The following is a 57333-nucleotide window of genomic DNA, read 5'->3' on the forward strand; positions in this document are numbered from 1 at the left end:
GTTGTCCAGCCGCGCCCCCTGCAACTGGTGGCCATGTGGGTGGTTCAACGGGGCGGGGGCCTGCGCGTCCTGCAGGCTGGCCACCAGGCCGCCCACCCACAGCGCGCCGCCGCGCACGGCCAGCGGGCATGCCTCGGGCAGCGGCACCAGGCCTTGCCAGTCGCCCTGCAAGGAGAACAGGGCGATGCCATGGGCGCGCGGGCAGCTGACGGCCCAGCCGGTGGGGGTGGCGGCCATGCTGCCGCCGTAGCCGCGCAGGCGCTGGGCAATTGGTTCTGGCGCCGCCACCCCGCGCAGCGCGGTGCCGTCAAACAGCGCGAGCACGGGGGCGGCATTCTTGATGGCGGCATCGTCGTGTTCGGCCTGCAGCGCGATGCCCAGCAGGGCGCCGTCGGGGCTCCAGGCCAGGTGGCGCAGGCTCAGGCGCGGATCGGGCAGGCGCCATTGGCCGAGCAGGCGGCCCGTGTGGGCGTCAAGCCGCACGAGCGATGAGTCCATGGTGCCCAGGTCGCGCTTGACGCGGCCGGTTTCGGGCGCGGTGGGCACGCCGCCGTTGGCGACGATGAGGGTGGGGGCGCCGCCGTTGTTTCCCCAGGTGTCCCAGACCAGCTCGTGTGCATCGATGCCATGGGTGGGCCATGCGGCGGTGGTAGCGAGCGTGCGGGCATCGCGCACCACAACCCAGCTCGCGCCCGTCTCGGCATCGGTTTCGGTGGTGTACAGCCGCTGGCCATCGGTGCTGGCCAGCACATGGCCGTTGAAGGATCGCTCGCCGTCTTGCCACAGCCACTGGGGCCCGCCGCCTGCGCCGGGCCGCCAGCGCACCAGCCAGTCGCCGGGACGGCGGGCCGTGGCGATGACCGACCCGTCGGGCAACACACACAGGCCGTGCGCGCGGGTCGGCACCTCCAGCGTGGCGTGAACCTGCAGCGCCTGCCCGGCGCCTTCGCGCGTGGACAGCACGCCGATATGGAAACTGCCCCGGTGTTCCCACGCGGCGGCCAGGTACACGCGGTCACCGGCGGTGGCGAAGGCCGCGCCGGGGGCGAGCACGCAGGCGCCCAGACCCGCGAGAGCGGCCAGGGCATGGCGGCGGTGCAGGTCAGTCGCCATCGGCGTCCGAAAAGCCAATGCTCACCTGCAGCGCGGGCGCCACTTCGGATTCGGCCAGGAACTTCAGCGCGGCCAGATCACGCGCGGTCTGCTGAATGGCCGCCTTGTTCTGCAAGCCGGACTTTTGCACCTGCGCCATGGAGGCATCGACCTTGTCGGTGGCCTGGCGCAGTTTGTCGGCCAGCGGGTTCAGGCCCTTGCCGCGCAGGTACATCTCCAGTGGCACCAGCGCCTCGCCAGCGGCGGGGATGTGGGCGTGGGCGGGCAGGGTGGTCAGGCTGCGCAGCCCGCCCCAGGTGGCGGCCCAGGCGGGCAGCGTGCTGCCGCTGGCGGTGCGAGGGTAATCCGGCGTGCGCGCGCCAGATCCCGATCCAGCGGCGCGCAGCGGCTTCTCCATCTGCGCCCAGCGCAGGCGTTCGATGCCGCCCACCCACTGGTTCACAAACTCGCTGATGGCCTGGGTGGACTGCTCCTGCTCATCCTCGGCGCCCCAGTCGGTGCCCGATGCGTCGGCAAAGGCTTTTTCGAGCGCGGCGGACTCGCGGGCCACGTCCTGCGCCACCTCGTGGGCGTAGCTGCAGGCGGGGCTGCCGGGCTGGGCGGGGCGTGTCCACAGCAGCCATTCCAGCGCGGGCAGGCCCTTGGCGGGCGTGCCGATGCGCTCGAACGCCTTGGCGCCCTGGGGCTGGGCGGCGAAGGCTTTCTCGATCAGGGCAGGGCGCGTGGGCGTGAAGTCGATGGCGCGCTGGCTGCGGCGGGCGATGACGGGGCCTACGGACACGGCAGACAGCTGCTCCCACGCACGGGTTGTGGCCAGCCAGGCGGTGCGTGCGGATTCGAGCGCCGCCTTGCCGCCTGCTGCAGGTGCTTCGCACAGCGCCGCCACGGCGGGCACCATGGCGCGTGCGCTGCGGTCAAAGTCCTGTGCGCGCGGCAGGGCCCAGTGGCCGTAGATGCCTTGCAGCGCGTGCACCGTGTCGTAGAAGGGCACGGCATTGCGCTGCCAGGCGGGGGAGGCTGTTTGCGCCGGGGCTGCCAGGGGCAGGACCAGCACCAACGCGGCAAGGGTTCTCATGGTCATAGTGACTCCATGAACTTCACCAGCGCATCCCGGTCGGCCTTCTTCATTTTCAGCACCTGGTCCTTGGCTGCCTCGGCCTCGCCGCCATGCCATAGCACGGCTTCCAGCACGCCGCGTGCACGCCCGTCGTGCAGCAGGCGGGTGTGACCGTTCACGTCCTTGATCAGGCCCGTGCCCCACAGCGGTGGGGTCTTCCACTGGCGGCCGTTGGCGCCAAAGTCGGGGCGGTTGTCGGCCAGGCGCTCGCCCATGTCGTGCAGCAGCAGGTCGGTGTAGGGCCAGATGCGCTGGCCGCTCAGCGCCTTGCTGGTGAGTTGCGGGAAGGGGCCGCCCTGGGTGACGTAGCTCGGGCGGTGGCAGGTGGCGCACTGGGCTTGCGCAAACAGGGCCTGGCCGCGTTGCACCTGCGCATCGTTGATGCTGCGGCGCGCGGGCGGTGCCAGCGTGGCTTGGTAGAAGACCACGTCGGCCAGGGTCTTGTCGTCGATCTCGACGCCGGGCTGGCCCTGCTCGCCGCCACTTTGGCCGCTGGGTGCGGCCAGGCAGTCCTTTTGCGCTGGCGTGCAGGCCTCCTGCGCAAAGTGGCGCGAGGTGATGCCCATGTCGCCCAGGAAGGCGCCGCCCGTCTGGTGCGCAATCGTGGCCACATTGGCCTTCCAGCCAAAGCGCCCAAGCATCATGCGGCCCGATGGCGCATCCCACACCTGGTTGGGCACGCCCTTGATGGGGCCGGGGGCGGCGGCCTGGTCGGCGGCGTTGGCCAGGATGTCGGCCTCGGCAATGGCTTCAAGCAGGCCCACGCCGATGATCTGCGGTGCGATGCGCGGGCTGGTCATGACGTCCTTGTGCAGGGGGCCGTAGCCCAGGTCGGCAAAGCCGTACACGGGCTTTTGCAGGCTGTAGGGCGTGCCGTCGGCAAATTTGCCGTTGATCGTGTCGTAGCGCAGCGTGACGCGCCCCTCGGGTCGGACGCCTTGGACGGCCGCATTGTTGAACTGATCGCCGTACACCGGGTCGGGCCGGGGCCCGCCGTGCGCGTCGGTGCCGGGGATGGACAGGCGGATCAGCAAGGCCACGGTCGGGTCTTTGGTCTCGCCCAGGCGGTTGAAGATGGCTGGCGGCTCGCCGCGCCCGTCCTGCACATGGCAGCCGCCGCAGGACCGCGCAATGAAATGCGGGCCCAGGCCGTCGCGCGCCTTGGTGGAGGCGGGGGCCTCGACCCAGTTGCGGCGGAAGAACGAGTTGCCGATGACAAAACGCGTGCGCTCTTCATCGCTCAGGTTGGCGGCCGGGAACGAAAAGGCATTGCGCCCGGTGGCGAACACCGTGGTGTCGCCGCCGGTCTTCTCGCCCAGCGGGTCGGGCGCGGGGGCGGCCGTCAGGGCGCTGAACCCGATACCTCCCAGGGCGATCACGCCGATGCTGGCTGCCGCCAGGCGCAGGGCGCGTTGGCGGCGTGTGGCTTGCGGAATCTGCATGTTCAGGGCTGCACCAGCGTGAGTTTGGTGATGCCGATGGCGTTGGCTGCGGCCACCAGGTCCTTGCTTTGCTGCGTGAGGCTGTCGATGGTTTTCTGGATGCGCTGGCGGCCTGGGGCATCCTTGCCGCCGATGATCTCGCGGTCGAACGGTGCCTGGATGCCTTCGGCGGCTGCCACCGAGGCAGCGATCTGCTGCGTGGTCTTGTCGGCCAGCGCCGCGTCCTTGGCGGCCACCAGGTCACGCAGCGATGGGCCCTTCACCATGCTGCCGTCCGCGCGCTGGTACAGGCCCAGCCACACGTTCTGGATGCCCTTCGCGTTGGTCACCGCGTCGCGGTGCGTGTTGTCGGAGAAGCACGAATGTTCGTCTTCCTGGTCCTGGCTGTTCAGGGCCACTTCCAGTCGCTCGCCCGCCAGCTCGCCGCGCGAGAGCGAGCCCAGGCCCACGAGCATCTTGCGGATCGACTCGTTGCCGCCGCGCACGAACTTGGCACGGTAGTTGTTCTTCGCATCGGGCGCCCAGGCCTTCACCAGCGCGGTAAGGTCGTCAATCAGCAGGTCGGTCACCACGTTCAGGTAAAGGCGGCGGCGGTCGGCGTTGGGGGCCTTGCCGTCCACGAAGTCTTCAAAGTTGCGGTTGCCTGGGCCCGTCTCGGACAGATCCTGCCCCCACAGGAAGAACTCGATGGCGTGCCAGCCGGTGGCAATGTTCTCTTCGCCACCGCGCTCGTTCTGGGCCGTGAGGTTCTTCTTGGTGATGGCGAACTTGCGGTTGTTGACCAGGCCAGCGCTGGGTTTGCCCTGCACGCTGTCCACAAAGGATTCGTCCATGGGCCAGGCGTTGATGCGGCCTTCGGGGCCGTTGTCGTTGTCGATGGGGCCAGCGTAAAAGCGGAAGGCCTCGGTCTGGCCATAGAACTCGCGCGCAGCCAGCCACTTCTTGCGGGCTTCGGCCAGGGTCTCGGCCGAAGGCTTGGCAGTGAAGGCCAACACTGCCTCGCGCAGCGCCTGGGCGCTGGCCAGGGTGTCGGCGTAGTTTGCATACACCAGGGTGGCGTAGTGCGCTGCCACGGCCTGCGAGGTCACCGCTTGTGCGGCCTGGGCCTGGGGGGCGGCTGCTGTCGGGGTCTGTGCTGCGGCGCCGGTGCTGCAGGCGAGGGTGGTGGCGCACAGGGCCGCTGCCAGCAGCGATGTCTTCAGGAAGGGCGAGGTCATGCAGGGGTCTCCAAAGGGGCACGCAGGCTGCCGCACCGACAGCCGGGGGCTGGGCGGGGCGCCGCGATGACGGGGTGGGAACGGAGGGGCCGCACTGGCTGGTGGGGGCCGCGCACAGGCCTTGGGAAGGCGGGGGCGCGCGGAGATTGGCTGGGCGGTCTGGGGTGGTGAGGATTATACAAATGATAGTTATTCGTATTTGTTCAATCCCTCGGGCGCAGCCTGGAATCGCATGTCACGAAACCGACGCAAAAGCTTCACGGCGGTGTCACCCGGTGTTTCTACGCTCCACAGGCTTTGTAACCAACAACCCCCGAGGAACCCCATGACCCACCGTGTGGATGCGCCCGAGCAGGCCATCGATTTCAACAACGAAAACGCCAACACCTCCGCCAACCCCACGTTTGACGCCGTGCTGGGTGCACGCCTGTCGCGCCGCGGCCTGCTGCGTGGCAGCGTGGGCACCGTGGGCACGGCCATGCTGGCCGGGTTTGGTGTGAGCGCCTGTGGTGGTGGTAGCGACGATGCCGTGCCTGCGGGCCCCAAGCTGCTGGGTTTTGGCGCCGTGCCCAAGAGCCTGGCCGACGTGGTGACCGTGCCTGCGGGCTACACCGCCAGCGTGCTGTTCGCGCTGGGCGACCCCATCGCCGCTGGCGTGCCTGCCTACAAGAACGATGGCACCGATGGCGACTTCGACAAGCGTGCGGGTGACCACCACGACGGCATGGAGTGGTTTGGCCTGGGTGCCGATGGCAAGCGCAACGACAACGCTACCGAGCGCGGCCTGCTGGCCATCAACCATGAAGCCACCACCGACGAAAAGCTGTCGTCGCACTTTCTGCACGCCAATGGCGGCACCACCACCTTGCCCCGCCCTGCGTCGGAAATCGACAAGGAAACCGCTGCCCACGGCATCGCCGTGATCGAGGTGGCCAAGACGGCGGGCAAGTGGGCCTACACGCCCAACTCGGCGCTGAACTTCCGCCTGACGGCGCTCAGCCCCATCGAAATCTCGGGCCCCGCGCGCGGCAATGCGCAGCTGGTCACCAAGTATTCGCCCACCGGCACCACCACGCGTGGCACGCTGAACAACTGCGGCACGGGCAAGACGCCCTGGGGCACATTCCTGACCGGTGAGGAAAACTGGTTTGGTTACTTCACCCGCAGCGCTGCAGACGATGCCGCACGCGGCAACGACAAGAGCGTGACGGCCCTCAAGCGCTATGGCCGCAACCAGGGCGCCGCATCGCGCCACGGCTGGGAAAGCGGCGGCACTGCCGACCAGTACCAGCGCTGGAACAACAGCAAGACCGGCACCTCGGCCGACGGCAGCGACGACTACCGCAATGAGATGAACGGCATGGGCTACATCGTCGAGATCGACGCCTACGACAAGACCCGCATGGCCAAGAAGCGCACGGGCCTGGGCCGCTTCGCGCACGAAAGCGCAGCGTTTGGCAAGGTGGAAGCGGGCAAGCCCCTGAGCGTGTACATGGGCGACGACTCGCGCGGCGAATACATCTACAAGTTTGTCTCCACCGCGCTGTGGAACGCGGCCGACGCCAACGCCGCCGACCGCATGGCCGTGGGCGACAAGTACCTGGACAGCGGCAAGCTCTATGTGGCCAAGTTCAACGCCGACGGCACGGGCAGCTGGATCGAGCTGTCGCTGGCCAACACCGCCATCAGCGGCTACGCGGCCTACAAGTTTGCCGACGCGGCCGACATCGCCATCAACACCCGCATCGCAGCCGATGCCGTGGGTGCCACCAAGATGGACCGCCCCGAGTGGAACGCGGTGAACCCCGCCAACGGCGAGGTGTACTTCACGCTGACCAACAACAGCAACCGCAGCGTGAACCCCACCGGCAGCCAGTACCTGCCCGACGCGGCCAACCCCCGCGCCTATACCGACATGAAGGGCAGCAGCGCCCAGAACGGCAACCCCAACGGCCACATGGTGCGCCTGAAGGAAGGTGCATCCGTGTCGGCGTTCACCTGGGACGTGTACCTGTTCGGTGCCGAAGCCGGTGCTGACAAGACGATGGTCAACATCTCGTCGCTGACGGCCGATCAAGACTTCTCCAGCCCCGACGGCCTGGCCTTCAGCAAGGCCACCGGCATCTGCTGGATCCAGACCGACGACGGCGCCTACACCGACGTGACCAACTGCATGATGCTGGCCGCCGTGCCCGGCCAGGTGGGTGACGGTGGCAAGAAGACGCTGAGCTACACCAAGGCCGATGGCTCCAAGATGGACATCGTGACCCCCGTGGGCAAGGCCGCGACCGAGAGCACGCTCAAGCGGTTCCTGGTGGGCCCTAGCGGCAGCGAGATCACCGGTGTGGCCGAAACGCCCGACGGCAAGGCCATCTTCGTGAACATCCAGCACCCGGGTGAGACCACCGCGCTGGCCAATCTGGGCGACCCCGCCAAGTACACCAGCCAGTGGCCTTCCAATGCGGGCTACGGCGCGGGCAAGCGCCCCCGCTCGGCCACGATCGTGATCACCAAGAACGACGGCGGCACCATCGGGACCTGATGCGGCGGTGGGAGGGTTGCCTCCCACGGTTCATGGGCCGGCTCTTGAGCCGGCCTTTTTGTTTTTGGGGCGGTTAACGTGCGCGGCTTGGCAAGGCTGGCGCAGAGGGCCGCAGCGGCAGCTTGCCGCCGCGCTCAGTAGTCCGGGCCGTAAGGTGATACGGGCCGGGGGTGGGACGCGGGGGCCGGTGAGGGTGCCGCAGGAGCCGGAGCTGGTGGGGGCGGGGGTTCTGCGCCGCTGCCAGAACCGCCACCACTGCCAGTGTTGCCAGCGCTGCCCGGTGGGGCTGAATAGTCCATCTGCCCGCGCCCGTCCTTCACCCCCTTGCGCCCGGCCACCTGCCAGGCCGTGCGCTGGTTCACCAGGCCCGCCAGAAACTCCAGCTCTTCGTCGGTGTGGTTGATGGCGCCTGCAGGCGTCAGCAGCCGGCCATTGCGGGGGGCAGGCTCGGCCCAGAAGGCCTGGTGGTAGGACGACTGGCTCACCAGGCTCTCGCTGCCTGCCGCCAGGTCCACGGTGCCGTAGCAGTTGCAGAAATAGCCGCGCAGGGCCTGGTCCGGGAACACTTCGGCATAGACTCCGGTGCCCCGGATCCCGGCCGTGGCGGTGGGCAGCACGATCTGGCGGTCGGCGCCCTTGCCCCACACGCTGGCCACGGCGCCGCTCAGCACGCGCAGCACCTTGACGGCGGTGGGGGTGTCGCTCTCCAGCGCCACACGTGAGTTCTGGCGCACCATGAAGGCGCTGTCGCCCACGGTGAACACGGCGGTCGAGCCCGGGCCGGTCTCGATGCGGTCGTTGGCGGTGATGGTGTGCTGGGCGGTCAGCGGCTCGCCATTGCGCAGCACGTCACCGCGCAGCTCCACGATGTTGCTGCGGCCCTGCGCATGGGCTGCCGCCCAGCCGCCGGATGTAATCCACAGGGCGGCGGCCTGCAGCAGGCTGCGCCGCTGGAACCAGGCCAGCTCTTGTTCAGAGCGGCCCAGGAGTTGATGGGGGTGGTTGCGGTGGCTCGTCATGGGGCGCCTCGTGCACGGTGGCCGTGGATGGGGGGTCGAAGCAGTCACGGAAGGTGAACACCACCGACGTGAAGAACATGGCCGCCATCATCATGGCGGCCCCCACCATGATGCCACCGGCCGCCGCACCGGCAAGCCCCGCCACTGCGAGCAGCGCTGAAACAATGCTGACCACCAGGCCCCCCAGCAGGAACACCCCCAGCCAGCCCATCCCGTAGACCAGAAATGCGCCAAAGTTGCGCACGCAGGCCACGATGCTGAAGAACAGCGCCTTGACCGGCGGCACGCCGTGCCAGTGCACCAGCCCCGGCGCATGCCAGAACAGCAGTGACAGCGGTAAATACAGCACCATGGATAGCCACATGGCGCTCTGGAAGGCCGGGTCCTGCGCCACTTCTTGCGTAAGCTTGGCGCCACCCAGGTACACCTGGGCAAACTGCCCGCCGTCGATCAGGGCCGACAGGCCCATCACCCCCAGGAAACCCACCGCATACAGCGCGCCCAGCACCAGCATGTCGCGCAGCCGCTGGCGGCCGGTGCGAAACGCCACCAGCAGCACCGTGGGCATCGGAAACCGCCCCTGCGTGGCCTCGGCCGCAGCCACCATCATGGCCAGCGTGGCCGACGGCAGCAGCGCGAGCGCAATGGCTGGGCCCACCAGGGGCACCATGGTGGCCACCGACATGGAGGCCATGGTCATGAAGAACAGCGCTGCCAGCGCCATGGGCTGCCGCCAGAACGCCCGGATGCCAAGCTTGACCCAGGCCATGCCGGTGCGGGCGGGGACGATGTGGAGTTTCATTGAATGGGTGCAGGAGAGGGTGGGCCGGTTCACGCCGCCTTCGCTGCGCCGCGCCGGGGGCGCTGGCTTGGCGCGGGGCGCTGCGGGCAACAGGCAAGAAGCAATGGGCAGGAATTTACCCCAGGAGCCCATTCCAGCGACGGCGCAGGGGCAGCGTCATCGCCATGCCCCGTGGTCTGGTGGGGATGGGGTCAGGCGTGCACCGGATGCGCCACACGGTGGCGCAGCACGCGCTCGAAGTGCGTGGGGTCGTGTGGCTTGAGCATGGAAGCCTCGCGCGGCAGGTAAAAGTCCCACAGCCGCGAGATCCAGAACCGCAGCGCGCCTGCGCGCAGCATGGCGGGCAGCAGCTCGCGCTCTGCGGCAGTCAGGGGGCGTACGGCTTGGTAGGCATCCAGCATGCGCGTGGCGCGTTCGGCATCGTGTGCGCCGGTGGGCAGGTCGATGCACCAGTCGTTCAGGCACACGGCCAGGTCGAACAGCCAAGTGTCCACGCCCGCAAAATAGAAGTCGAAGAAGCCGGTCAGCTCCTCGCCCTCGAACATCACGTTGTCGCGGAACAGGTCGGCATGCACGGGGCCGCAGGGCAGGGCCGCGTAGGCCGAGCTGGCCGCCACATGATTCTGGTAAGCCAGCTCGGCGCGCAGCAGGGCCGATTGCGCCTCGCCAATGTGCGGCAGCACCACGGGCACGGTCTCGTTCCACCAGGGCAGGCCGCGCAGGTTGGGCTGGCGGCGCTCAAAGTCGCGCCCGGCCAGGTGCATGCGCGCCAGCATGGTGCCCACGGCCGCGCAGTGCACGCCCTGGGGTGCGAGCTGGCTTTTGCCGCGCAGCTTGTTCACCACCGCAGCGGGTTTGCCACACACGGTGTGCAGGATGTCGCCGTTCTTGTCAGCACGCGGGTCGGGCACGGGCACGCCGCCGTGCGCCAGGTGCTTCATCAGGTACAGGTAGAACGGCAGTTGTGCCGCCGTGAGGCGCTCGAACAGCGTGAGCACGAACTCGCCCTGGTCGCTGGTCAGAAAGTAGTTGGTGTTCTCAATGCCACCCTCAATGCCGCGCAGCTCTACCAGCTCACCCAGTTGCAAACGGCGCAGCAGCTCGCGCGCCTCGGTGTTGGAGACTTCGGTAAAAACGGCCATCGCTCAGGGGGGTTACAAAGAAATGAAAAACTGGCAGAAGAAGGGCAGGGCGTGCAGCGGCTTCATGGGGGCAGCGCGGTGGCGCTGCCAAATACCGCAGTCGCCGCAGGGGCCTCAGAACTTCAGCACGTTCCAGACACGCGGGGCGGTGGTGGTCTCGGCGCCGCTGTTGCTGCCTGCGCGGCTGCGTGCGCCATCGGGCGACTGCACTTCATAGCCGGGCATGTTGCCGGTCTTGGGCTGCACCGAAATCGTCTGTGTTTGCCCGCCCACACGCAGCTCATCAACGCGGCTGCCCGCGTCTTCCACCTGGATGCGCTCGGTACGCTGGTTGGTGCGGCCTGCAGATTGCTCTTGATTTGAGAGCGCTTCGCGCTTGTCCGTCGTGCCCTGAGGGGCATTTTGGCTTGGATTTTGGGCCAGGGCGGTGCCGGAGGCAATGCCCAGCAGCAAAAGGAGGTAGAGAGCGCGCATCGGGCGATTGTAGAGCGCTGCCTGGGTGGAGTCCGGCCGTGCACAATCCGTGCATGACTGACAAAAAGACCCTGGTGCTGGTGGACGGCTCCAGCTACCTCTACCGCGCCTTCCACGCCATGCCCGACCTGCGGGCGGTGCCGGGCGACCCCACAAGCCCTGCCACCGGTGCCATTCGCGGCATGATCAACATGATGCAGGCCCTGCGCAAGGAGGTGGTGGCCGACTACGCCGTGTGCGTGTTCGACGCCTCGGGCCCCACCTTCCGTGACGCCCTGTACACCGAATACAAGGCCACGCGCTCGCCCATGCCCGACGACCTGCGCAGCCAGATCGAGCCCATCCACCAGGTGGTGGACCTGCTGGGCTGGAAGGTAGTGGCCGTGCCCGGCGTGGAGGCCGACGACGTGATCGCCACCTTGGCCCACGTGGCGGCCGCACAGGGCATTGAGGTCATCGTGTCCAGCGGCGACAAGGATTTGAGCCAGCTGGTCAATGAGCACATCACCATCATCGACACCATGAGCGGCAAGCGCCGCGATGTGGCGGGCGTGACGGCAGAGTTTGGCGTGCCGCCTGCGCTGATGGTGGATTACCAGGCACTGGTGGGCGACACCGTGGACAACGTGCCCGGCGTTACCAAGGTGGGGCCCAAGACGGCCGCCAAGTGGCTGGAGGAATATGGCTCGCTCGACAATCTGATTGCCAACGCCGACGCCATCAAGGGCGTGGCGGGCAACAACCTGCGCGAGGCCATTGCCAGCGGCCAGCTGGCCTTGAGCCGCCAGCTCGTCACCATGAAGACCGACTGCGCGCTGGCCGACTACATCCCCGGCCTGCCCGCGTTTGACGACATCACGCTCGACGCGCCAGACAACGCTGGCCTGCTGCCGTTTTACGAACAATACGGCTTCAAGGGCCTGGCCGCTGCCATCAAGGGGGCCGCAGCCCCCGCCGCTACAGCCCCCACCGTCGCCATGCCCGGCCAAAGCGGCGACCTGTTTGCCGACCATTCCGCCAGCACCGTGGCCGAAGAAGCCCAGCACCGCACCGTGGTGTACGACACCATCCTGAACTGGGCGGACTTTGACCAGTGGCTGGAGCGTCTGCACAAAGCCCCGCTCACGGCCATCGACACCGAGACCGACTCCCTCGACGAAATGCGTGCGCAAATCGTCGGCATCTCTTTCAGCGTACAGCCCGGCGAGGCCGCCTACATCCCCCTGCGCCACGAAGGCCCCGACGCGCCCGCGCAACTGCCGCTGGATGATGTGCTCGCCCGCCTCAAGCCCTGGTTGGAAAACCCCAAGCACCACAAGCTGGGCCAGCACATCAAGTACGACCGCCATGTGTTTGCCAACCACGGCATCGAGGTGCAGGGCTACGCGCACGACACCATGCTGCAAAGCTACGTGCTGGAAGTGCACAAGCCCCACAACCTGACCAGCCTGGCCGAGCGCCACACTGGCCGCAAAGGCATCACCTACGAAGACCTGTGCGGCAAAGGCGCGCACCAAATTCCGTTTGCCCAGGTGCCGGTGGACAAAGCCGCCGCCTACTCGTGCGAAGACTCCGACCAAACTCTGGACGTGCATAACGCCTTGTGGCCCCTGCTGCAGGCCGATGACAAACTGCGCTTCATCTACGAACTGGAGATGCAAAGCAGCGAGGCCCTGTACCGCATCGAACGCAACGGCGTGCTCATTGACGCCCCCACCCTGGCCGCCCAAAGCCACGAACTGGGCCAGCGCATCCTGCAGCTCGAAACCGAGGCCTACGAGATTGCAGGCCAGCCCTTCAACCTGAGCAGCCCCAAGCAGCTGGGCGAAATCTTCTTCGACAAGCTGGGCATGCCGGTGGTGAAAAAGACGGCCACTGGCGCCCGCAGCACCGACGAAGAAGTGCTGGAAAAGCTGGCCGAGGACTACCCCCTGCCCGCCAAGCTGCTGGAGCACCGGTCGTTGAGCAAGCTCAAAGGCACCTATACCGACAAGCTGGCGCAACTGGCCCTGCCACGTACAGGCCGCGTGCACACGCACTACGCGCAGGCTGTGGCGGTGACCGGGCGCTTGTCCAGCAACGACCCCAACCTGCAGAACATCCCCATCCGCACCCCCGAAGGCCGCCGTGTGCGCGAGGCCTTTGTGGCCCCCGCAGGCCGCGTGATTGCCAGTGCCGACTACTCCCAGATCGAGCTGCGCATCATGGCCCACCTGAGCGGCGACCACTCGCTGCTGCACGCCTTCCACGCCGGGCTGGACGTGCACCGCGCCACCGCTGCAGAAGTGTTTGGGGTGGAGGTCGATCAGATCACCAGCGAGCAACGCCGCTACGCCAAGGTCATCAACTTTGGCCTCATCTACGGCATGAGCAGCTTTGGCCTGGCCAAGAACCTTGGTATCGAGACCAAGGCCGCCGCCGCGTACATCGACAAATACTTCCAGCGCTACCCAGGCGTGAAGCAGTACATGGACGACACCAAGGCCGCCGCCAAATCCATGGGCTACGTCGAAACCGTGTTCGGCCGCCGCCTGTACTTGCCCGAAATCAACTCCCCCAACGGCCCCCGCCGCGCAGGCGCCGAGCGCGCCGCCATCAATGCCCCCATGCAGGGCACCGCAGCCGACCTCATCAAGCTGGCCATGGTGGCGGTGCAGAAGGAGCTGGATGCCCACAAGCCCAGCATCCAGATGATCATGCAGGTGCACGATGAACTGGTGTTTGAGCTGCCCGAGAGCGAGGTGGACTGGCTCAAGACCCACATCCCGCGCCTGATGGCGGAAGTGGCGGCGCTGAAGGTGCCGCTACTGGCCGAGGTGGGGGTGGGGCCGAACTGGGACAAGGCACACTGAGCCGCGTGGATCAGGCCCCCTGCGTACCGGTGTTGGAGGCCCGCAGATCCTCGACCCCTGCAGCAGAAAGCCAGACCTGGGTGCTCAGGGAGCTTTCGATCTTTGCCACGATCTCTTCACGCGGCCCGCTGCGCCACGCCTCGGACGCGTAGAACTGGTCCTGGCTTTGCTGCAGGTCGGCCCGATCCCGGTATGCGCGGATGAGGAAGTAGCCATTATCTTCGTGTGCAGAAATACCGTATGCCACCACGTCGGTCCCCCACTGCCTCAGCAAGGGGACGGACCGCTCGCTCACAAGCTGGTGGAAGGCCTCTGCAGTGTGGGCCTTGAGTTGGTAGGAGCGGATTTCGACGAGTCGCATGGGTGTGTTGGAGGCGGGTGAAAAAAGGGCCGGTGCAGCTTGTGTACAGCCCGGCGCTGGTGCATTGCCACAGCGCATGGAGGTGCACGCTATTGCGCAAAGAGAGCGTTGACGCTTGCGAAGGGGAGCGCACGGCTGAAAATTCTCGCACCTTCGCCCGCCATGAGCGCGGTGGTGTCCGCCTCCAGTTGTGCGTAGGCAGACAGGAACACGGCCGGGCCTGCGCTGAGGCGACGCATGCCTGCCCGCCCCAGCTTTTCTGCATCCGGCAGCCCCGGCAGCAGCATCAGGTTGAGCGGCAGCCGCGTTGCTGAGGCGATCTGTTCAGCGTCTGCCGTTTGCACCAAGCCCGGAACAAAAAGCCCATCTGCGCCAGCGCTCGCATAGTCTTTGGTCCGCGCCTTGACCATGGCCATCGCCTCGGGTCCCTCTGGGGCGAGGGAGCGCAGGTAAACATCGGTGCGGGCGTTGATGAACAATTCCGCAGCGCCGGTCCGCGACCGGATGGCCTGAATCTTTTCGGCAAGGATTTCGCTGGGTGCAGTGCCATCTTCAATGTTGATGCCTACAGCCCCGCATCGGAGGACCTCGGCCGCCAGCTCTGCCACCTCCTCGGGGCTGTCGCTGTACCCATCCTCGATGTCCACGGTCAGCGGCACGGCCAATGTCCGCACGATGCGGCGTATGGCAGACAGGAGTTCGCCCACAGGCAGCGCGCCGCCATCCTGGTAGCCCAAGGCCCAGCAAAGGGCCGCGCTGGACGTGGCGACTGCCTTGGCTCCCGCCTTCGCCTGAATGTGGGCGCTTGCTGCATCCCAGGCGTTGGGCAATACAAGGACTTCATGCCGGTGGTGAAGGTCTCGAAAGTGGGCGGCCAGGGGGCTGGGCATTGTGGGTTCCTGAAAGTTGGGGATTGCCTAGGCTAGGGTGTGTGGGCGGGGATGTCTGGCCAGATCCGGACCTGTCCCTCAGGGGGCGGCACCCGGTGCAAGTGCATTCGCGGGCCATGCCCCATCAATGGTTGATACGCCCCACGACTGCAGCTCGAAGTTGCAAGCTGTTTCCAGTCAATTGCATGTTCACCGTACCATGCCGGGCCCAGCGTACTCGGCCGGCTTGCGGTCTAGGGCCCGTTGGGCAAGCCGTCAAAGTTTGACGATCAACTATCAATGCAACCCATGCAAAAAATCGCTCTCGTCGTAACAATTGAATTCAAACCTGAGTCAAAAGCGTCATTTCTGCAATCTTTGCTGGATCACAAGCAGCGCTGCCTGGCAGGCGAACCGGGCACCCTGCAGTTTGAAGTGCTGGCGCCCACTGAAAACGCCCATTCGGTCGTGCTGTTCGAGTTGTATGCAAGCGCTGAGGCGCTGGTGGCGCACGATGCGGGTGGCAGCTTGGCACTGTTCAAAGAGCAGGCAGGCCCGTTGATCACCAAGGTCTCACGCCAACACTGTTCTGTCCTGAACCCTTGAATTCAGCACCTCCGAGCGCTCTATTCAGCAACCTTTTCCAGGGTGCCGCGCTGGGCGGGTTGATGCGGGTTCGAGACCACTCGGGGTAGCTCGCTTTTTGTGGAGGGGTAGTCGCATCGCCAGAGCACTGGCAGTGCAATGTGGCAAAGCGCTTCGGTGGTATTCGCCCCAGCCCAGCGGCGGACAAACCGCGTCGCTAAACTCCCCAGGCAACTGCTGGCGATCCCGCCACTTTCCATCCCATTTGCCTGGAGCTGTGCATGCCCGATTCCACCCTCTACACCCCTCCCGCCATCTGGCAATGGAACAAAGCAAACGGCGGCCAGTTCGCCAGCATCAACCGGCCCGTTGCCGGGGCTACGCACGATAAAGAGCTGCCCGTGGGCAAGCACCCGCTACAGCTCTATTCGCTGGGCACGCCCAATGGCGTGAAGGTGACGGTGATGCTGGAAGAGCTGCTGGCGCTGGGCCACAGCGGTGCGGAGTACGACGCGTGGCTGATCCGCATCAATGAGGGCGAGCAGTTTGGCAGCGGGTTTGTTGCGGTGAATCCCAACTCCAAGATCCCTGCGCTGCTGGACCGCACCGACCCCGCCAACCCTGTGCGGGTGTTCGAGTCCGGCGCGATCCTGATGTACCTGGCCGAGAAGTTCGGTAGCGCCTTCTTGCCCAAAGACGGCGCTGCGCGCGCCGAGTGCCTGTCGTGGCTGTTCTGGCAGATGGGTAGTGCGCCGTTTGTGGGCGGGGGCTTCGGGCATTTTTATGCCTATGCGCCGGTCAAGATCGAGTACGCGATCGACCGCTATGCCATGGAGGCGAAGCGCCAGCTGGATGTGCTGAACCAGCGCCTGGCCGTGACCGAGTACGTGGCGGGCGATGAGTACACGGTGGCGGACATGGCGATCTGGCCCTGGTACGGCCTGATGGTGAAGGGGCAGGCCTACAACGCAGGCGAGTTTTTGCAGGTGCATGAATACACGCATGTGGTGCGCTGGGCCGAGCAAATCGCCAAGCGTCCGGCGGTGCAGCGCGGGCGCAAGGTCAACCGTGTCAGTGGCGACCTGGCCAGCCAGTTGCGTGAGCGGCATGACGCCAGCGACTTTGACACCAAGACGCAGGACAAGGTCGAGGCGGCAGCAGCAGCTTCTTCGCCTGCACGTTGAGTGTTTTCTGCAAGGCGCCACCATGATCACTTTGTACGACTGCGCCACGGCGCCCAGCCCGCGCCGCGCGCGCATCCTGCTGGCAGAAAAGGGTGTGGTCCACGACACCGTGCAGGTGGACCTGCGCAATGGCGAGCAACTGGGCGAGGCGTATCGCCAGATCAACCCGCAGTGCACGGTACCTGCGTTGCGCACGGACGACGGTTTGCTGCTGGCCGACAATGCGGCGATCACGGCGTATCTCGAAGCGCGCTACCCGCAGCCCGCACTGCTGGGCGAAACGCCCGCAGAAAAGGCGGAGATCGCCAGCTGGAACTGGCGCATGGAGTTCGAGGGCCTGTTGGCCATTGCCGAGGCGCTGCGCAACAGCGCGCCCGCCATGGCCAACCGGGCGCTGCCCGGCGCAGTGGATTACCCACAGATCCCGGCGCTGGCGGAGCGCGGGCTGGTGCGTGTGGGGCAGTTTTTCAATCTGTTGAATGATCGATTGGCAGGCCGCGACTTCATTGCCACCGACCGCTTCAGCGTGGCCGACATCACGGCCGTGGTGGCCGTGGACTTTGCGCGGGTGGTCAAGCACAAGCCCGGCGAGCAGCACCCGCACTTGCTGCGCTGGCGTGCGGTCATGGCGCAGCGGCCGTCGATGTCGCTCTAATCCCCGTCTTAGTCGCAATGGGTGGATGCAAGGATTGCGCATCGGGCCTGTTCCTTGCATTGTTATTTGATGCGCCTTCGCCACATAGAAGTTTTCAACGCCGTCATGCTCACCGGCAGCGTGAGCGCGGCGGCCCGCCTCATCAACGTCACGCAGCCTGCGGTCAGCCGCATCCTGGCGCATGCTGAACTGCAGCTGGGCTTTCCGTTGTTCCACCGGCTAAAGGGCAAGCTGGTGCCCACCACCGAGGCACAGACCCTGTACCCGCACATCGAGCGCCTGTTCACCCAGCTGGACGATGTGCAGCGCCTGGCCAACAGTCTCAAAAATGACCAACGTGAGGGCGAACTGCACATCCTGAGCGTGCTGGCACTGAGCTACGAGGTGCTGCCGCGCGCGCTGCGGTTCTTTCGGCAGAAGCACCCGGATGTGAAGGTCACCATCGATGCATTGCACTCGCCCCAGATCGTCTCGGCCCTGGTGCTGCAGGAGGCGGATGTGGGCTTTGTGTTCAGCGCCATTGCCCACCCCGCGCTCACGCAAGAGCACCTGGCCGATGGGCGCATGGTGTGTGTGGCGCCCAAGGGCATGCTGGGTGCTGCGCTGGTGGCGGCGGGCGTGGTGCACCTGTCTGACCTGGCGGAGACGCCCGTGGTGCGGCTCGATGTGCGCGACCCCATCGGCACGGTGGTCAACCATGCCTGCCGTGAAGCGGGTGTGGGGCTGCAGACGGCGATCACGGTGCAGACCTACCACGCTGCGCTGGCATTGGCACACCACGGCCATGCGGTGGCGGTGGTGGACAGCTGCACGGCCGCATCGGCCGACCGCAGCAAGGTGGACGTGATGGCGCTGGCACCCCACATTGCCGTGCCCATCAAGTCATTGCGCACCGTGAACCGGCCCAGCTCGCTGCTGGCCAGTGCCATGACGCAGTGCATGCGCCAGGCCGTGGGCGAGACCATGGCCTCTGTGGATTTGCCCGACGTGGAGTAGCGCGCAGGGCCGAGGCTGCACGGTGGCTCAGGCGGGAGCCAGCAGCTCTGCGACCTGCGCGGCCGTGCCAAACGCCAGCGTGAAGCCCAGCGAGCCATGGCCCGTATTGAGCAGCAGGTTGGCGGGGCCGCTGGCGTGTGGGCCCACCACAGGCAGGCCGGTGGGCGTGGCGGGGCGCATGCCGGTCCAGGGGCGCAGTTCTTCAAACTGGCTGCAGCCCGGGAACAAAGCGCGCGTGGCCTGGCACAGGCTTTCGATGCGTGCGGGGGGGATGCGGGCATCGTGCCCCACCAGCTCGGCCATGCCAGCCACACGCAGCCGGTGGCCGATGCGTGCAAAGACCACCTTGCGGGCGGCGTCGGTCACGTTGACGCGGGGCACGGTTGCGGACGCTTCGGTGGTGTCGAGGGTGATGCTGTAGCCCTTGAGTGGATAGACCGGCAGGCGAAGCCCCAGCGTGCGGGCCACCGGGTGGCTGTGGCTGCCCAGGGCCAGCACAAACTGCTGTGCCTCTACCGCGCCGGCGCTGGTCCGCACGGCGGCGATGCGCCGGCCCTGGCGCACAAAGCCCTGTACCCGGGCGCCCAGCAGAAAGCGCACGCCGCGCGCGGCGAGCACGGCCTGCAGGCCCTGGCACAGCTTGAGGCAATCGGCTGCGCATTCGCTGGGGGTGTAGATGGCGCCCGCGATCCGGTGCTGGTAGTGCTGCAGGGCGGGTTCGATCTCGGCACAGCGCGCCGCCGACACGGCCTGCTGCTGGCTGCCCCAGGCCCGCTGCAGCTCCATCTGCCGCTGGGCGGATGCCAGGCCTGCGGGCGTGTCGTACAGCACCAGCTTCCCGGTGCGGGAGAAGTCGCAGTCGATGGATTCGGACTGCAGCATGGCTTCAAACCGGTGGCGGCTCAGTGCGGCCAGGGCCAGCAGGCGCTCGGTGCTGCGCTCGGACGTGTGTCGGTTGCAGGCGCGCAGAAACGCAAGGCCCCAGTGCCATTGGTGGGTGTCCCATTGCGGGCGCAGCTTGAGCGGGGAGCTGGGCGACAGCAACAGGCGGGGCAGCTGGCGCCAGATGCTGGCGTCGGCCAGGGGCTGCACATAGCTGTAGCTGAGCTGGGCACCGTTGCCACCGCTGGCACCGGTGCCCGGCTGGGCCTGATCGATGACGGTGACTTGCAGGCCGCGCTGCTGGAGTTCATACGCCGTGGCCAGGCCGACGATGCCTGCGCCCAATACACATACCTGCATCTTGTGGGGAATGGATGGTTGACTGATTGCAGGCCAATGTAGGGCGAGGGCTGCGCTTTGAACAATGCCAATGCCGTGCCTGCCTATGCCGGTAAGTTATGTGCTTCAGCCCCAATCGCCCCAGGCCTGCCCCTTGCATGCAGGCATGGCGCAAATGGTGCGCGCTGAAGCAATCTGGTGCAGTGTTGTGCACCGCAAAAGGGCCATAACTTTTCATCATGACGCACCCCCGCGAATGAATTGTTCAACGGCGCCGCGAGTTTTTACAGTGCCCCTGCGTTCTGCTTTTTCATTCACCCGTTTACCTGCTTTTTTGCAAAGGGATCCCCATGAAGCTCTCCGCCGTCACTTCTGCTGCCCTGGTGGCGGTCGGCCTGCTGGCCTGCACCGTGGCCAGTGCCGACACCCTCAAGAAGATTGCCGATACGGGCAAGATCACGCTGGCCTACCGCGAGTCGTCGGTGCCCTTCAGCTACCTGGCGGGCCCGGGCGTGCCCGTGGGGTTCTCGGTGGATATTTCCAACGCGGTGGTGGATGCGGTGAAGAAGCGCTTGAACAACCCGGCCATCAAGGTGGAGTTGCAGGCGGTGACCTCGCAGAACCGCATTCCGCTGCTGACCAACGGCACCATCGATCTGGAGTGTGGCTCCACCACCAACAACACGGCACGGGCCAAGGACGTGCAGTTCGCCATCAACCACTTCTACACCGGCACCCGGCTGCTGACCAAGAAGACCTCGGGTGTCAAAAACTACGCCGACCTGGCCAGGAAGAAGGTGGCCAGCACATCGGGCACCACCAATGCCCAGGTGATCCGCAAATACAGCCGCGACAACAACCTGGACCTGGACATCGTGCTGGGCAAGGACCATGACGACGCCGTGCTGCTGGTGGACAGTGGCCGGGCCGAGGCGTTTGCGATGGACGACATCCTGCTGTTTGGCCTGATGGGCAACCAGCGCAACCCGGCCGATTGGACGGTGGTGGGTGATTCGTTGCAGGTGGAGCCTTACGCCTGCATGCTGCGCAAGGACGACCCGCAGTTCCAGGCGCTGGTCAACGGCGTGATCGGCGGGATGATGAAGTCCGGCGAATTCGACAAGCTCTATACCAAGTGGTTCATGTCGCCCGTGCCGCCGCGCAACCAGAACCTGAACCTGGCCATGAGCAAGGAGCTGCGCGAGAACCTGGTGGCGCAGAGCGACAAGCCCGCCCAGTAAGCCGGAGCGCGCATGTCTTTGGTGTCTGCAAGCCCCCCACACACACCGCAGGTGGTGGGCATTCTGGGCGGGATGGGCCCGGCTGCCGGGGCGGATTTTGTGCGCCTGTTCGTGCAGGCCTGCACAAAACGCATGGAGGTGCTGGGCATTCCGGTGCGTGATCAGGCCTACCCCGAGCACTGGCTGGCGCAGGTGCCCATCCCGGACCGCACGGCCGCGCTGAACGACACGCGCCCCGGCGCGCACCAGCCCGCAGACCCGATGCTGCAGGCCACCGGGCGGCTGGCTGCGCTGGGGGCGCGGGTGGTGGCGATTGCCTGCAACACAGCCCACGCGTGGCACGGCATCCTGCAGCAGCGGTTTCCGCAGATGGTGGTCTTGCACGGCGTGCAGGAGGTGGTGGCCGAGCTGTCGGCGCGCAAGGTGCAGGGCGTGGGGCTGCTGGCCACGCGCGGCGCCTACGACGCAGGCCTTTACCAGCGTGAGCTGGAGCGGGCGCACATTGCCTGCTCTGTGCCCGACGACCATGAACGCGAGCAGCTGATGCAGGGCATCTACGAGGGTGTGAAAGCGGGCAACTACCCGCTGGCGCGCCAGCGCTTTGAAGCCGTATCGATTGCGCTGCAGGAGCGCTACAGCGTGTCCACGCTGATCATGGGCTGTACCGAGATTCCGCTGGCGCTGTCGGAGCACCCCCGGCTGGAAGGGATCTCGCTGGTGAACCCCTCGGTGGTGCTGGCCTCGGCACTGGCCCGGCATGCCTACTGCGATATGCCCACCGAGGGCATGGCCCAGGCCTGAAAAGTTCCAGGCTGGGAGCCTTGAGAGTCACTGCAGGCGGCGTGTCTCGCGCACTGGGCCCCCAGTGTCAGCCCGCCTCGTCGAACACCTCCAGCCGGTTGCGGCCGCCATGTTTGGCGCGGTACAGGGCTGCGTCGGCGGCCTGCACCAGGCTGTCTGGCTGGGCTCCGGGGCGCGGCACCATGCTGGCCACGCCCGCGCTGAGCGTGACGATGGGCGCCGTGGGCGAGCGGGGATGCTGCAGGGCGGCTTCGCGCAGGCTGTCCATGCAGCGCTGGGCAGCCGTCACCGCGTCGGCCACGGTGGCGTCGGGTAGCAGCAGCACAAATTCTTCGCCGCCATAGCGGGCGGCAATTTCGTCTGCGCGGCGGATGTTGCCCTGCAGCAGCTGGGCCACGCGGCGCAGGCATTCATCGCCCGCCAGGTGGCCATAGTGGTCGTTGTAGAGCTTGAAATGGTCGATGTCGATCAGCACCACGGCCAGCGGCAGGTGGTGGCGGCCGCAGCGCATCCACTCGGCGGCCAGCCGTTCGTCAAAGCGGCGCCGGTTGCTGATGCCGGTCACGCCGTCGGTGGTGGACAGCAGGGCCAGCTTGGCGTTGGCAGCGGCCAGTTCCTGCTCCTTGCGCACCAGCTGGGTCACGTCGGTGCGCACACCGGCAATGCCGCCCTGGGGCGTGCGCCGTTCATCGGCCTGCAGCCAGCGGCCCTCGGGCAGGCGCTGCAGCACGGCCTGGTTGGCCGCGCGGTGGTCGGCCACGCGCTGGGCGACCCATTTCTCTTCGTTGCCCACGGCGTCCAGGTACTGGCCCCGCTCGGCGCCATAACGAGCAATCTGCTCGAACGTGCTGCCCGGCACGATCACCGGCGCCGAGATGGGGTAGAGCCTGCGGTACTGTGTGTTGCACACCACCAGTCTGTCGTCGGCATCGAACAGCGCGAACCCTTCGGGCAGGGATTCCACCGCGTCCTGCAGCAGCTGGCGCGCCTGCTGTGCGGCCTCCTGGGCGCTCTCCAGGGCCTGGCGCTGCTCAATGAGGTCGGTGATGTCCAGGCGCACCGCCACCACGTAGTTCTCGGGGGTGCGGGTTTCGTAGATGTTGATCCAGCGCCCGTCGGCCAGGCGCTGCACCAGGGTGGACGTGCGGCTGCCGTGCTCGGACAGGCGCTCGGCGATCCAGGCTTCCTCGCGGCCCTGGGCCGAGGGGATCAGGCCCCGCTCCACCGAGTAGCGCAGGATGTCGGCAAAGCTCTTGCCCAGATGCTCTGCGTAGTTCATGTGCGGGTACATGCGCGAGAGCTGCTGGTTGAAGAGCACCAGGCGGTCCTGCTCGTCAAAGATCTCGATGCTCACGGGCAGTGCCTCGACCGCACGCTCCAGCAGCTGCCGGATGCGCTGGTTCTCTTGCCGGGCGGCATCGACCTTGTGGCGCTGCTCGATCAGGTCGCTGATGTCCAGACGCACCACCACCGTCATGCCCGAGGGCGTGCGGCTTTCGTGCATGTGCATCCAGGCGCCATTCGGGTAGTGGCGCACCTCCGGGCCGGGCCGGTGGCCACGAAGCGCCATTTCGTGCGCCAGCCACAGCTCTTCCTGGCCGCTGGCCTCCTGGGGGATGCCATGGCGCAGTCCCGCGCGCAGCAGCTCTTCGTAGGTCTTGCCCAGCGACTCCGCCACCGGCAGGTGCGGGCGCAGGCGTGCCATCTGGTCGTTGCACAGCACCAGGCGGTCGTTCTCGTCGTAGATTTCGAGCCCGGCGGGCATGGCATTGACGGCCTCGCGCAGGCTGCGTTCGGCGCGCTCGGCATCGTGCAGCGCCTGCTTGAGGGCGCGCTCCTTGTGCACAACATCGGTGATGTCGGCGCGCAGCACCACCACGCCGCCTCCTTCGGTGAGGCGTTCGGTGATCCGCATCCAGCGGTCGCCCTCGACCTCCTGCACTTCAGGCAGCTCGGGGGCGCGATGGCGGGCCATGCGGTGGGCAAGCCAGGTGTCCACGTCGGGCCGCGCGTCCACAATGTGGCCCGAGCGTGCGGCGCGGCGCAGCACATCCTCGAACAGCGTGCCATATTCGACGGCCATCGAGGTGCCCGTGTTCACCTCGCGGTACTGGGCGTTGCACAGCACCAGGCGGTCGTCGGCGTCGTAGATGGCCAGCCCGTCCGGCAGGATGTCGAGCGTGGCCGACAGCTGGGTGCCGGCACGCTGGGCGGCTGCCTGGGCCTCGCTGGCCATGGTGCGCAGCGCCATCACCTGCCGCACCAGCCACCAAGACAGCAATGCACTGGCCACCAGCCCCGCCCCGGCGGCCGTGGATGCAATGCGGGTCGCGAGGTCCATGGACCGGCTGGCCAGTGCCCAGGTCAGCAGGGCCAGGCCGCCAGCACCACAAACCCCCGCCACCAGCAACGCCAGCAGGTGTCCGCGCGGCAGGGTGGGTGGCGTGGTGCGGTGCATGCGGTGGGCAGTCGCGGCGAGGGGCTGAGGGGCTGGGCTACCTGGGGGGCACGGGGTGGGTTGGTGGGGGCGCACGCGGCAGGCGCCGGGCGGTTCGAAGAAAGTCTAGCAGTGCTGCCCCAATTTCGATACCCGAAAATGCCGCCCTGCGGTAAACCCCAGCGGGCGCTTGCTGCGGCCTGCAGGCACGCTCTGGGGGCTGCGGCAAGGTGGGCTGCAAAAGCCCGCAACAAGCCCTAGACTGCGGGGCTCGTCCCTTTCTTGGCCCCCTTTTTCGGAGAACCCCATGCTCAATGACGACCTCCACACCGACGCCCATGCCCTGCTGCCGGGCCGCACCACCGATGCGGGCGCCACCCGCCGCACCGCACTGCAGGCGGCGCTGGGCCTGGGCTACGCGGCTGCCGCCGCCCCCATCATGGCCCAGACTGCCATTGCCACGCCGGCCGATGGGCTGACGGCGGGCGAGGTGAGCTTCACGGTCAATGGTTTCAAGGTACCCGCTTACCGCGCAGCACCTGCGGGCAAGACAGGCCTGCCGGTGGTGCTGGTGATCCAGGAGATTTTTGGTGTGCACGAATACATCGCTGACACCTGCCGCCGGTTTGCCAAGGCGGGTTACCTGGCCATTGCGCCCCAGCTGTACGCGCGCCAGGGCGACCCCTCGCAATACACCGAGATCGCCAAGCTCATGGCCGAGGTGGTCTCCAAGGTGCCCGATGCCCAGGTGATGGCCGACCTGGACGGCGCCGTGCAGTGGGCCGCCGCCAACGGTGGCGATGCTGCGCGGGTGGGCATCACCGGCTTTTGCTGGGGCGGCCGCATCACCTGGCTGTATGCCGCACATGGCCCCGTCAGGGCTGGTGTGGCCTGGTACGGGCGCCTGGTGGGCCAGGCGAGCGAACTCACGCCCAAGCACCCTGTAGACATCGCCCCCATCCTCAAGGCGCCCGTGCTGGGTCTGTATGGTGAAAAAGACACCGGCATCCCCCTTGACACGGTTGATAAGATGAAAGCTGCCCTGGCCGGTGGCTCGCCGCAGGCCAAGGCATCGGAATTTGTGGTGTACCCCGACGCGCCCCACGCCTTCCATGCCGACTACCGCGCGAGCTATCGCAAGGAAGCGGCCGAGGATGGCTGGAAGCGCGCGCTGGCCTGGTTCAAGGCGCAGGGCGTGGTCTGACCCTCCTGTGCGACCGGATCCGGCCCTGTGCCGGTGGGCCGACTGCAGCCGCCCCCCAACGGGGGCGGCTTTTTTATCGCGATTTCGGGTGTGGTTTTTTGAAAGAAAATAGGCCCTGGCGCCTGTCTATAAAGCGCAATTAGCTATGACTTTGATAGCAATCATTCTGGCCACGCTGGCCGCAGGCATTGGCAGCGTGTGGCTGGCCGCACTGCTCATGCGGCTGGGCCTGGGCGGTCGGGCCGATGGTGTGGGCCCGCAACACCTGCTCAGCCTGGCGGCGGGGGCCCTGCTGGCCACGGCCTTCATGCACCTGCTGCCCGAGGCGTTCGAGAGTCAGGCGGGCGCGCACGACCTGTTTGCCACCTTGCTGGTGGGCGTGGTGTTCTTCTTTCTGCTCGACAAGGCCGAGCTGTGGCACCACGGGCATGAGCACAGCCACTCTGCGCCTGCCGCGCAGGACCATGCCCACGGCCATGGGCATACCCACGATGCCCACCACGGCCATGGCCATGGCCATAGCCATGCGCACCACCACCATGGCCCGCGCTCGGGCGGCTGGGCTGTGTTGACGGGCGACAGCGTGCATTGTTTTGGCGACGGCATCCTGATCGCCTCGGCGTTCCTGGCCGACATCCGCCTGGGGGTGATCGCTGCCGTCTCGGTGTTGGCGCACGAGGTGCCGCACCACATGGGCGACCTGGTGGTGCTGCGCCAGACCAGTCCCAACCGCCGCATGGCCCTGCTCAAGGTGTCGCTGGCGGGCGCGGTGACGGCGCTGGGCGGGGTGGTGGGCTACTTCCTGGTGGGGCAGCTGCAGGACTTCTTGCCGTACTTCCTGGCTGTGGCGTCGAGCAGCTTTGTGTATGTGGCGCTGGCCGACCTGATTCCCCAGCTGCAAAAGCGCCTCACGGCACGCGAGACCATCGCGCAGATCGCCTGGCTGATCGCAGGCATGGTGATCGTCACGCTGGTGAGCGGCGCGGCGCACGCGCATTGACGGTGAATCGCCACTGCGCAATGCGCAGCCCCCGTTAGCGCGGGCCGGGGGGCCTGGGTTTGAGGTAGAAGGCGCTGCCCTGACGCGCCGATCTGTACGGCACCACATCCAGCACGGCCTCGTGGCGCTGCAAGGCCAGAACGCCGGTGTGGTACAGAAAATGGCCGTTGCTGCGGCGGTGTGATTCGTACCGTGCCCCTTTCCCCTCGTTGATGAACGCGAGGAGAAACTCGCCTTCCGCCACGCTGGCGGGGGATTCTTGCAGGCAGTCAGGCGCCAATTCACCCAGGTCTTTGCAGACAGCGTGCCGGGCGCTGTAGGGGGTGTAGATACGCACCTGCGTCCATGCAAATTCGGCCGCCCGGGCCATGTCCACCATGCCGCTGTTGCGGGCCTGCTCGCCAATGCGGTCAGACACGGTGGGCTGGCCACAGGCCGCCAGACCCACCAGGGCTGCGCAAGCCCATGACCAGGCGCTATGGCACTGCAGCGGAGCTGCGGACCGGCGGTTCACGGCGGCCTGCCCGGGGTTGGTGGATGGGAGATTCTGCATTTCAAATAGGTTCGCAGTGGCTGGCACGCTCTTGTGCTTGGGGCCAGGGGGAGTGATGCAGGTCAGTCAGCGTAGGTCCCTGCCTGCCGGATCAATGCGCCCCAGCGGTCCACCTCGGAAGACAGCTGAGTGCTCAGGCCCTCTGGCGTTTGCAGTTCTGGTTTGACGACCACCACCCCCACGTCATCCAGCCGCTTGATGAGCGCAGGGTCTTTCAACGCGGCTTTCAGCGCCGTGTTGAGGGTTGCCAGCACCGGGGCGGGTGTGGCCTTGGGGGCATAGAGGCCGTGCCAGACCACCACCTCGAAGTCTTTCAGTCCGGCCTCGCGCAGCGTCGGCGCATCTGGCAGGGGCTTGAGCCGTTCACGGGTGGTGACGCCGTAGAGTTTGACCTTGCCCGACTTGATGTGCTGAACCGTCTGCATCGACTGGTCGCACATAAGGTCCACCTGCCCGCCGATCAGGGCGGTCAACGCAGGCGCGGTCCCCTGGAAAGGCACAGTCGTGCTCTCGACGCCCACCGCCTGCTGCAACAGCATGCCGCACAACTGCGACGCAGCACCCAGCCCTGCATGTGAAAGGTTGACGGCCTTTCCTTCCCGTTTGAGGTAGCTGATCAACTCCTGCGGGGTTTTGGCGGGCAGGTCGGGGCGTCCGATGACCGTCATGGGCACATCGGCCACCTGGCCAAGGTATTCGAAATCCTTCAGCGGGTCGAAAGACAGTTTGCGGTAGAGGCTGGGCGCAGTGGACATGCCAATGTGGTGCAACAGCAGCGTGTAGCCGTCCTTGGCAGCGCGCGCAACCGAGGCAGATGCCACCGTTCCGCCTGCGCCTGCGCGGTTTTCCACGATCACCGTCTGACCCAGGCTTGCGCCCATGGACTGCGCCAATGCGCGCCCCAACAGGTCCGTCGGGCCACCGGCCGCAAACGGGATCACCAAGGTGACGGGCTTGGTAGGAAAAGCTTGTGCATGTGCGCCGAAGGAACCCACGGCCGCGACGGCTGCCACCAGCGCCAGGACGCAGTGCCGCAAGAAGGCCGCTCGTTGTAGCACGGCGGCAGTTGTGGTGGCGCCTGCGGCGAGGGCAATGGGCCGGGGGAGGGGGTTGCGCATGGTGCTCCTTGGAACGGTGAAGAGGTTCGCCGGAGTATCTGGCGCAGGTATTGCGGAAACAATCTGCTGACTGTGAAGTCGTTATTCACACTTTGTGTTGAATTGGTGCCCCAATCAGCGCCTGCAGCGTGCCGGTGGTGCTCCATTTGCGCAAGGGCTTCTGGGCGAGGCGCGCAGGCCATGGGTGGTGCAGAGGGCGCGCTCCGTGAGCGCTGCCCATGCCGCAGCAGAAAAGTGCGGTGTAGGCCCAGCGGCGCTGGTTCAGCGCGCCAGCTCTTCCCGCACCGCCGCCACCTGCCTGCGCGACACCGCCAGCAGTTCGGTGGAGCCTTGCAGGCGCACGGCCCAGCCCTCGCCCTCCTCGGGGTCGTAGTGTTTCTCCAGCGCCCGCACGGCGCGGCGGGCCACCAGGGCGTTGCGGTGGATGCGCATGAAACGGGGGGCGAACTTGGCTTCGATCTCGCTGAGCGAGCCGTCCATGATGTAGCTGCGGGTGGGGGTGCGCACCGTCACGTACTTTTGTTCGGCCTTGAAGTACAGCACCTCGGCCAGGGGCAGGCGCTCGGTGCGGCCCCGGTCCTGGATCAGCAGGGTTTCGCCTTCGGGCACGCTGGGCGCAGCCACTGGTGCCGGGGCGCGGGCATTGCGCTGCACCTTGGCCAGCGCCTGCTGCAGGCGCTCACGGCGCACGGGCTTGGTGAGGTAGTCCACGGCGTCCAGTTCGAACGCGCTCACCGCGTGGTCGGCATGGGCCGTAACAAACACCACCGCCGGGGGCTGGGGCAAGGCCTGCAGCGCATGCGCCAGCGACAGTCCGTCCTGCCCCGGCATGTGGATGTCCAGCAGCACCAGGTCAAACGCCCGCCCGCCCGTGGGGCCAAGCTGCGCCAGCGCCTCGCCCGCATTGGCAGCTTCGGCCACCGTGATGCGCTGGGTGTCCGTGCAGTCAGACAGCAGGGTGCGCAGGCGGCTGCGGGCCAGGGCTTCGTCGTCAACGATGAGGATGTTCATGGGCGGTCAAAGGGTGGGTGGTCGTCCAGGGGCGCATGTTCGTCAGGTGCGGGCACCGCGCCCCGGCGCAGCGGTGGCGCCCCCCGGCGCACGGGGTGCCGTGCGCGGGAGGGGGGGCCGGGGTTCTTTTTGGGCTCGGGCGCCGGCAGCGAGATGCGCACCTGGTACAGGCCGTCCTGCACGCCCGCCGTGAATTCGCCCTGCACGTCGTGCAGCAGTGCCAGCCGCGCGCGCACATTCGCCAGCGCAATGCCATGCCCCTTGCTGCTGCCCGCACCGGCGTCGTCCGGCGCGCCATGGCGGCCATCCTTGGGGGGCAGGGTGTTGGTGATGCGCACCACCACGCGGCTGCCGCGCAGCTCGGTCAGCACCCGCAGCTTGCCGCCGCGCGCACTGGGCTCCACGCCGTGTTTGACGGCGTTCTCGACCAGCGGCTGCAGCAGCAGCGGGGGCAGGCGGGCGGCGTCGGTGCGTGGGTCCAGGTTCCACTGCACCTGCAGGCGCTTGCCAAACCGTACCTCTTCAATGGCCAGGTAGCGGCGCGCGAGCGTGATCTCTTCGGCCAGTGTGACCGATTCGCCTTGCTCCACCAGGGCCACGCGGAACAGGTCGGAGAGGTCTTCCAGCAGCGACTCGGCCTTGGCCGGTTCTTCGCGCACCAGGGCGATGGCGCTGTTGAGGGTGTTGAACAGGAAGTGTGGACGGATGCGCGACTGCAGCTCGGTCAGGCGCGCCGTGGTGGCTGCCGGGGTGCGTCCCCGTGCGCGCAGCACCAGCGCGGCCACCAGCATGGCGGCCAGCAGGGCGCCCGTGGCGGCACTGGCCAGCCAGGGGGGCGACGCAGCCATGCCCACCAGCGCCAGCATGCCGCACCCGTAAGCGCCGGCCAGCGCCCCCAGCAGCACACCTGCCGCATATTGCTGCGCGGTGGACAGGCGCTGCAGCACGGTCTTGAGGCTGCAGGCCGTGATCAGCCACACCAGCGTGGCGGGCAGGGCGCCGCCTGTGAGTAGCGCCAGACTGGCCAGCCACTGCAGCGGGCTGCTGGCGCCATACATGGCCCCTACGCCCACCACCGCTTCCACAAACAGCACAGCACGCAGCACCACACCGACCTGGCAGGCATCAAACACCAGGGCCCGACCGCGCGGCGGCTGCCCGCCTGGCCCGGCGCCCGCAGCGGCCCGCACGCTGCGCGCGGACCGTTCCGGAGGGGCGGAATCCGGCAGCGGGGGCTGGGTCGATAAAATTTGCGTGTTTTGCATTGCGGCGCCCGGGTAGTCCGGGTGTCTGAACTTCCGGATTATTGCCCTCCTTATGTCCAAAGCCCAAGCCACCAGCGCTGACTCTGCGCCGTCCCACAACCAGCTCGACACCAAGGCCCAGGCCTGGTCGGCGCTGTTCTCCGAGCCCATGAGCGACCTGGTCAAGCGCTACACCTCCAGCGTGTTCTTCGACAAGCGCCTGTGGCAGGCCGACATTGCGGGCAGTCTGGCGCATGCCGAGATGCTGGCGGCCCAGGGGGTGATCAGTGCCGAAGACCACGTGTCCATTCAGCGCGGCATGGCGCAGATCAAGCAGGAGATCGAATCCGGTGCCTTTGAATGGAAGCTGGATCTGGAAGACGTGCATCTGAACATCGAGGCGCGCCTGACCCAGCTGGTGGGCGACGCTGGCAAGCGCCTGCACACCGGCCGCAGCCGCAACGACCAGGTGGCCACCGACGTGCGCCTGTGGCTGCGCGGCGAGATTGATCTGATTGGCGACCTGCTGAAAGAGCTGCAGGTCTCGCTGGTGGATGTGGCCGAACAGAACGTGGACGTGATCCTGCCCGGCTTCACCCACCTGCAGGTGGCCCAGCCGGTGAGCTTTGGTCACCACATGCTGGCCTATGTAGAGATGTTCAAGCGCGACGCCGAGCGCATGGCCGACGTGCGCCGCCGCACCAATGTGCTGCCGCTGGGCAGCGCGGCCTTGGCCGGCACCACCTACCCGCTGGACCGCGAGCGCGTCGCAAAAACCCTGGGCATGGAGGGCGTGTGCCAGAACAGCCTGGACGCCGTGAGCGACCGCGACTTCGCCATCGAATTCACCGCCGCCGCCAGCCTGTGCATGGTGCACGTGAGCCGCCTGTCCGAAGAACTCATCATCTGGATGAGTCAGAACTTCGGCTTCATCAAGATCGCCGACCGCTTCACCACCGGCTCTTCGATCATGCCGCAGAAGAAGAACCCCGACGTGCCCGAACTGGCGCGCGGCAAGACCGGCCGCGTGGTCGGCCACCTGATGGGCCTGATCACGCTGATGAAGGGCCAGCCCCTGGCCTACAACAAGGACAACCAGGAAGACAAGGAGCCGCTGTTTGACACGGTGGATACGCTCAAGGACACACTGCGCATCTTTGCCGAGATGGTGGGCGGTCAGTTGAACCCCGCCACGGGCAAGAAGGAAGGCGGCATTACTGTCAACGCGCCCGCCATGGAGCAGGCCGCGCTCAAGGGCTATGCCACGGCGACAGACCTGGCCGACTACCTGGTCAAGAAGGGGCTGCCCTTCCGTGACGCGCACGAGACGGTGGCCCATGCAGTGAAGGCGGCCACCACACACGCCTGCGACCTGTCGGAGCTGCCCCTGGCCGTGCTGCAGGGCTTCCACCCGGCCATCGAGAAAGACGTGTACGAGTGCCTGAGCCTGCGTGGTTCGCTCAACGCGCGCAACACGCTGGGCGGCACCGCGCCTGCGCAGGTGCGCGCCCAGCTGGCCCGCCACCGCGCACGCCTGGGCTGAAGTCTGTGCTGCTGCGCTGCTGTGGCTTTGCTTGTGGCCGCAGTGGGTGCCGCCGTATGGATGCCCGCGTTCGGCGGGCCTGAATCTTGCACCGTGCATTGACGGAACACCACCCCTTTTTCCGGAGTTTTTCCCATGACAACGACCCGCCGTCATCTGCTGTCCCGCCTGGTGCGCACTGGAGCCTTTGTGGGCGCTGCGCTGGCCGTGGGCCTGGCATCGGCCCAGTCGGCCAAGCCCATCCGCCTGCTGGTGGGTTTCCCGCCCGGTGGCGGCACCGACGCCATTGCGCGCACGCTGGCCGAAAAACTCAAGGACGAGCTGGGCCAGCCTGTGGTGGTCGAGAACCGACCCGGCGCGGGCGGCCAGATCGCCGCGCAGGCGCTCAAGGCCTCGGCGCCCGATGGCACCACGCTGTTCCTCACGCACGACCACACCATCTCCATCCTGCCCCAGGTGGTGAAAAACCCCGGCTTCGACCCCGCGCGCGACTTCGTGGCCGTGGGCGGTTTTGCCACCTTTGTGAATGCGTTTGCCGTCTCGGGCGGTACGCCTGCGAAGTCGTTCACCGAGTACGTGGGCTGGGTCAAGACGTCGGGTGGTGGCAAGGGCGCGGTGGGTATTCCCGCCCCGGCGTCCACACCCGAGTTCCTGGTCAAGCTGATCGGGCAGAAGTACCAGCTGGACCTGGTCTCGGCGCCTTACCGGGGCAGTGCACCCATGATGGCTGACATGCTGGGCAACCAGATTGGTGCGGGCGTGGCCTCGGTGCAGGACTTCATGGAGAACCACAAGGCCGGCAAGGTGCGTGTGGTGGGCGTGCTGGGCACCAAGCGCCAGGCTGCCATGCCCGACGTGCCCACGTTTGACGAAATGGGCCTCAAGGGCTTTGAAGACCTGCCGTACTACGGCATCTATGCGCCCACCGGCACGCCGCAGAAGTTCATTACCGACTTCTCCAGCGCACTGGCCAAGGTGGTGGCCCAGCCCGATGTGCGCGACCACCTTACGGCCATGGGCCTCACGGTGGGCCATATGTCGCCCCAGCAACTGGCTGCGCGCGAGAAGGCCTACACCGAGGCCTGGGCGCGCATCATCAAGACCAGCGGCTTCGTGGCGCAGTAAGCAGGCGGGGCGGCAAGCCCCGCGCAAGCCGTGTTCGCTTATGCTGTGCCCGGCTTCCGCGCTCCGGGCGCAGTCTCGGTGCGCAAGGGGCCTTTTTTTGCACTCCTTCTTCCCCCATGCCCACCAGCCGCCTTCCTTCCAACTGGATCCAGCATCGGTACCTGCCCCTGGTGGTGGGGGCATGCAGCGGCGCGCTGGCTGCGCTGCTGGCCTGGGTGGTCATCGACATCTCGCACACCAAGGCGCGGGCCGAGATCGCGGCCCAGGCGCAAAGCCATTTGCTGCAGATCCGTGACCGGCTGGACCGGCAACTGCAAAGTACCTTGTCGGTGCCCGAAACGGTGGCCGCCTTTATCGCCGCGCAGGGCAGCATGGCGCCCGAGATTTTTGCCACCGTGGTCGGTCGCCTGCTGGAGCACCAGCGCAACATCCGCAACCTGGCGCTGGCGCCCGACAACGTGATCGCCGATGTGTATCCGCGCGTGGGCAACGAGCGAGCCATTGGTCTGCGTTACCTCGACAACCCTCAGCAGCGCGGGGCGGTGGAGCGGGCCATCCAGTCCCGCCGCACGGTGGTGGCGGGCCCCATCCCCCTGGTGCAGGGCGGGCTGGGCATCATCAGCCGCACGCCGGTGTTTCTGGCCCACCCGCCCGAGCGGCCGCCCGTGGGTGGGCCGCAGTACTGGGGCATTGTGTCGCTCACGGTCAATGCCGACACCTTGTTTGCCGATGTGGGGCTCAACACGGAGCAGATGGGTTTCCAGGTGGCGGCGCGAGGCCTGGACGCCATGGGGGCACAGGGCGCGGTGTTCATTGGCCGCCCCCAGTTGTTTGACGAGGCGCCTGCCACGCTCGATGTGCCGCTGCCTGGGGGCGGCAGCTGGATCCTGGGGGCGGTGCCCAGCGGCGGCTGGGCGGCAGCGGGCCGTGCCCCCACGCTGGTGGTGATGCTGGCCTATGCATTTGCGCTGGTGCTGGGCCTGCTCAGTGCGCGGCTGGTGCGGGCCCATCAGCAGGTGCTGGCCCTGGCCAGCCACGACCGCCTCACGGGGCTGCCCAACCGGCGCCTGTTTGAAGACCGCCTCTCGCAGGCGGCGTTGGCGGCCTACCGCGACCACCGTGCCGGTGCGCTTTTGCTGGTGGATCTGGACGGCTTCAAGGCCGTGAACGACAGCCAGGGCCATGGCAGTGGCGACCAGGTGCTGGTCCGTGTCGCGCAGCGCCTGTCGGGTCTGGCGCGTGCCAACGACACGGCGGCCCGGCTGGGTGGGGATGAGTTTGCCCTGGTGCTCAACGCGGTGGATTCACCCGATGCGGCCATGGAAATGGCCCACAAGGTGCTGGCAGCACTGGTGGCGCCCATTGGGCTCGACAACGGTCAGCATGTGCTGATTGGCGCCAGCATCGGGGTGGCGCTGTTCCAGGGCCCGGCGGTGGAGGCGCTGCCTGCGCTGATGGACCGCGCCGATCGCGCGCTCTACGCCAGCAAACACGGTGGCAAGGGGCTGGCTACGCTGGCTGATTCCCCGGGGGGCGCCGCAGCGCAACCGGGCTGACCCACGCGGGGCAGGGGGCCTGCGGGCCTGCAGGTTTTTTCCCCTCCTCGGTTTGTTTTCAGTGCAGGGCCGCTTGCGGCTCTGCCCGGGGCGTGCCACCCAGGCCATGCCCCATTTTTGTGCCCGCCTCGGGCGGTGGCAGCACGGCGGGCAGGCCCAGTGCCTGGATGGCAAGTTCGCGGTGCCAGCCCTGGATGTGGTGCAGGTGGTGTTCTTCGTTTTTCTCCACGGCCTTGTGGGCAGCCTTCAGCGTCTGGCCCACGTCGCCCACCGCCACCCGGGCCACCCGGCCCAACAACTCCCATTGGGCATGGTTGCTGGTTTCGGTGTGCAGCACACATTCGCAGGCCACCAGCTGGGCGGTGTCCGGGTCGCAAGTGCGCTGGGCCGTCTCGATGGCCTGCACCCATGTGTCGCCCAGCTGCCGCGTCACGGCCCGCGCGGCGGTGGGGGCGTCCGGGTCCAGGCCCAGCGCGTCGCACATGCGGCGCACCACGCCCTGGTGCGCCTGGCTGTCCCGCAGGTAGCCTTGCCATTCCTTCTTCAGGGCCGGGAGGTGGGCGCAGGCGAGGGCGGCACGGTACACCCGCTCGCCCACCTGTTCGGTCTCCATCATCTGCAGCACCAGCTCGTCCAGTTGGTGGCTGTCGTAATGCACGCGGTTCATGGCATCTCCTTACAGTGGATTGGCGTGGGCCGCGCTGGGCTGGGCGAGGGCCGCGCAACGCAGCAGCTTGGAACAGGTTTTTTGCCAGTGTGCGCACTTTGGGCGGGCCTGTCCATGGGGGAAAAAGCCCGATGGCAGCCTGGCCGTCGGCATACGTAAGCGCTTGCAACGCTGCGCTGGCGGCGGTGCCGTTTTGTTACGCTCGCAGGTCGTGCAATTCCCCTTCCCCGCGCGGGGCCACTGGGGACGTCCGCCCTGGTTCCTTCGGAGGGGAAAAATGAACAAAAAACAATGGATGCTGGCGGCCAGCCTGTCGCTGGTGGCCTGGGGGGCGCAGGCCCTGCAGATCAGCAGCTTTTCGCCGCAGGGCGAAGTGGCGCAGGTGCGCCAGGTGGTGGCCAAGTTTGATGCCGCTGCCGTCAACTTTGGCGATCCCAAGGCTCCGGCGCCGCTGACCCTGAGCTGCAGCGACGCCAGCGCGGCCAAAGGTACGGGCCGCTGGACGGGTGAGCGCGAATGGGTGTTCGACTTCGAGCGCGACCTGCCGCCCGGCGTGCGCTGCATCGCCACCGTCAAACCAGGGTTCAAATCGGCCCTTGGCGTGGATCTGGCGGGCGTAAAAAGCTATCAATTCAATAGCGGTGGACCGTTTGTGCAGGTCATCCGCCCCAATACCTACGAACAGATCGACGAAGAGCAGTTCTTTGTGCTGCAGCTCAATGGGCCTGCCACCACGGCCAGCGTCCAGGCCAATGTCTGGTGCACGATGGAAGGCGTGGGCGAGCGCGTGCCGGTGCGCCTGATCGAGGGTGCGCAGCGCGCCGAAATCCTGAAAACGCTGGGGCTGGAAAAAAGCGCGGCCAGGGAGCCTTTGCAGTACGCCACGCTGGCCTGCAACCGGCGCTTCACCTCGGGTTCGCGCATGCAGATCGTGTTTGGCAAGGGCGTGGCCACGCCCAGCGGTGTGCCCAACACGGTGGAAAAGCGCTTCGAATTCAAGGTGCGCGAGCCGTTTTCTGCCGAGTTCAGCTGCGAACGCGAAAACGCCCAGGCCGCCTGCCTGCCCATCCGCCCGTTGCAGCTGTCCTTCAACACGCCAGTGCCGCGCAGCCTGGCCACGGCCATCCGCCTCAAGTCGGCCAAGGAAACCCTCAAGCCCCAGACCGATGGCGGCATCGAAAGCCAGAAGGGCGATGCGCTGGTCAACAGCGTGCAGTTTGCCGCGCCCCTGGCCGAAAACACGGCCTTCACGCTGGAGCTGCCCAAGGACTTCAAGGACGCCTCGGGCCGCCCGTTGCGCAATGCCGAGAGTTTCCCGCTCAAGGTGTCCACCGGCGGCATGCCGCCCCTGGCCAAGTTTGCGGCGGCGCCGTTTGGCATCGTCGAGCGTTTTGCCGAAGGCCCCGCGTCAGACAAGCCCCCCGCATTGCTGCCGGTGACCTTGCGCAATGTGGAAGCCGCCCTGCGCGTGCAGGGCCTGCAGCCGGGCACCCCTGGTGCGGCCGCCCCTGCGGGCAAGGTGAGCACGCTCCAGCCCGGCACCGACGCCGAGATCATTGCCTGGTTCCGCAAGGTCAAGCGCTATGACAACTACCTGGTGGACCGCAAGCAGGCGCGCCAGGACGTGACCGGCCCACTGCCCAAGGTGCTGGACGACGACCGCAGCCATGTGCAAAGCCGCATGGTGTCGCTGCTGGCAGGCAAGGGGGGCGTGAAGACGCTGGACCTGCCCAAACCCGCGAACAACGACCCGCGCCCGTTCGAGGTGGTGGGCATCCCGCTGCCGCCCGGTTTCCATGTGGTGGAGATCGCGTCGCAAAAGCTCGGCGCCTCGCTGCTGGACGACCGCCATGGTGAGGGCCGCACGATGTATGTGCGCACCTCGGCGCTGGTGACCAACCTGGGCGTGCACTTCAAGCTGGGCCGCGAGAACGCCATGGCCTGGGTGACCACGCTGGACAAGGGCCAGCCCGTGCAGGGCGCCCAGGTGCGCGTGTCCGACTGCCGGGGCAACGAGGTGGGCACGGCCACCACCGACGCCCAGGGCGTGGCCCGGATCGAGGGGCTGTCGTCTGAGGCGCCCACCTGCAGCGGCGACGACTGGACCCAGGCCTACTTTGTGAGCGCGCGCTCCAAGGGGGCCGACGGGGTGGAGGACATGGCCTTCACCTGGAGTGACTGGCAGCGTGGCATCGAGCCCTGGCGCTTCAACGTGCCCACCCACACCGGTCCGCGCCCCACCGAGCGGGCCCACACCATCTTCGACCGTACCCTGTTCCGTGCGGGCGAAACCGTGTCGATGAAGCACCTGCTGCGCACCGAAACCCGCAAGGGCTTTGGCCTGCCCGATGCGCGGCCTGAAACCCTGGTCATCACCCACCTGGGCAGCGGCCAGCAGTTCACCCAGCCGCTGGCCTGGCGCGGCACCGCCACCGGTGGCCTCAGTGCCCAGAGCAGTTTTGCCATTCCGCCCGCCGCCAAGCTGGGTGTGTACCAGGTGGAGTTGCGCAACGATGCGGACAACGAACGCAGCTTCGGCTCGGGCGAGTTCCGGGTCGAGGAGTTCCGCCTGCCGGTGCTGGAGGGCCGCATTGCGCCCGCCGACAAGAAGGCGCTGGTACGAGTCCGCTCGGTGCCCACCGATGTGCAGATCAACTACGTGGCCGGTGGCGGCGCAGCCCACCTGCCGGTGCGTGTGTCGGCCATGGTGCGCGGCAAGACCCTGCAGTACAGCGACTACGAGGCGTTCAGCTTTTACCCGCCACGCAAGCGCGATGCGTCCAATGCCAGCAGCGACGATGAAGAAGCCACCGCCAGCCAGGATGCACGCGTGATTGCCGACAAGCTGCCGCTCACGCTCAACAAGGACGGCGCGGGCAAGCTCACCATCGACAACGTGCCCCAGGCGCGCCAGCCGCAGGAACTGGTGATGGAAGCCACCTACGCCGACCCCAATGGCGAGGTGCAGACCCTCCGCAGCGTGCAGGCCCTGTGGCCGGCGGGCGTGGTGGCAGGCATCAAGACCGAGGGCTGGGTGTCGGCCCGCCAGAAGATCCGCTTCCAGGCGCTGGCGCTGCAGCACGTGGGCAAACCCGCACCCGACACCGCGCTGCAGGTGCAGGCCATTGCGCGCATCACCACCACCACCCGCAAGCGCATGGTGGGGGGCTTCTACAGCTACGACAACCAGACCGAAACCAAGGACCTGGGCACGCTGTGCAGTGGCAAGGCCGACGCGCGTGGCCTGCTGCTGTGCGAATCCAAACTCGACGAACCCGGCGAGGTGGAGCTGGTGGTGACAGCTACCGACAAGGACGGCAACACCAGCGTGGCCGCGTCGTCGGTGTGGGTCACACGCCAGGGCGAGCTGTGGTTTGGTGGCGAAGACCACGACCGCATCGACCTGCTGCCCGAGAAGAAGAGCTACCAGCCGGGCGAGACCGCCAAATTCCAGGTGCGCATGCCGTTCCGCTACGCCACGGCGCTGGTGGCGGTGGAGCGCGAAGGCATCATCGACACGCAGGTGGTGCAGCTCAACGGGCAAGACCCCACGGTGAGCCTCAAGATCCAGCCCGAGTGGGGCCCCAACGTGTACGTGAGCGTGCTGGCCCTGCGCGGCCGCCTGCGCGAAGTGCCGTGGTACAGCTTCTTCACCTGGGGTTTCAAGTCGCCGCGCGAATGGTGGACATCCTTCTGGTACGAAGGCCGTGAGTACCAGGCGCCCACTGCGCTGGTGGACCTCTCCAAGCCCGCCTACCGCCTGGGCCTGGCCGAGATCCGTGTGGGCACGCAGGCCCACCAGATCGATGTGAAGGTGCAGGCCGACAAGGAAAGCTATGCCGTGCGCGGCAAGGCGCAGGTCACCATCACTGCAACGCTGCCGGGCGGCAAGCCCGCCGCGAATGCCGAGGTGGCCGTGGCCGCCGTGGACCAGGCGCTGCTGGAGCTGATGCCCAACAACAGCTGGAACCTGCTCGAAGCCATGCTGCAGCGCCGCAGCTGGGGCGTGGAGACATCGACGGCGCAGATGGAAATCATCGGCCGCCGCCACTATGGCAAGAAGGCCGTGCCCGCAGGCGGTGGCGGCGGCAAGGCGCAGACGCGCGAGCTGCTCGACACGCTGCTGCTGTGGCAGCCCGCCATCCAGCTCGACGCCAACGGCCAGGCCAAGGTGACGGTGCCGCTCAACGATGCACTCACCACCTTCAAGATCGTGGCCGTGGCCGATGCGTCCACCGGCCTGTTCGGCACCGGCAGCACCAGCATCCGCGCCACGCAGGATTTGCAGATCATCAGCGGCCTGCCGCCCCTGGTGCGCGAGGACGACCAGTTCCGCGCCCAGCTCACGCTGCGCAACACCACCAAGGCCGCGATGAAGGTCGAGGTGGCGCCGCGCGCCACCCTGCTGGACCTGAAGCCTCAGACGGTGGACATCCCCGCCGGTGAATCGCGCGAGGTGGCGTGGACGGTGACCGCGCCCGCGCAGCTCGCGCAGACCCGCACCCAGGCCATCCTGTGGGAGATCGAGGCCAAGGACACGGTCAGTGGCGCGCGCGACGCGCTCAAGGCGAGCCAGAAGCTGATCCCGGCCGTGCCGCTCACGGTGCAGCAGGCCACGCTGGTGCAGGTCGATGGCAGCTTCAACCTGGATGTGAACCCGCCCGCCGATGCGCTGCCCGGGCGCGGCGGCCTGAAGATGTCGCTGCAGCCCAAGCTGGCCGAAGGCCTGCCCGGCGTGCGCGACTGGTGGGCACGCTACCCCTTTGCCTGCCTGGAGCAAAAGACCAGCAAGGCCGTGGGCCTGCGCGACGGTGCGCTGTGGCAGACCGTGGTGGCGCAGCTGCCCACTTACCTCGACAGCGAGGGCCTGGCCAACTACTTCCCGCCGCGCGATGGCGACAGCAACCGGGGCAGCGACACGCTCACGGCCTACGTTCTGGCTGCCACGCACGAGGCCGCCGCCATCAACCCCGCGTTTGCACTGCCGGACGACGTGCGCGCACCCATGGAGCGCGGCCTGATCGCCTTCATCGAAGGCCGCATCGAGCGCAGCTTCTGGAGCCCGCGCAAGGACCTGGACATGCGCAAGCTCGCCGCCATCGAGGCGCTGTCGCGCTACGGCAAGGCCCAGGGCCGCATGGTGAGCAGCATCACCATCGCACCGAACCAGTGGCCCACGCATGCGGTGATCGACTGGGTGAATGTCCTGAAGCGCGTGGCCGATGTGCCCCAGCGCGACCAGCGCCTGGCCGAAGCCCAGCAGATCCTGCGCGCGCGCCTGTCGTTCCAGGGCACCAAGCTCATCTTCAGCACCGAGCAGGATGACTACTGGTGGTGGCTGATGCAAAACGGTGATGTGAACACCGCGCGCCTGATGCTGGCCGTGATGGACGACCCGGCCTGGAAGGACGACATGGGCCGCCTGGCCAACGGCTTCATCAGCCGCCAGCAGGCAGGTGCCTGGCATACCACCACGGCCAACCTGTGGGGCGGCCTGGCGCTGGAAAAATTCAGTGCCAAGTTCGAGGCCGTGCCGGTGTCCGGCACCACCAAGGCCAGCATGGGTGGCAATGCTGCCAGCGTGGACTGGAGCAAGGTCGAGCGCGTGAAGACCAGCGACCTGACCGGTGCGCCCCACCAGGGCACCTGGTTTGGTGCGCCCGCATCGCCGGGCAACCTGAAGAACAACGGCATGTTCCTGCCCTGGAGCAAAACAGGTGGCAAGGAGCAGCTCGCCGTCACCCACCAGGGTCCCGGCAAGCCGTGGCTCACGCTGCAGTCGGTGGCGGCCGTTCAGCTCAAGGCGCCGTTTGCAGCAGGCTATGCCATCACCAAGACCATCACGCCGGTAGAGCAGGCCAACAAGTCGCTGCCCGCAGGCCAGTACACACGCGGCGACGTGTTGCGTGTGACGCTGGAGGTGAACGCCAGCGCCGACATGACCTGGGTGGCCATCACCGACCCGATCCCGGGCGGTGCCACCATCCTGGGCAGCGGCCTGGGCCGAGATTCCGCCATCGCCACGCAGGGCGAAAAGGCGCGCACCGGCCCCGGCTGGCCCGCGTTCGAGGAGCGCAGCTTCGAGTCCTTCCGCAGCTACTACGAGTACCTGCCCAAGGGCACGGTCAAGATGGAATACACCGTGCGCCTGAACAACGTGGGTGACTTTGCACTGCCGCCAAGCCGTGTCGAGGCGATGTACGCGCCCGAGATGTTTGGCGAGTTCCCCAACGCGCGGGTGAAGGTGGAGGCGGCCCGGTAGGCCGCAGCGCCATGCCTCCTCCTGTGACGAGCCTGCCTGGTTGCAGTCCGCCATGAGTCTCAGTGTTTTCGTCGAGCTGCGGTTCTGGCTGCTGGTGGTGTTTTCGCTGGTGCTGCCAGCGGGCATCTACGCGCTGCTGCTGGCCACGCGCTCTATCTCGCGCATGGCGGTGCTGGGTTTTGGCGTGGCGCTGGTGCTGATTGCGGGGGTGGATGTGTACCTGCTGCAGTCGCTCGCGTCCCTGGCCAAGACCACGCCGTCGCTGGCGGACGACGCGGTGTTCATCTCCGAGCTGTCCATTGCACTGTACGTGCTGCCCGTGGTGTTTGGCGGCATCGGCGTCAACCTGATGTCGCATGTGCTGCTGCGCCACCTGAGCGAGGCGGAAACCCGGTTTGACCGGGAGCATCCCGATGATTGAACGGCGGCCATCCCTCTTCTTGCGCCCCGCGTGGTGCGCGGTGCTGGCGGGTGCCCCGCTGGCCGCGCACGCCCACGGGCAGGAGGTGCTGGCCATGGCCTACGCCCAGGTTGCTGTAGTGGCGGTGTGCTTGCTGCTGGCGTGGTGGGTGCCCCCGCTGCGCGGGGCCCGCTGGTGGGCAGTGCTGGGCTGTGCAGCCGGGGTGATGGTGGCCTGGGGGCGGGTGCTGGATCTGCCCCGCCAGTCCCACGCGGCCGAGATCATGGCCTGGCTGGTGCTCGCGCCGCTGCTGGGCGCCGCTGGGGCTGTGGCCTGGGCGCGAATTCGCAGAGGCCGCGATGGCCGCTGAGTCGGTGCGTGCTGTGCGCTGCATGTGCTCGCGGCTGCGGCATGCCCTGGGTGTGCAACTGTTGGTAGCTATATTTTTTGTAGCTATCACGGCAAGTCCAGCGCGCGCAATCCCCACTTTTGACGAGGTGCGTGCTGATTTCAAGCCTTCCGACACCGTGCTGCTCTCGCGCGAAGGCGAGGTGCTGCAGCGCCTGCGCACCGATCCCACGGTGCGGCGTGGCCAGTGGGTGCCGCTGGCTGACATCTCGCCCGCGCTGCGCCAGGCGCTGGTGCTGAGCGAGGACAAGCGTTTTTTTGAACACAGCGGCGTGGATTGGCGCGCCGCATCGGCTGCCGCCTGGGGCAACCTGTGGAACCAGCGCACGCGCGGTGCCAGCACCATCACCATGCAGCTGGCCGGGCTCCTGGATGGTGACTGGCGCCAAGGCCCGGGCGGGCGCACCGTGGTGCAAAAGCTGGGGCAGACGGTGGCGGCCCAGGTGCTGGACCGGCGCTGGCGCAAGGACCAGATCCTGGAGGCCTACCTCAACCTTGTGCCGTTTCGCAGCGAGCTGGTGGGCATTGATGCGCTCAGCCGCACGCTGTTTGGCAAGGCTGCGCATGGCCTGGACGACCGCGAAGCGGCGGTGGCCGCTGCCCTGGTGCGCGCGCCCAATGCGCGGCCTGCGCTGGTGGCGCAGCGCGCTTGCGGCGTGCTGCGCGATATGCAGCGGGGCGCCCGTATCGACTGCGATGCGCTCGACCTGTTCACCACCGCCGCGCTGCAGCGCCGCGCGTTTGACGCGAGCGAAGGCGTGGCTCCGCACTTTGCGCGCCACCTGCTGCGCCAGCGTTTTGGCAAGGACGCTGCGGTGCCCGAGCGTGTGCTGAGCACGCTGCGCGCGCCCCTGCAGCGTTTTGCCATGCAGACCCTGCAGCAGCACCTGCGCGAGCTGCGCGGGCGCAATGTGGAAGACGGTGCGGTGCTGGTGCTCGACAACGCCACGGGTGCGGTGCTGGCCTGGGTGGGCTCATCGGGCCAGCTCAGCCAGGCGAGCGAGGTGGACGGCGTGCTGGCGCTGCGCCAGCCAGGCTCCACGCTCAAGCCCTTTCTGTACGGGCAGGCAATTGCGGAGCGCCGCCTCACGGCCGCGTCGCTGGTAGACGACTCGCCCGCGCACATCGCCACGGCGGGCGGGCTCTACATCCCGCAGAACTACGACCGGCAGTTCAAGGGCTGGGTGTCGGTGCGCACAGCGCTGGCGGCCTCGCTCAACGTGCCGGCGGTGCGCACGCTGGTCATGGTCACGCCCGACGCGTTCCACCGCCAGCTGGGCGCCATGGGTCTGCCGCTGCGCGAAAGTGGCGACTATTTTGGCTACAGCCTGGCGCTGGGCAGCCCCGAGGTGCCGCTGCTGCACCTGACCAATGCGTTCCGCACGCTGGCCAACGGCGGGCGGCTCAGCCCGGTGGCGCTGGCTGCGCTTGGACCGGGGCGGGCTCCCGCTTTCACTGCGGCCCTGGACCCGCGCGCGGCCTTCATCGTGGGCGACATCCTTTCGGACGGCAATGCGCGTGCGCGCACCTTCGGCACCGACAGCGTGCTGGCCACGCGCTTCTGGACGGCGGTGAAAACCGGCACCAGCAAGGACATGCGCGACAACTGGGCCATGGGCTGGTCGGAGCGCTACACCGTGGGCGTATGGGTGGGCAACGCCAGTGGCGCGGCCATGCACGACGTGAGCGGCACCAGCGGCGCGGCGCCCATCTGGGCGGCGGTGATGGGCTTCTTGCACGCCCGCGAGCCCAGCCGTGCGCCCAAGGCCCCGGCGGGCCTGCTCCAGGCCGGGGTGCGGTTTGGCCCGGGGCCTGTGGCCGGTGGCATGCCGGGCGGTGCGCCCGAGCCCCGCGCGCCGCTGGAGGCCGCGCGCAGCGAATGGTTTCTGCAAGGCACGCAGCAAGCCTTGTTTGCTATTGATTCAATAGCTGAAAAGGCATACCCATCGCGCGCAGAAGGCCAAAAAGGCTTCAAAAAATCGCCCACCCAGGTGGTGGACACGCCTTCCGCCCCCGCCCGCATCACCGCGCCCGCGCCCGGCACCATCATTGCGCTGGACCCGGACATCCCCCCCGCGCGCCAGCGCCTGCAGTTCACGGCCACGGGCGACGGGCTGCTCTGGCGCATGGATGGCAAGCCGCTGGGCCGGGGCCCGCGTGTGGCCTGGCTGCCCTGGCCGGGGCGGCATGTGGTGCAGATCACCGACGCGCGCGGGCAGGTGCTGGACGAGATCCGCATCGAGGTGCGCGGGGCGGGCGTGGCGGCGGGGGCTGTGGCGCCCCCGATAAGGGCTGCTGCGCATTGACGCGCCCAAAGCCGAGGAATACGGTGTGATTTACCCATTCAGCGTCCCAATACGGGTCGCCTAAAATGGTTACAAATTATTTCTATGCCCTTTTTGCGCCAGTTCTTTTCGCATCGCCTGATCTGGCTTGCTGTGTTGGTCTCCCTGGGGATCGGTGTGCTGTTTGCACGTTCGATCTGGACCATCCGCCAGGACGAGTGGAACTACGCCGCGCAGACCAATGCCAATCTGGTGCAGACCCTGGAGCAGGGCCTGGGCTGGGTGCTCGAGTCGTTTGACAAATCCCTGGAGGGCGTGGCCCGCGAGGTGGCGCGCCCCGAGGTGTGGGACCTGCCCCCCGAGCTGCGCGCACGGGTGGTGTTCGACAACTCCTTGCGCTCCCGGGGCGCTGGGGATGTGCTGGTGCTCGACGCCCAGGGCAACATCGTGCTGGATTCAGGCTCGCTCACGCCGCGCAAGGCCAATCTGGCGGACCGGGACTACTTCCTGGCGTTCCAGAAGGACGGGCATCAGGGCCTGTACATCGGCAAGCCCGTGCCTTCGCGCATCACGGGGCTCAACATCCTGCCCCTGTCGCGGGCCTACTTCCATGCCGACGGCAGCTTTGCGGGCGTGGTGGTGGGGGCCGTGCGGCTGAGCTACTTCAATGAGCTCTTCGGTGCCCTGGACATGGGCCCCAGCAGTGGCGTGAACCTGTTCCGTAGTGACGGCGTGGTGATCTCGCGCTTCCCGTACGGCGACATGGACGTGGGCAAGACGATTGCCGGGTCGCCCAACATGCTGCGCTTTCAGAAGGAGGGCAATGGCTCCTTCGTGGGCACGGCGGCGCTCGATGGTGTCGAGCGCCTGTATTCCTTCCGGCAGGTGGGCGAGTTCCCGCTGATCATCAATGTGGCCCAGGCCACCAGCACCATCCTGGGCAAGTGGTACAGCAGCTCCCTGTGGCTGGGCGGTTTCGCGCTGCTGCTGATGGCCGCCTGTCTGGGGCTGGCCCTGCTGTTTGTGCGCGAGCTGACCCTGCGCCAGCAGGTGGCCGCCCGGCTCAGCGAGGCCGAGCACGATGTGCGCACCATCCTCAACAACATGCCGTCGATGATCGGCTACTGGGACGCGCATCTGCTCAACCGTTTTGCCAACAAGGCCCACTTCGAGTGGTTCGGGATACAGCCCGATCGGCTGCGCGGCATGCACTTCAGCGAGCTGGTGGGGCCTGAGCGTTTTGCCGTGAACAAGCCGTTTCTGGACCGCGCCCTGCAGGGCGAGCCGCAGCTGTTCGAGAGCACCCTGCTCGATGTGCATGGCGTGTCGCGCCACATCATCGTCTCGTACGTGCCTGACACCGAAGCGGGTGCCGTGCGCGGCATTTTTGTGCAGACCACCGACATCTCCGAGCGCAAGCGCATGGAGGACGAGCTGTTTGACGAGAAAGAGCGCGTGCGCCTCACGCTGCAGTCGATTGGCGATGCCGTGGTCTGCTCGGACGCCCGGGGCTCGGTGACCTACCTCAACCCGGCGGCCGAGCGCCTGACCGGCTGGCAGGCTTTTGATGCGGCGGGCCACAACGTGGACGAGGTGGTGTGCCTGCGCAGCCCCGACAACGACGCGCTGCTGCCCAGCCCCCTGCGCACGGCCATCCAGCAAGCGGCCGTGATGGAGGCCGTGCGGGGCGTGGTGGAGCATCGGGGCAGCGGCCAGCGTTTTCAGGTGGAGGAAACCGCCAGCCCCATTACCGACCGCCATGGTGCCGTGAGGGGCGCGGTGGCCGTGCTGCGCGATGTGACCGAGGCCGTGGCCATGGCCGAGCGCATGGCGCACCTGGCGCAGTACGACGCACTCACCGACCTGCCCAACCGCGTGCTCCTGCACGACCGCGCCCAGCTGGCCATTGCCCAGGCGCGGCGCGATGGCAAGTCGCTGGCCGTGATGTACCTGGACCTGGATGGTTTCAAGGAGGTCAACGACCGCCTGGGCCACGATGTGGGCGATGTGCTGCTCGTGCAGTTTGCCCAGCGCCTGAAGGCCGCCGTGCGCGCGTCCGACACCGTGTGCCGCCAGGGCGGCGACGAATTTGTGGTGCTGTTGCCGGGCCTGGAGGGCGCCGAGCCCGCGCGGGGCGTGGCGCGCAAGATCCTCGCCTCGTGCGACGCGCCCTTCGAACTGGCGGGCGAGCCTGTGCGCGTGGGGCTCAGCGGTGGCATTGCGCTGTTCCCGCAGCATGGCGACACTTTCGATGCGCTCTCGCGCCACGCCGACAGCGCCATGTACGCCGCCAAGCGCGGTGGCCGCATGCGCTTCATGCTCTACCGGGGCCCGGATGTTCAGCCCGAGGTGGTGCTGCCCGAAGTGGCGGTGGGCGCCGAGGGGTGAGGGGCGCGTAGTGGGTAGTGGTTGCGATTTGCTATCTATTTGGTAGCAATAAGCGCTTGTCCATTGGGCGGTAACGGCATTTTTTGCTTGATAAAGCGCCGCCGCTGTGCCACATCCCGGGCGCGGCGCTGGAAATTTGTTGCAGCCCCTCGAAATAATTTTGATGGCTGGCCGATGCCTCAGCGCCTACCATCTGGCGCAATTCCCATCCTGGAGAGCCTGCGTGCCTGACCTGTCCAAAATCACCTGCATCGAAGACCTGCGTGCCATCGCCCAGCGCCGCGTGCCGCGCATGTTCTATGACTACGCCGATTCAGGCTCGTACACCGAGGGCACCTACCGCGCCAACGAAAGCGACTTCCAGCGCATCAAGCTGCGCCAGCGCGTGGCCGTGAACATGGAGGGCCGTAGCACGCGCACCACCATGGTCGGCCAGGATGTGGCCATGCCCGTGGCCATTGCGCCCACCGGCCTCACCGGCATGCAGCACGCCGATGGCGAGATCCTGGGCGCCAAGGCAGCCAAGGCGTTTGGCATCCCGTTCACGCTCTCGACCATGAGCATCTGCTCCATCGAGGACATTGCCGAGCACACGGGCCGCCACCCGTTCTGGTTCCAGGTGTACGTGATGCGCGACCGCGACTTCATCGAGCGCCTGATCGACCGCGCCAAGGCCGCCAACTGCTCGGCGCTGCAGCTCACGCTCGATCTCCAGATCCTGGGCCAGCGCCACAAGGACATCAAGAACGGCCTGTCGGCCCCGCCCAAGCCCACCATCGCCAACCTCATCAACCTGGCCACCAAGCCGCGCTGGTGCCTGGGCATGCTGGGCACCAAGCGCCGCAGCTTCGGCAACATCGTGGGCCACGCCAAGGGCGTGGGCGACTTGTCGTCGCTGTCGTCGTGGACGGCCGAGCAGTTCGACCCGCAGCTCAACTGGGGCGATGTGGAATGGATCAAGAAGCGCTGGGGCGGCAAGCTGATCCTCAAAGGCATCATGGACGCCGAAGACGCGCGCCTGGCCGTCAACAGCGGTGCCGATGCGCTCATCGTCAGCAACCACGGCGGCCGCCAGCTCGACGGTGCGCCGTCCTCCATCGCCGCGCTGCCCGGCATTGCGGCCGCGGTGGGCAAGAACATCGAAGTGTGGATGGACGGCGGCATCCGCAGCGGGCAGGACGTGCTCAAGGCCCGCGCGCTGGGCGCGCAGGGCACGCTGATCGGGCGCAGCTTCCTGTACGGCCTGGGCGCTTTTGGCGAGGCCGGTGTGACCCGTGCGCTGCAGATCATCCAGAAGGAGCTGGACATCACCATGGCGTTCTGCGGCCACACCAACATCAACAACGTGGATTCGTCGATCCTGCTGCCGGGTACGTTCCCCACCGCCTGAGCCGGGGGCAGGCTGTTACCGGGCGGCGGATTCCGGCGACGGCAGGCGTTTGAGCGTGGCCAGGTAGGCCACCACGTCCTCGCGGTCGCGCGCCTGGTCGAGCTGGTAGTCCATGCCCTGGCCGGGAATCAGCGCCTCGGGGTCGCGCAGCCAGGCCTTGAGCGTTGCACGCGTCCACAGAATCCTGCTTGCGCTCAGCGCGGGCGAATAGTCAAAGTCCTTCAATGCCCCCGCGCGGCGCCCCACCACGCCCCGGTGTGCGGGGCCGTCGCCATGCTGGTCGGCGCTGTGGCAGCTGCTGCAGTGCGCGGCATACAGCGCGGCACCACGCTCTACCGACTGGGCGGCTGCGGGGCTGTGGGCCGTCCATAGCAGGGTGGCTGCTATGGCAACACAATGAATAGGGGGCAGTGGGCGGGGCAGGGGCATGGCGGGGAGCGACGGGTAGAAAGCGCCTTGGGCGCGAGCAGGCGAACCCTGGTAATACGGCCCCGCCAGCCATCTGGATTCATGCGGCCCTGCCCGGGTGGGGCAGATCCGGGGACACCGGTTTCCGGCGCCGGGTCGCTGTTTGTGCCCCTACTACATCCAAAGTGCCCGCTGTGGCGTATTCACCTACGGCAAAGCCCCGTAGGCGCTGCCGAACCGACCAATCCCAGAGAATGGGCGCATGAGCACCCTCCACCCAGACAGTGAACTGATGGACCTCCTTGACCGCATCGCCGCGCAGGACGATTCCGCGCTGAAACGACTGTACGAGCGCACCTCGTCACAGCTTTTTGGCCTGGCCTTGCGCATTGTCCGCAACCGGGACGCGGCCGAGGACGTGCTGCAGGAGGCGTTCTTGACCATCTGGCGCAGCGCGGGCAGCTACCGCGCGTCGCTCAGCCCGCCCATGGCCTGGATGGGCCTGATCGTGCGCAGCCGGGCGCTGGATGCCCTGCGCAAGCGCAGCTCCGATCGGGCCGATCTGATGAACGAGCTGGACGATGACATGGCGCAGACGCTGGAAGGCGACTCGCCCAACCCCATGGACGCCGCCGACGCCAGCGAGCAGGCCTTTGCCCTGCACCACTGCCTGGGCAAGCTGGAGAGCAAACAGCGCGAAGTGGTGAGCCTGGCCTACCTGCGCGACCAGAGCCACGGCGAGCTGGCCGAGCAGCTCAAGCTGCCGCTGGGCACCGTCAAGACCTGGATTCGCCGGGGGCTGGAGCAACTGCGTGCCTGCATGGCGCGCTATGCCTGAGGTCGTCGCCATGAACATCACCCAACACCCCGACCTGCTCGACCGCCTGGCCGCCAGCTACGCGCTGGGCACGCTGCGCGGTGGCGCCCGCCGCCGCTTCGAGACCCTGGCCCGCGAGCACGCCACCGTGCGCGCTGCGGCCCTGGTGTGGCAGACCCGCTGGTCGGGCCTGACCGAGCTGCAACCGCAGGTGGCGCCGTCGCCCGCTGTGTGGACGCGCATCGACAACCTGGTGCGAGCCGGCCAGCTGGAGCAGGCCATGTTGGCCGCCCGGCAGGCCGCCCCCGCACACACACCCGCGCCAGCCCCCGGCGGCTGGTGGCGCAACCTGCTGTTGTGGCGCGGTGCCGCCGCTGCCGGAGCCATCGCCACCCTGGCGGCGGTGGTGGTGGGTGTGCAGGTCAACGGCGGCCTGCGCGCCACCACGGGCGCGCAGATTGCCGCCCTGCAGCAGCAACTGCAGGCCACGCCCCAGATCCAGTACGTGGCCGTGCTGGCCGACGACAAGGCCGCTGCCTCGATGCTCGTCACCTTCGATCCCAAAAAAAACCAGCTGGTGCTGCAGCGCGTGGGGGGCTTCCAGGAGGGAGCGGACAAATCCCTGCAGCTGTGGGCGCTGCCGCCTGCGGGGGGGCCGCGTTCGCTGGGGGTGCTGGGGCAGGACAAACTGCTGACGCTGGTGGCGGGCGAGGCCGATGTGCGCCAGGTGCCTGCGCTCGCCATCAGCCTGGAGCCCAAGGGGGGCGTGCCCAGCGAGACAGGGCCCACCGGGCCGGTGCTGTTCAAGGGCGAGCTGATCCAGCGGATGCTGTGAGGGCCTGAGCCGCAGGTTGCAGCGGCTTTTCAACAATTTTTCGGGGTCCGTGAATCCGCTTTGGTCTCGGGGGCGTATGTAGAAGGCAACATCTTCTTACAACCGTCCATTCATTGGAGACTGCGATGAAACACAGGCCCCCACCCATCCTTCTTGCTGTGGCCGCGCTGGCCCTTGCCAGCGGCCCGGCCCGGGCCGATACCGGCAAGCTGCTGCTCACCGGCGGCGTCAGCACCATCGCCGGATCGGCGGGTGGCGGGCTCACCCCCTGGGCTGTCATTGGAAGCAACGCCACCGAAGGCGAGATGGGTGTGAGCGCCCATGCCACCCGCGCCGCCACGCAGGACTATGGCCTGACCGGCTATGGCGTGGCCCTGGGCCTGCACGACCGCGTGGAGCTGTCGCTGGCGCGGCAGGACTTTGATGCCTCGCCCGCCATCGCCCTCAACGGCATTGCACCGTTTGGTGTCACGCCGGGCCAGCACATCAAGATGGATGTGCTGGGCATCAAGCTCAGGGTGGCGGGTGACGCCGTGCTCGACAGCGACAGCTGGATGCCGCAGATTGCGGTGGGGCTGGAGCACAAGCGGGTGCGCCCGGGCTCGATCGGGTCGGTGCTGGACTTTCTGGGCACCAAAACCAGCGGCACCGATGTGTATGTGAGTGCGACCAAACTGCTGCTGGCGCAGAGCGTGCTCGTCAACGGCACGCTGCGCTACACCAACGCCAACCAGAACGGCCTGCTGGGTTTTGGCTCGGCGGCCCCCGGCAAGAACAGCCGCAGCCTGCAACCCGAGTTCTCGGTGGCGTACCTGGTCAGCAAGAACCTCGCGGTGGGCGCCGAGTACCGCTTCAAGCCCAACAACCTGCAGGCGCTGGGCGCCGCTGCAGGCCTGGGCGCTGCGCTGCGCGAGGACGACTGGAAGGACATCTTCGTGGCCTGGGCGCCCAGCAAGAACCTGTCGCTCACGCTGGCTTATGTGGACCTGGGCCGCATCGTGCCCGGCATCACCAACAACCGCCGCCAGACCGGGTACTACCTGTCGGCCCAAGTCGCATTCTGAGCGAGGAGATTGTCATGACGCACCACCGTACCCTCATCGCCCTTGCCATCGCCACTGCCATTGCTATGGGGGGCTTGCTGGCCCCGCCCGCGTTTGCCCAGGGCACCGCCGCCATGGCCACGGCCCCTGCAGGCCTGTACCAGGCGCTGGGCGAGAAACCCGGCATCACCCGCCTGATGGACGACTTTGTGAACCGTGTGGTCAAAGACCCACGCATTGGCGGCCACTTCAAGGATGTCAAACCCGCTGCCCTCAAGGAGAGCCTGACCGACCAGATCTGCCAGCTCAGTGGCGGCCCTTGCAAATATGAAGGCGCTGACATGAAATCAGCCCATGCCGACATGGACATCAACAAGGGCCACTTCAACGCCCTGGTCGAGGTGCTGCAAAGCGCCATGGATGCCCAGGGCATACCCTTCGCCCAGCAAAACCGCTTGCTGGCCCTGCTGGCGCCCATGCACCGGGACGTGATCACCATTCGTTGAACCACCATGAGAAATACTCTTGTTTTGATAGCTATCAGCGCTTTGTGGACAGGCGCTAGCGCCGGAAATGTCCAGATCCAGGTGCTGGACCGCGAAGGCAAGCCCGTGCCCGACGCCGTGGTGGTGATCTACCCCGGCAACGCGACGGGTACGCCGCCCAGCCTGCTGCAGGCCAGCCCCACCATCGAGCAGGAAAAAATGCGCTTTGTGCCTGCGGTGACGGTGGTGTCTGCAGGCACCACGGTGCGCTTTACCAACCAGGACCGGTGGGACCACCATGTGCGCGGCAATCCCACCGGCGTGGCCCCGGCCGCCGCGCCCGGTGCAGCAGCCAGCACCAATTTCGAGTTGCGCCTGGCGGGCAAGACCGATGGCAAGCCCGCCAATTTTGCCGATGTGAAGCTCGACGCGTCCGGTGTGGTGCTGCTGGGCTGCCACCTGCACGGCTCCATGCGCGGCCATGTGTTTGTGACGGACTCGGCCTGGTCGCTCAAGACCGACAACGACGGGATTGCGCGCTTCCCCTCCGTGCCCGACGGCGCCGCCCAGGTGCGTGTGTGGCACGCCGAACAACTGGTGGACCTGCCGCGCAAGGCCTTGAACGTGGTGCCCGGCCCGGTGCTCGACACCGTGCAGCTCAGCGTGGTGCCCCGCGTGCGCCGCGCCCCACCGGCCACCCCCGGCAACACCCCTGGTGGGCCCATGGGGGCCTACAGCCAGGCGCCAACACAAGGTGCCCACGCCCACCATCGCGGCAGCTGACCCACCACCACGGCGGGTGGTTCACCGGGTGGTGGGTCAGCGGGCTGCTGTCTCGTCCGGGGTTTGCCCGCCTGGGGTTCAGCCCGGCAGTTTGAGCCCGCCCGGGCCTGACGGCACGGTGTTGGCGCTGCTCTTGGTGCCCTGGGCCGGGGGCTGGGTTGGGGCACTGCCCACCTCCTGCTTCACGCTGCCCACCGGGGCATTCAGGTACAGGTACAGCGCCTGTGCATCCACATCGCTGAGCTGGCCCAGTGACTCGAAGGGCATCACCTGGATGGGCGTGCCATCGGGCCGCTTGCCGGTGCGTAGCATGGCGACAAAGCTCGCGGCGTTGGGATAGCGCGCCAGGGCGCTGTCAGCGCTGTGGGAGCCCGGGCGGATGTCGGAGGCCGCAGGCCAGTCGGGCGGGCCACCGGGGATCTTGCCACCCGACAGGTCTGCACCATGGCAGCCGATGCACATGTTGGCCACATACTGGCCGTTGGCCAGCGTCACGCCCGCAGGCACGGGGCGCGAGGGCGCGAGCTGGTGGTCGATGCGCGCGGCCGCGTCGGGGATCACGCCCAGGCCATACAGCACCCAGGCGGGGCGGGGCAGATCGACCACGGCCTGCTGCGTGCTCTCCTGGGGCGGCAGCTGGCGGATGTACGACACCAGTGCGTTCAGGTCTTCATTGGTGAGGCGGTTGTAGTCTTCGCTGGGCATCACCATCACGGGGCGGCCATTGGGCTTGACGCCATGGCGGATCACGCTGTTCCAGTCTTCGGGCTGGTAGCGGCCCACCACGCCCGCAGACGTGATGTTGGGCCCGGCGATGCGCGTGCCCTTGCCATCGTTCACAAACTCGCGGCCCGTGCCCTGGGCTCCATGGCAGTCGGTGCAGCCGCGCGAGGCATACAGGTAGCGGCCACGCTCGATGGTCTGCGCATCGGTGGTGTAGGCCACGGGGCGCGGCTTGATGTCGATGTAGCGGTTGCGCCGCTGTTCGGCCAGGTACAGGCCGCTGGCGGCGGTGGCGGCCACGATCATGCCCAGCAGCATGGCGCCGCCTGCAGTCCATTTGATCCAGCGTTTCATGGTGGTATCCCTCTTCTTCGATTCGACGACCCAATTGCCGTGTTCAGGCGGCGGATTCTGAATTCGAAGAAGTGGTTTGGCGCACCCCCAGGCCGCAGGGCGTGGCGGGGCCGGTGACATTTGTCACAAACAGCCCGCCGGTGTGAGCAGATGTTGCCCGCCCACACCCCTCTCAGCGCTCGATGGTCTTGTTCCAGCGCGTGTTCCAGGCGGGGCGGTTGGCGTTCACGCTGTCCCAGTCCAGGGTCACGGCGTTTTTCATCCATTGGGTGATCTTGGCCACCTGCTCGGCGCCTTCGCCCACGGCGGGCGCCTTGGGGTTGGTGGGGATCTGCGCGCCAAACTGCAGCACGTTGGCCTGGGCCAGCGGGCTCAGCAGGAACTCGGCGAGCTTTTGTGCCAGCTCGGGTTCGCTGTTCTTGGCGATCACGCACTGGCCTGTCATCAGCACCACCGAGCCCTCCTTGGGCTGTGCGTATTCCACCGGGATGCCCTTGGATTTGAGCGCCGCCACGGCTGTGGGCGTGAGCGGGAACAGTGCGGCCTCGCCGGTCTGCACCATCTCGGAAATCTTGGCAGAGCTCGGGATGTACTCCAGCACATTGGGGCCAATCGTCTTGGCCCAGTTGGCAAAGCCCGGCTCCACGTTCTTGTCGTTGCCACCCTGGATGCGGTTGAACATCAAGAAGCCGTGCAGACCGAACGACGACGAAGGCATGGACTGGAACACCACCTTGCCCTTGTACTTGGGGTCGGCAAAGTCCATCCACGAGGTGGGCGCGGCCCAGCCCTTTTCCGCAAACATCTTGGTGTTGTAGGCAATGCCGGTCATGCCCAGGCTCACGCCGCTGGCCAGGTCGTCCTTGAAACGGGCTGCGGGGTAGATGTCGTTCAGGTGTGGGTTGGGCTTTTGCTTTTCGCACAGGCCCATGCCCATGGCGCGCACCATGATGCCGTCGTCGAGGAACATCACATGCATCTGCGGCTTGTCCTTGTTGGCCTGGGCCTTGGCCAGGATGTCTGACGAGGTGCCGGGCACCACCACCACGCGCGCGCCGTGCAGCTTTTCAAACGCCGGGAACACGTACTGCGTATACGCCTTCTCCATGGTGCCGCCGTTCATGCCGATGTACAGCGTCTTGGTTTGTGCCACGGCGCTGCCGCTGGCGGCCAGGGCCGTGGCAGCAGCCGCTGCGGCCAGCAGGCCACGGCGCAGGGAAACAACGTTCGAGCAGAAAGCGAAGTTCATGGTGATTGCCTTTCAGGTGGGTCAGGGGGAAATACAAGATCGGCTGGCTCAGTGGGCCTGCACTGGGGTTGTCGGGGTGTTGTGAGCGGCGGGCACAGGTGGTTCGTCGAAACGTGCGAGAGAAAACGCGTCGATGGGTGTGCTGGTCTGCCCGTCACGCGCCAGTTCGGCCAGCACCTCGCCCACGGCAGGGCCAATCTGAAAGCCCGCGCCCGCGAAGCCAAAGCCGTGGATCAGGCCCGGTGTGGTGCGGCTTTGGCACAGCACGGGCTGGCGGTCGGGCAGGTAGCCCTCGGTGCCGCTCCAGGTGCGGATGAAATGCGCGTGCTTGAGCGCGGGCAGCAGTTCGATGGCCTGCTGCGTGAGCGATGCAATCGCGCCGCGCTCGGAGCGCGCGCGGTCAGCATCCAGCCAGAAGCCCGAGCCGCCGCCCAGCACCAGGTTGCCGCGCGCCACCTGGCGGCAATAGATGCCACCGCCTTCGACGCCCAGGCTCCATTGCATGAAGTAGGGCAGAGGCTCGGTGACCATCATGGCCGGGTGGCCCGAGCGCAGCGGCACGGCCTCGCCGAATTGCGCAGCCAGGGCACCGGCCCAGGCGCCTGCGCAGTTGAGCACCACGGGCGCCTGCACCTGCAGCGCGGTGCCCGATTGCAGCGTGAACTGCTGGCCACTGTGTTCGATGCGCGTGAGGGGTGAGCGCTCAAAGATTTGTGCGCCCGCGCGTTGGGCGGCCAGCGCGAAGGCGGGCGACACCAGGCGCGGGTTGGCTTGCCCGTCGTCGGCGCAAAGCGAACCGCCCACGGCCTTGCCACCCAGCCACGGGCACTGCCCACGCAGGCGCTCGCCAGAGATCAGCGCGATCCCCAGGTCAAAGTCGCGGCTCAGGTCGGCGTAGTGCTCCAGCGATGCCAAGTCCGCCTCGCTGCGCGCGATCTTGAAATGTCCGGTGCGCTGGTATTCGCCGTCGGTGCCAATCAGCTCGGGCAGCCGCGCCCAGATCTGGTGGGCACGCTGCGCCAGCGGCAGCTGGCTCAACGGGCGGCCCTGGCGGCGCACACCGCCGTAGTTCACGCCGCTGGAGCGCGAGCCACACAGATCGCGCTCCAGCAGCACCACGTCCACGCCCTTGCGGCGCAACGCCAGCGCGGCCGATGCGCCCACGATGCCGCCGCCCACGATGGCGACGTCGGTTTTGACAATGCGGGTGGTGCTGCTCATGCGGAGGCTCCCGCATCGACCGACGGCCGCGTCTGCAGGTGGATCGGTATCGGCTTGATGGGCGCCTGCCCGCGCAGGCGGCCTACCAGCTCCACTGGTTTGCCGGTGGCCTGGGCCAGGATCTCGGCGGCGGCCACGCCGCAGCTGCGGCCCTGGCAGCGGCCCATGCCCACACGGGTGAGCGCCTTCAGCCGGTTGATCTCGTCGGCGCCGGTGTTGCGCACGCAGGCGCGCAGCTCGCCCGCCGTGATGTTCTCGCAGCGGCACACCACCAGCGCATCGGGCGCGTGCGCGGCCCAGTCGGTAGGGAAGGGAAAGGCGCGCTCCAGTCCTTGGCGAAACTTCATCAGGTGGCTGAGCTGGCCTTGCAGCGCCAGTATGCGTGCGGTGTCCACGGCCACGCCGTGGTCCTGCAGCAGCGCCAGCGCCGCCAGTTCGCCCGCCCACTCCGCCGCATCGGCACCCATGATGCCCGCGCCGTCGCCCGCCAGATACACGCCCGGCACGCTGCTGCGGCCTTCGGCATCCCGCTCGGGCAGGTGGGCACGGTGCAGGGGGGCCCAGGCAAAGCGGCAGCCCAGCAGGTCGGCCAGCTGGGTCTCGGAGCGCAGTGCGTAGCCAAAACCCACGGCGTCGCAGGCCAGCGTGTGCTCGCGCCCGGCGCTATCGGCCCACACCACACCTGCCACGCGCTGGTCGCCCAACACGCGCACGGGGCGGATGCCGCTGTGGATTGGGATGCCGTGCGTGCGCAGCCAGGCCACGTAGTAGACGCCCTTGGCAAACACCGCAGGCTGCGTGAGCATGGCGGGCGCGGCGGCCAATTGGTCGGTGAGCCGCGCGGTGTCGAGCACTGCAGCCACGCTGGCTCCGGCCTTGGCATATTGGTAGGCCACCAGGTAGAGCAGCGGGCCCGTGCCCATCAGCACCACGCGGCTGCCAATGGCGCAGCCCTGGAACTTGAGCGCCACCTGCGCGCCGCCCAGCGTGTACACGCCCGGCAGCGTCCATCCCGGGATGGGAAGCACCCGGTCGGTGGCGCCGCTGGCCACGATGAGCTGGCGATAGGGCACGGTGCGCGTGGTTTGCGTGGGGCCGTGCAGCACATCGAGCAAGCCGCCCTGGGCGTTCCACACCAGGCTGTCGGGCCGGTAGTCGATCTGGGCCTGCAGGCCATCGAGCGTGTTGTGC

At 67.3% G+C, this 57333-nt stretch carries 46 protein-coding genes (2 of these 46 only partly in view); 24 read left to right on the forward strand and 22 right to left on the reverse strand.

Translation table 11 applies throughout. From position 1 onward, the window contains the following. The 4 genes in view from CBY09_RS00490 to CBY09_RS00505 are tightly spaced (at most 2 nt apart) and all read right to left on the reverse strand, a layout consistent with a single transcriptional unit that may run on beyond the window. On the reverse strand, nucleotides 1-1113 hold the 5' portion of the coding sequence (locus CBY09_RS00490) for a DUF1513 domain-containing protein (RefSeq protein WP_094285416.1). Its footprint begins 24 nt before the window's first position; only the first 1113 of its 1137 coding nucleotides appear in the window; it begins with the start codon at nucleotides 1111-1113; its stop codon lies beyond the left edge, outside the window. Next, nucleotides 1103-2194, reverse strand: a complete 1092-nt coding sequence (locus tag CBY09_RS00495) for an imelysin family protein (protein ID WP_094285417.1) — start codon at nucleotides 2192-2194, stop codon at nucleotides 1103-1105. The genes CBY09_RS00490 and CBY09_RS00495 overlap by 11 nt, the downstream gene beginning before the upstream one ends. Continuing rightward, nucleotides 2191-3672, reverse strand: coding sequence for a di-heme oxidoreductase family protein (locus CBY09_RS00500; RefSeq protein WP_094285418.1), 1482 nt, complete (start codon nucleotides 3670-3672; stop codon nucleotides 2191-2193). Before CBY09_RS00500 ends, CBY09_RS00495 begins: the two co-directional genes overlap by 4 nt. A 2-nt stretch (nucleotides 3673-3674) precedes the next feature. After that, nucleotides 3675-4889 (reverse strand): imelysin family protein, encoded by a 1215-nt coding sequence (locus CBY09_RS00505; protein ID WP_094285419.1) that lies wholly within the window; start codon nucleotides 4887-4889, stop codon nucleotides 3675-3677. 325 nt (nucleotides 4890-5214) lie between these two features. Here CBY09_RS00505 and CBY09_RS00510 point away from each other — a divergent pair, with 325 nt between their 5' ends. Then, nucleotides 5215-7431, forward strand: a complete 2217-nt coding sequence (locus CBY09_RS00510; RefSeq protein WP_094285420.1) for a PhoX family protein — start codon at nucleotides 5215-5217, stop codon at nucleotides 7429-7431. A 134-nt stretch (nucleotides 7432-7565) separates the two neighbouring features. Here CBY09_RS00510 and CBY09_RS00515 read toward each other — a convergent pair whose 3' ends face one another. The 4 genes from CBY09_RS00515 to CBY09_RS00530 form a co-directional block, all read right to left on the reverse strand. Then, nucleotides 7566-8450, reverse strand: coding sequence for a FecR family protein (locus tag CBY09_RS00515; RefSeq protein WP_108723904.1), 885 nt, complete (start codon nucleotides 8448-8450; stop codon nucleotides 7566-7568). Beyond that, nucleotides 8404-9252 (reverse strand): BPSS1780 family membrane protein, encoded by an 849-nt coding sequence (locus CBY09_RS00520; protein ID WP_094285421.1) that lies wholly within the window; start codon nucleotides 9250-9252, stop codon nucleotides 8404-8406. Before CBY09_RS00520 ends, CBY09_RS00515 begins: the two co-directional genes overlap by 47 nt. Before the next feature lie 191 nt (nucleotides 9253-9443). Beyond that, complete coding sequence (locus CBY09_RS00525) at nucleotides 9444-10394, reverse strand: homoserine kinase (protein ID WP_094285422.1); 951 nt, start codon at nucleotides 10392-10394, stop codon at nucleotides 9444-9446. A gap of 114 nt (nucleotides 10395-10508) precedes the next feature. Further along, nucleotides 10509-10868: a hypothetical protein gene (locus CBY09_RS00530; protein WP_055401044.1), complete on the reverse strand. Its 360-nt coding sequence runs from the start codon at nucleotides 10866-10868 to the stop codon at nucleotides 10509-10511. A 53-nt stretch (nucleotides 10869-10921) separates the two neighbouring features. Between CBY09_RS00530 and polA the strand changes: the two genes are divergently transcribed. After that, nucleotides 10922-13720: a DNA polymerase I gene (gene polA, locus CBY09_RS00535; RefSeq protein WP_094285423.1), complete on the forward strand. Its 2799-nt coding sequence runs from the start codon at nucleotides 10922-10924 to the stop codon at nucleotides 13718-13720. Nucleotides 13721-13730: 10 nt separating this feature from the next. On the opposite strand, the gene CBY09_RS00540 is transcribed toward polA, so the two are convergent. Together CBY09_RS00540 and CBY09_RS00545 are read right to left on the reverse strand one after the other, a co-directional pair. Next, the gene (locus CBY09_RS00540; protein ID WP_094285424.1) at nucleotides 13731-14081 is read right to left on the reverse strand and encodes an NIPSNAP family protein; all 351 of its coding nucleotides are present in this window, start codon (nucleotides 14079-14081) and stop codon (nucleotides 13731-13733) included. Nucleotides 14082-14170: 89 nt separating this feature from the next. Next, entirely contained in the window at nucleotides 14171-14971 is an 801-nt protein-coding gene (locus tag CBY09_RS00545) for an isocitrate lyase/PEP mutase family protein (RefSeq protein ID WP_094285425.1), read from the reverse strand. A 288-nt stretch (nucleotides 14972-15259) separates the two neighbouring features. On the opposite strand from CBY09_RS00545, the gene CBY09_RS00550 reads away from it, so the two are divergent. The 4 genes from CBY09_RS00550 to CBY09_RS00565 all read left to right on the forward strand — a co-directional run bounded on the left by CBY09_RS00550 (nucleotide 15260) and on the right by CBY09_RS00565 (nucleotide 18370). Next, on the forward strand, nucleotides 15260-15556 hold the full coding sequence (locus CBY09_RS00550) for a putative quinol monooxygenase (RefSeq protein ID WP_165773852.1): 297 nt from the start codon (nucleotides 15260-15262) through the stop codon (nucleotides 15554-15556). A gap of 260 nt (nucleotides 15557-15816) precedes the next feature. Continuing rightward, complete coding sequence (gene yghU / locus CBY09_RS00555) at nucleotides 15817-16719, forward strand: glutathione-dependent disulfide-bond oxidoreductase (RefSeq protein ID WP_094285427.1); 903 nt, start codon at nucleotides 15817-15819, stop codon at nucleotides 16717-16719. Between the two features lie 22 nt (nucleotides 16720-16741). Continuing rightward, the gene (locus CBY09_RS00560; RefSeq protein WP_094285428.1) at nucleotides 16742-17374 is read left to right on the forward strand and encodes a glutathione S-transferase family protein; all 633 of its coding nucleotides are present in this window, start codon (nucleotides 16742-16744) and stop codon (nucleotides 17372-17374) included. 69 nt (nucleotides 17375-17443) lie between these two features. Then, nucleotides 17444-18370, forward strand: a complete 927-nt coding sequence (locus CBY09_RS00565) for a LysR family transcriptional regulator (protein ID WP_094285429.1) — start codon at nucleotides 17444-17446, stop codon at nucleotides 18368-18370. 27 nt (nucleotides 18371-18397) lie between these two features. Here CBY09_RS00565 and CBY09_RS00570 read toward each other — a convergent pair whose 3' ends face one another. Next, nucleotides 18398-19612: a D-amino acid dehydrogenase gene (locus CBY09_RS00570; RefSeq protein ID WP_205734071.1), complete on the reverse strand. Its 1215-nt coding sequence runs from the start codon at nucleotides 19610-19612 to the stop codon at nucleotides 18398-18400. 329 nt (nucleotides 19613-19941) lie between these two features. Between CBY09_RS00570 and CBY09_RS00575 the strand changes: the two genes are divergently transcribed. Both CBY09_RS00575 and CBY09_RS00580 read left to right on the forward strand, forming a co-directional pair. Continuing rightward, entirely contained in the window at nucleotides 19942-20832 is an 891-nt protein-coding gene (locus tag CBY09_RS00575; protein WP_094285431.1) for an amino acid ABC transporter substrate-binding protein, read from the forward strand. 12 nt (nucleotides 20833-20844) lie between these two features. Next, entirely contained in the window at nucleotides 20845-21633 is a 789-nt protein-coding gene (locus CBY09_RS00580) for an aspartate/glutamate racemase family protein (protein WP_094285432.1), read from the forward strand. 67 nt (nucleotides 21634-21700) lie between these two features. Here the strand turns inward: CBY09_RS00580 and CBY09_RS00585 are convergent, their stop codons facing one another. Next, nucleotides 21701-24091, reverse strand: coding sequence for a sensor domain-containing diguanylate cyclase (locus CBY09_RS00585; RefSeq protein WP_094285433.1), 2391 nt, complete (start codon nucleotides 24089-24091; stop codon nucleotides 21701-21703). 286 nt (nucleotides 24092-24377) lie between these two features. Between CBY09_RS00585 and CBY09_RS00590 the strand changes: the two genes are divergently transcribed. Together CBY09_RS00590 and CBY09_RS00595 are read left to right on the forward strand one after the other, a co-directional pair. Next, complete coding sequence (locus CBY09_RS00590) at nucleotides 24378-25274, forward strand: dienelactone hydrolase family protein (protein WP_094285434.1); 897 nt, start codon at nucleotides 24378-24380, stop codon at nucleotides 25272-25274. A gap of 145 nt (nucleotides 25275-25419) precedes the next feature. Continuing rightward, nucleotides 25420-26274 (forward strand): ZIP family metal transporter, encoded by an 855-nt coding sequence (locus CBY09_RS00595; RefSeq protein WP_094285435.1) that lies wholly within the window; start codon nucleotides 25420-25422, stop codon nucleotides 26272-26274. A 34-nt stretch (nucleotides 26275-26308) separates the two neighbouring features. Here the strand turns inward: CBY09_RS00595 and CBY09_RS00600 are convergent, their stop codons facing one another. From CBY09_RS00600 to CBY09_RS00615, 4 genes are all read right to left on the reverse strand, one after another. Then, nucleotides 26309-26827, reverse strand: a complete 519-nt coding sequence (locus CBY09_RS00600; protein ID WP_094285436.1) for a hypothetical protein — start codon at nucleotides 26825-26827, stop codon at nucleotides 26309-26311. A 62-nt stretch (nucleotides 26828-26889) separates the two neighbouring features. After that, a complete protein-coding gene (locus CBY09_RS00605) occupies nucleotides 26890-27945 on the reverse strand; it encodes a tripartite tricarboxylate transporter substrate-binding protein (RefSeq protein WP_094285437.1) in 1056 nt (351 codons plus the stop codon). A gap of 261 nt (nucleotides 27946-28206) precedes the next feature. Next, complete coding sequence (locus tag CBY09_RS00610; protein ID WP_094285438.1) at nucleotides 28207-28956, reverse strand: LytR/AlgR family response regulator transcription factor; 750 nt, start codon at nucleotides 28954-28956, stop codon at nucleotides 28207-28209. After that, nucleotides 28953-30221, reverse strand: a complete 1269-nt coding sequence (locus CBY09_RS00615; RefSeq protein WP_094285439.1) for a sensor histidine kinase — start codon at nucleotides 30219-30221, stop codon at nucleotides 28953-28955. Before CBY09_RS00615 ends, CBY09_RS00610 begins: the two co-directional genes overlap by 4 nt. Before the next feature lie 52 nt (nucleotides 30222-30273). On the opposite strand from CBY09_RS00615, the gene argH reads away from it, so the two are divergent. The 3 genes from argH to CBY09_RS00630 all read left to right on the forward strand — a co-directional run bounded on the left by argH (nucleotide 30274) and on the right by CBY09_RS00630 (nucleotide 34424). Then, entirely contained in the window at nucleotides 30274-31743 is a 1470-nt protein-coding gene (gene argH, locus CBY09_RS00620) for an argininosuccinate lyase (protein ID WP_094285440.1), read from the forward strand. A 135-nt stretch (nucleotides 31744-31878) separates the two neighbouring features. Then, nucleotides 31879-32868: a Bug family tripartite tricarboxylate transporter substrate binding protein gene (locus CBY09_RS00625; protein ID WP_094285441.1), complete on the forward strand. Its 990-nt coding sequence runs from the start codon at nucleotides 31879-31881 to the stop codon at nucleotides 32866-32868. Between the two features lie 116 nt (nucleotides 32869-32984). Further along, complete coding sequence (locus CBY09_RS00630) at nucleotides 32985-34424, forward strand: diguanylate cyclase domain-containing protein (RefSeq protein ID WP_094285442.1); 1440 nt, start codon at nucleotides 32985-32987, stop codon at nucleotides 34422-34424. Nucleotides 34425-34482: 58 nt separating this feature from the next. Here the strand turns inward: CBY09_RS00630 and CBY09_RS00635 are convergent, their stop codons facing one another. Then, nucleotides 34483-35091 (reverse strand): hypothetical protein, encoded by a 609-nt coding sequence (locus CBY09_RS00635; protein ID WP_094285443.1) that lies wholly within the window; start codon nucleotides 35089-35091, stop codon nucleotides 34483-34485. 277 nt (nucleotides 35092-35368) lie between these two features. Between CBY09_RS00635 and CBY09_RS00640 the strand changes: the two genes are divergently transcribed. The 6 genes from CBY09_RS00640 (at nucleotide 35369) to CBY09_RS00665 (ending at nucleotide 48224) form a co-directional block, all read left to right on the forward strand. Then, nucleotides 35369-41353: an alpha-2-macroglobulin family protein gene (locus tag CBY09_RS00640; protein ID WP_094285444.1), complete on the forward strand. Its 5985-nt coding sequence runs from the start codon at nucleotides 35369-35371 to the stop codon at nucleotides 41351-41353. Nucleotides 41354-41405: 52 nt separating this feature from the next. Then, nucleotides 41406-41774 (forward strand): hypothetical protein, encoded by a 369-nt coding sequence (locus CBY09_RS00645; protein WP_063461250.1) that lies wholly within the window; start codon nucleotides 41406-41408, stop codon nucleotides 41772-41774. Further along, the gene (locus tag CBY09_RS00650; protein ID WP_131798461.1) at nucleotides 41767-42123 is read left to right on the forward strand and encodes a hypothetical protein; all 357 of its coding nucleotides are present in this window, start codon (nucleotides 41767-41769) and stop codon (nucleotides 42121-42123) included. The genes CBY09_RS00645 and CBY09_RS00650 overlap by 8 nt, the downstream gene beginning before the upstream one ends. A 22-nt stretch (nucleotides 42124-42145) precedes the next feature. Further along, the gene (pbpC, locus tag CBY09_RS00655) at nucleotides 42146-44467 is read left to right on the forward strand and encodes a penicillin-binding protein 1C (protein ID WP_094285875.1); all 2322 of its coding nucleotides are present in this window, start codon (nucleotides 42146-42148) and stop codon (nucleotides 44465-44467) included. Nucleotides 44468-44551: 84 nt separating this feature from the next. Then, the gene (locus CBY09_RS00660) at nucleotides 44552-46834 is read left to right on the forward strand and encodes a bifunctional diguanylate cyclase/phosphodiesterase (RefSeq protein ID WP_094285445.1); all 2283 of its coding nucleotides are present in this window, start codon (nucleotides 44552-44554) and stop codon (nucleotides 46832-46834) included. 223 nt (nucleotides 46835-47057) lie between these two features. Beyond that, nucleotides 47058-48224 carry an alpha-hydroxy acid oxidase gene (locus CBY09_RS00665; RefSeq protein WP_094285446.1) on the forward strand — a complete coding sequence of 389 codons (1167 nt, stop codon included), beginning with the start codon at nucleotides 47058-47060 and terminating at the stop codon, nucleotides 48222-48224. 15 nt (nucleotides 48225-48239) lie between these two features. Here CBY09_RS00665 and CBY09_RS00670 read toward each other — a convergent pair whose 3' ends face one another. After that, on the reverse strand, nucleotides 48240-48653 hold the full coding sequence (locus tag CBY09_RS00670; protein ID WP_165773853.1) for a c-type cytochrome: 414 nt from the start codon (nucleotides 48651-48653) through the stop codon (nucleotides 48240-48242). A 241-nt stretch (nucleotides 48654-48894) separates the two neighbouring features. Between CBY09_RS00670 and CBY09_RS00675 the strand changes: the two genes are divergently transcribed. The 5 genes from CBY09_RS00675 (at nucleotide 48895) to CBY09_RS00695 (ending at nucleotide 52595) form a co-directional block, all read left to right on the forward strand. Further along, complete coding sequence (locus CBY09_RS00675; RefSeq protein WP_094285447.1) at nucleotides 48895-49470, forward strand: RNA polymerase sigma factor; 576 nt, start codon at nucleotides 48895-48897, stop codon at nucleotides 49468-49470. Between the two features lie 10 nt (nucleotides 49471-49480). After that, nucleotides 49481-50284: an anti-sigma factor gene (locus CBY09_RS00680; RefSeq protein WP_094285448.1), complete on the forward strand. Its 804-nt coding sequence runs from the start codon at nucleotides 49481-49483 to the stop codon at nucleotides 50282-50284. Nucleotides 50285-50409: 125 nt separating this feature from the next. Then, nucleotides 50410-51348 (forward strand): DUF3034 family protein, encoded by a 939-nt coding sequence (locus CBY09_RS00685; protein WP_094285449.1) that lies wholly within the window; start codon nucleotides 50410-50412, stop codon nucleotides 51346-51348. A gap of 14 nt (nucleotides 51349-51362) precedes the next feature. Further along, nucleotides 51363-51833, forward strand: a complete 471-nt coding sequence (locus tag CBY09_RS00690; protein WP_094285450.1) for a group I truncated hemoglobin — start codon at nucleotides 51363-51365, stop codon at nucleotides 51831-51833. A 6-nt stretch (nucleotides 51834-51839) separates the two neighbouring features. After that, nucleotides 51840-52595, forward strand: coding sequence for a cupredoxin domain-containing protein (locus CBY09_RS00695; RefSeq protein WP_240515523.1), 756 nt, complete (start codon nucleotides 51840-51842; stop codon nucleotides 52593-52595). 78 nt (nucleotides 52596-52673) lie between these two features. Here the strand turns inward: CBY09_RS00695 and CBY09_RS00700 are convergent, their stop codons facing one another. The 4 genes from CBY09_RS00700 to CBY09_RS00715 all read right to left on the reverse strand — a co-directional run. After that, on the reverse strand, nucleotides 52674-53672 hold the full coding sequence (locus CBY09_RS00700) for a c-type cytochrome (protein WP_094285451.1): 999 nt from the start codon (nucleotides 53670-53672) through the stop codon (nucleotides 52674-52676). A gap of 172 nt (nucleotides 53673-53844) precedes the next feature. Then, complete coding sequence (locus tag CBY09_RS00705) at nucleotides 53845-54921, reverse strand: ABC transporter substrate-binding protein (RefSeq protein WP_094285452.1); 1077 nt, start codon at nucleotides 54919-54921, stop codon at nucleotides 53845-53847. Nucleotides 54922-54969: 48 nt separating this feature from the next. Next, nucleotides 54970-56142: an NAD(P)/FAD-dependent oxidoreductase gene (locus CBY09_RS00710; protein WP_094285453.1), complete on the reverse strand. Its 1173-nt coding sequence runs from the start codon at nucleotides 56140-56142 to the stop codon at nucleotides 54970-54972. After that, nucleotides 56139-57333 carry the 3' portion of an FAD/NAD(P)-dependent oxidoreductase gene (locus CBY09_RS00715; protein ID WP_094285454.1) on the reverse strand. Its footprint extends 209 nt past the window's final position, so 1195 of the gene's 1404 nt are visible here — the last part of the coding sequence; its start codon lies beyond the right edge, outside the window — the gene reads right to left on this strand; it ends in the stop codon at nucleotides 56139-56141. Before CBY09_RS00715 ends, CBY09_RS00710 begins: the two co-directional genes overlap by 4 nt.

It is taken from the genome of Acidovorax kalamii (assembly GCF_002245625.1).
Classification (GTDB): Bacteria; Pseudomonadota; Gammaproteobacteria; order Burkholderiales; family Burkholderiaceae_C; genus Acidovorax; species Acidovorax kalamii.

Bases quoted from the DNA above. Each gene is read 5' to 3' on its own strand.
- CBY09_RS00705 (WP_094285452.1), bottom strand. From the start codon at position 54,921: ATGAACTTCGCTTTCTGCTCGAACGTTGTTTCCCTGCGCCGTGGCCTG.
- CBY09_RS00660 (WP_094285445.1), top strand. From the start codon at position 44,552: ATGCCCTTTTTGCGCCAGTTCTTTTCGCATCGCCTGATCTGGCTTGCT.
- argH (WP_094285440.1), top strand. From the start codon at position 30,274: ATGTCCAAAGCCCAAGCCACCAGCGCTGACTCTGCGCCGTCCCACAAC.
- CBY09_RS00530 (WP_055401044.1), bottom strand. From the start codon at position 10,868: ATGCGCGCTCTCTACCTCCTTTTGCTGCTGGGCATTGCCTCCGGCACC.
- CBY09_RS00550 (WP_165773852.1), top strand. From the start codon at position 15,260: ATGCAAAAAATCGCTCTCGTCGTAACAATTGAATTCAAACCTGAGTCA.
- CBY09_RS00590 (WP_094285434.1), top strand. From the start codon at position 24,378: ATGCTCAATGACGACCTCCACACCGACGCCCATGCCCTGCTGCCGGGC.
- CBY09_RS00625 (WP_094285441.1), top strand. From the start codon at position 31,879: ATGACAACGACCCGCCGTCATCTGCTGTCCCGCCTGGTGCGCACTGGA.
- CBY09_RS00565 (WP_094285429.1), top strand. From the start codon at position 17,444: ATGCGCCTTCGCCACATAGAAGTTTTCAACGCCGTCATGCTCACCGGC.
- pbpC (WP_094285875.1), top strand. From the start codon at position 42,146: ATGTGCTCGCGGCTGCGGCATGCCCTGGGTGTGCAACTGTTGGTAGCT.
- yghU (WP_094285427.1), top strand. From the start codon at position 15,817: ATGCCCGATTCCACCCTCTACACCCCTCCCGCCATCTGGCAATGGAAC.
- CBY09_RS00505 (WP_094285419.1), bottom strand. From the start codon at position 4,889: ATGACCTCGCCCTTCCTGAAGACATCGCTGCTGGCAGCGGCCCTGTGC.
- CBY09_RS00610 (WP_094285438.1), bottom strand. From the start codon at position 28,956: ATGAACATCCTCATCGTTGACGACGAAGCCCTGGCCCGCAGCCGCCTG.
- polA (WP_094285423.1), top strand. From the start codon at position 10,922: ATGACTGACAAAAAGACCCTGGTGCTGGTGGACGGCTCCAGCTACCTC.
- CBY09_RS00710 (WP_094285453.1), bottom strand. From the start codon at position 56,142: ATGAGCAGCACCACCCGCATTGTCAAAACCGACGTCGCCATCGTGGGC.
- CBY09_RS00525 (WP_094285422.1), bottom strand. From the start codon at position 10,394: ATGGCCGTTTTTACCGAAGTCTCCAACACCGAGGCGCGCGAGCTGCTG.
- CBY09_RS00585 (WP_094285433.1), bottom strand. From the start codon at position 24,091: ATGCACCGCACCACGCCACCCACCCTGCCGCGCGGACACCTGCTGGCG.
- CBY09_RS00670 (WP_165773853.1), bottom strand. From the start codon at position 48,653: ATGCCCCTGCCCCGCCCACTGCCCCCTATTCATTGTGTTGCCATAGCA.
- CBY09_RS00600 (WP_094285436.1), bottom strand. From the start codon at position 26,827: ATGCAGAATCTCCCATCCACCAACCCCGGGCAGGCCGCCGTGAACCGC.
- CBY09_RS00635 (WP_094285443.1), bottom strand. From the start codon at position 35,091: ATGAACCGCGTGCATTACGACAGCCACCAACTGGACGAGCTGGTGCTG.
- CBY09_RS00630 (WP_094285442.1), top strand. From the start codon at position 32,985: ATGCCCACCAGCCGCCTTCCTTCCAACTGGATCCAGCATCGGTACCTG.
- CBY09_RS00545 (WP_094285425.1), bottom strand. From the start codon at position 14,971: ATGCCCAGCCCCCTGGCCGCCCACTTTCGAGACCTTCACCACCGGCAT.
- CBY09_RS00690 (WP_094285450.1), top strand. From the start codon at position 51,363: ATGACGCACCACCGTACCCTCATCGCCCTTGCCATCGCCACTGCCATT.
- CBY09_RS00515 (WP_108723904.1), bottom strand. From the start codon at position 8,450: ATGACGAGCCACCGCAACCACCCCCATCAACTCCTGGGCCGCTCTGAA.
- CBY09_RS00640 (WP_094285444.1), top strand. From the start codon at position 35,369: ATGAACAAAAAACAATGGATGCTGGCGGCCAGCCTGTCGCTGGTGGCC.
- CBY09_RS00680 (WP_094285448.1), top strand. From the start codon at position 49,481: ATGAACATCACCCAACACCCCGACCTGCTCGACCGCCTGGCCGCCAGC.
- CBY09_RS00500 (WP_094285418.1), bottom strand. From the start codon at position 3,672: ATGCAGATTCCGCAAGCCACACGCCGCCAACGCGCCCTGCGCCTGGCG.
- CBY09_RS00520 (WP_094285421.1), bottom strand. From the start codon at position 9,252: ATGAAACTCCACATCGTCCCCGCCCGCACCGGCATGGCCTGGGTCAAG.
- CBY09_RS00675 (WP_094285447.1), top strand. From the start codon at position 48,895: ATGAGCACCCTCCACCCAGACAGTGAACTGATGGACCTCCTTGACCGC.
- CBY09_RS00645 (WP_063461250.1), top strand. From the start codon at position 41,406: ATGAGTCTCAGTGTTTTCGTCGAGCTGCGGTTCTGGCTGCTGGTGGTG.
- CBY09_RS00560 (WP_094285428.1), top strand. From the start codon at position 16,742: ATGATCACTTTGTACGACTGCGCCACGGCGCCCAGCCCGCGCCGCGCG.
- CBY09_RS00575 (WP_094285431.1), top strand. From the start codon at position 19,942: ATGAAGCTCTCCGCCGTCACTTCTGCTGCCCTGGTGGCGGTCGGCCTG.
- CBY09_RS00685 (WP_094285449.1), top strand. From the start codon at position 50,410: ATGAAACACAGGCCCCCACCCATCCTTCTTGCTGTGGCCGCGCTGGCC.
- CBY09_RS00615 (WP_094285439.1), bottom strand. From the start codon at position 30,221: ATGCAAAACACGCAAATTTTATCGACCCAGCCCCCGCTGCCGGATTCC.
- CBY09_RS00540 (WP_094285424.1), bottom strand. From the start codon at position 14,081: ATGCGACTCGTCGAAATCCGCTCCTACCAACTCAAGGCCCACACTGCA.
- CBY09_RS00605 (WP_094285437.1), bottom strand. From the start codon at position 27,945: ATGCGCAACCCCCTCCCCCGGCCCATTGCCCTCGCCGCAGGCGCCACC.
- CBY09_RS00495 (WP_094285417.1), bottom strand. From the start codon at position 2,194: ATGACCATGAGAACCCTTGCCGCGTTGGTGCTGGTCCTGCCCCTGGCA.
- CBY09_RS00650 (WP_131798461.1), top strand. From the start codon at position 41,767: ATGATTGAACGGCGGCCATCCCTCTTCTTGCGCCCCGCGTGGTGCGCG.
- CBY09_RS00570 (WP_205734071.1), bottom strand. From the start codon at position 19,612: ATGCAGGTATGTGTATTGGGCGCAGGCATCGTCGGCCTGGCCACGGCG.
- CBY09_RS00595 (WP_094285435.1), top strand. From the start codon at position 25,420: ATGACTTTGATAGCAATCATTCTGGCCACGCTGGCCGCAGGCATTGGC.
- CBY09_RS00700 (WP_094285451.1), bottom strand. From the start codon at position 53,672: ATGAAACGCTGGATCAAATGGACTGCAGGCGGCGCCATGCTGCTGGGC.
- CBY09_RS00695 (WP_240515523.1), top strand. From the start codon at position 51,840: ATGAGAAATACTCTTGTTTTGATAGCTATCAGCGCTTTGTGGACAGGC.
- CBY09_RS00510 (WP_094285420.1), top strand. From the start codon at position 5,215: ATGACCCACCGTGTGGATGCGCCCGAGCAGGCCATCGATTTCAACAAC.
- CBY09_RS00580 (WP_094285432.1), top strand. From the start codon at position 20,845: ATGTCTTTGGTGTCTGCAAGCCCCCCACACACACCGCAGGTGGTGGGC.